Genomic DNA, 57,671 nt, shown 5'->3' on the forward strand with positions numbered 1-57,671 from the left:
CGGCCGTCAATTAATCATCAAGGACCACACTCCGAAACCGCCTCCGGCCGACGGAGCCCAATGGCGCCTCGATCCTGACTTCAATGCCGGAGATGAACTTCTAGAATCATCCGGGTTTCGCGAGGGGCTCGCCTCTGCTTTGAAAAACGGCCATCAAATAGTTTCGTGACCGGCTACCTTGAAATGCGTGCCTGTTCTGGGCGCTTCAGCAGCAACGGACATTCGCCCGCTCTGCGACAAACCATTCTGCTTTTGTGACTTGATCAACGGGCGCTAGCGTGCCGATCATGTGTTCGAACAAAATTCGCATTGCGGCGCAGAAAAAGTTTAGCCGCAAAGGATTGGCGGTATCCACCAAGGCATGCTGCGCGCCCTCTCGATGGCGCCCCGCGAGAACTGATCGATGGCTTTTGGCAGCAATGCCGATAGCTGATCGTCTAACGTCAAGCAGCCTCAAGCAGCCTCGGCCGATGCGGTCTCCAACGATACAAACAGAACCGAGCGCTCCCTCTCACCCTCCTGAAAGGTCAACTCATCTCCAGGCGATCCCTGTGACAACACTTGTCCAAGTGGCGAAGACAACAGCAGATAGCCGTTCATTGGATCGTCCGCGATATCGCTCATGGTAAAGAATTCCGGCCGCGACGGCTCCGCGTCCAGATACCGAATCACAACGCGGTCGCCCGTAACCAGTCGATAGTCCGCTTCCGCGTCATTCGAAGCTGTATCCAGATCGGCTCGCAGGGTCGCGACGGAAATTGCCCCGCCAGCGTGTGTTGCCGCCGTGCTTGACGCCTCCACCACTGGCGGGATAACGCGATGTTCGGAAAAACTGCGATTCACCGTTTCGCGGCCAATCGGCTTGATCTGCATACGCTCCAGCGTCTGGATCAAATCGTCCATGACGCCTTCCTGATCGATACGATAATTGGAACCGAAGCAACGCCAAAAGCTCCAGCCCACCCGCTCCAAGATACGTTGCCGCCGCATATCATCTGCCCAGCGCTCCGGGCCGTGATATCGGTCGCCGTCGCATTCAATGGCAAGGCGCCTGCCACCTTCGCCCTCGACCACCATGTCAATAGAGAAGCCCACAGACCCTACTTGCGGAATGACGCGATAGCCGCGGTCTACGAGAGCCATAAAAACCGCACGCTCAAATTCGGACTGGCAGAGGTCCACGAGTTCGGCACTGGCATTGACGTCGTTCGGCATCGGGTCGCGGAAATGTCCGATGACCTTCGATTTTAGGTCCTTGGGATTCAGCTCTTCCTCTTTAACCGACCGAACCAACACCATCCGGTCCCTTGCCCGAGATAACGCGACATTGAACCGCTGCTGGTACTGAATTGATGTCTGCGACTGTTTGCGTGCACGGTCCGCGATCATAGAGATGAATACGATATCGCGTTCGTCTCCTTGCAGGGTCGCGCTGTCACCGCAGACAACCCGATGTCTCACCATGGCGGCCTCGCCGATGCGCTCCATCAGAAGCTTCTGAATGTGCAAAGCCTGATCGGCACCGATAAGTGATATAACGCCGATTGACCGCGCCGCGCCCTCAACGCCCGACGCCCCTTCAACGATGCTGGCAATTTCTTCGACAATGACCTCGGCTTCGCGCGGATTGACCTTCGACTTTCCCCGACGTTGCCCGTCTTCAATATAGATATCGACCAGGGGTGGATCGAGCCGTTCGCTGGGTTTGGGAACGCGAAGCGGCACCAGATCTTGGTTATAGAACTGCATCGAAAATCGTATAATGGGCTCGACACATCGAAAATGCTCCTTGAGCATGACGAATTTCGCTGGAAACATCACCCGCGCAAGATCGTAGATCGAAGCTCCGGGCTCAATTTCTGCGCGGAAAGGAAATTCGCTAAGGAAATTCTGTCGTAGACGCGCGATGTTCGCGATCGACAGGAATGCAGAGCTAGGACTGACTTGGCGGTCGTCGCCGACAACTAGTATTTTCTTTCCGCGTAACAGCGCTGGCAACTCGCGCGCATCGGACTGCGAAGCTTCATCTAGAATTACAAGGTCGAAACTGGCAAGGGTTGCGGGCAACTGTTCGGAGACGCGCCACGTCGGCATAATCCAGCATGGAACTGCTTCGTAGCAATTCTGCATCGCCAGTCGTGCGTTCTGGCGGTGAAGCACGGCGCGTTGCCCGGTCCCGGGGCCCAAACGGCGGATGATGTTTGCGAACCCCTGAAGAGCGGATTTGGCAGAGCCCTTCATGGTGGCCGCGAGATTGAAGAAAGTCCTTTCTTTCACAAGCGCGGCAAACCCATCACGGAGAGCTTTCTCTATTTCCAGCCGTTCTTGGTGCAGCTGCGCAAGCTGACTGCTGGCCCCGATGGTTTCAAGGTAGGTGAGCTTCCTCCATAACCACTAGAAGCGGTCGCTTGCGGCCGCCTTCGCTCATTTCTCTGCCCCAAAACAAGGCTTCATAAATAATATTCAGAATGCCGCCAATCAAACGAAGCAGGACGGCACTCGGTACTCCCGACAAATCAAGAACAGTGATTGGCTTGTCGTGACCAAACCATTCATCGAGAAGCTGCGGCAGATCGTTGGTTGGGATTCCATCTATCCCCGGTTCCCATTTTCCCGGATGCAGCATGAAATCAAATTGCTTGTCCAAAAGACGCGATCGGAGTTGATCAAGCTGACGCCTGATGGAAAGGACGCCTATATTGTTGGCAAACGGCGATGCGCTGCCAAGCGCCGGCAGGGGATAAATTGGTGCAGTAAGTGTTTCGGCTGCGCCTGGCGTCTTAATGGCGGTTTGGCTTCGGGCTGCGTCAAGCCACGTTTTGACTTCAGGATCGATTAGTTCGTACCAGAGCTTTTTGAGACTGAAAGGCACTGGGCTGTCGGCTGTGAGCGAGTTTTCATCGACGCCTGGATATTTTTTTACCTTTGACACGGCAAGCTTCATGGCCAATATTTTATCGGTTATCGCAGTAAGTGCTTTCTCTTCCGTCTTTCCCAAAAGAAATGGCAGCAGGTCATTTATGTCGAGGGCCCAATAGGGCACAAAGAGAGCGCTTTCACCATCTTGCGGATTCACACGGAACACTTTGGCAGCAGACTTCAACGCGTGACCATATTCGCCGTGAATGTCGATCAACAAGACTCTGGCACTAGGAAATGCCGAACCGCTTCCCTGTCCAACCGAAATCGATCTTAGAAGACTCGCAACTGTTGTGGATTTGCCGGAACCCGTTGAACCCAGCACGGCCGAATGTCGAGTTACGAGTTTATCGAGGTCTATCCGTGTCCACCTTGCTGGAAGATCATTGCTCGCGACTGTCACTGGATCGAAGAAAGGTTCGCGGCCACCGGTGAAGCCATCGAAGTATGGTGCCCGGGAGCGCTCGAAAGCTTCCTCGAGGAGCAAGTCATAGTTCGTCGTAAATAGCTCAATGGGGTAGTCGCGAGCGGTCCCGGTTATGTGCTGTTAACCGATCCCAAGATGCAGTTGGGGCTTCAGGCGGCCGTCGACGAGTTGAAGGCTGTGAAGGAGAGCATCGAGCTTATTACCGACAACTTGGACATATATGAATTCGGCAATCCTGAGAGGCGGATCGAGCTATCTGAAATTCAGCAGGGATCATACCTCACGCCTCTTCCGCCCGCCGATGCCAAAGAGCGCCAACATCGGCTCGCGAATCTAATCCAACAGGGCGTAGTGCTTCCCCATGTGCAGCAGAAGCCTGAAACAGAACAAGACCGGGCCATCGCCGTCGGCGAGGCATGGCAGCAGATGGTGCAGACACCGCTGTTCGGCAATCTCCCGGAAGTAGCGAAACCGATCGCCTCTGCAGCAATCGCCAAAGCCAATTTCCGGCTCTTTCCGATTCGGAAGGATATCGATTTGCCAGAGGCGCTTGTTCGGGAGCTCCCACCTGATCCCGCAAAGCTGAACGACCTAGTTGACGACATCGCCCGCGAGTTTTGTCGGAGTGTGGATATTACTGGCCTATTGCAACGGAAGCTGAAGGCGCTGACCGGCGTGATCCAAAAAGTTGCCGAGCTTCACGACTACGACCCGGCGCACCGTAAGGAGATTTCGCTGAAGAGCGGCGTGACCCTGCTGCAAAGCCCCACGGGATCGGGCAAGACGCTGATTCTAGGTAGGGTGCTGGAAGGGCTGCGTGGCGCCTTATCAAGGCCCGTAGTTTGGTTGTGGTTCGCACCCTACGCAGGGCTGGTATCACAAACGCGGGAAGCGCTGGTGAAGCAATGCGGCGGCTTGCGGGTGCGTGACGTAGCGACGGACCGCCAGCACGTCGGTACCCGGGACAGCGATGTTTTCATTCAGACTTGGGCTACAGTCGCGGCTAGCAACAGAGATGCGCGTAAGGTGCGGCGAACCTCGGAATCCGTGCTTTCTTTTGATGACATGATCGCCGCTTTGCGGGCCAGTGGGTTCTTCGTTGGCGTGGTGATCGACGAAGCTCATCTTAACTTTGGGGCGTCGGCCACGGTAGCGGCGGAGTTTTACCTCAACCACATCCAGCCGGACTTCACGATCCTCGCCACAGCGACCCCGAATGACGAGAAGCTGGACGCCTTCGAGAAGAAGGCGGGGATCGAGGTTGCGAGCCGAGTTGTGGTACCACGATCCGAAGTAGTGGGGGCCGGATTGAACAAGGTCGGACTGAAGTTAGGCGTGGTCCGATTCCGTGAAGGCGATCAAGACCTGATCGACCATGAACACCCTCCGGCAATTGGTCTTGAATGACCCGTAGCGCCGTCTCTCCATGCGAGACGACGAGGACCCGCCGCCCCGTCGCCAGCATGTGGCTTATGATGTTAGCGATGGTATGCGTTTTTCCAGTACCCGGCGGGCCCTGCACTACGAGACCATCCGACTTTTCGAGGCGGCGGATGATTTCAACCTGTTCGTCGTTGAACGGCTTAGGAAAAAATAGGTCGCCGTGATCCGGATCGACCGGCGCCTCGTCGGCGTCCAGTTGAAGCTGATCGGCCGCACCCAAGCGATCTCCAAGCGGCTTGAATGTGTCGTCGATACCGTCTGTCGGGCCCAGGACAAGCGTCCGGGTCGAACCTTCGATCTTGGTCGGCTCACCGTCTTCCGAAGAAACCTCCTTTCTGAGACGTTCTATGTCCCTCAGCACGGAGTTGTTCGATCGGCGGCGCGCGTAGAGCACGTATCGGTCGCTAACCGTTAGGTATTCTCCTTCGGCCTCCGGGACCGGCTCGGATGCGGGTAGCGAATGATGATCGGGAAGAAACCGACCCTCGGGGTCCAGCTGGCCGCCACAAATCTTCAGGATGGGCTCAAAGGTTTCCTGCCTGAACGGAGAAATGCCCTCGCTGTCTGGCCCCTCCAGTGAGCGAAGGCAGCGGCGCGCCGCGTCCTCCGCCAGTACAAACCGTGCGCCGGCATCCTACGTTCAAGTTCGCGAACTTCCGCGGATAACGCCGCCACGCGAGCATCATCCGCAGGGCCTTCAAACATTAGCTTCGACTTGATCGCCTCTAACTCGATTGAAGCACGATACCGCCAGTCGATCGCTTTCACACAGCGAAGCTGTTGCGCCAGGATTGTTGCCACACTTGTCAGACCACCAATGACGCCCGCAACCTCTGGGCTTTTGTAGTAAAGACCCGCAGCTAAAGACGCGAAGCCTGACAGCGCGGCCCCAATGACGAGAAATTGGTAAAAGCCAGCGTCCACTCGTCGGCATCTCTCATGAGTCGTGATTTTTCGGTTTAGATCAGCAAGAAAATCATCGACCTTGTTTGTTAGCGCCATGATTCATCCTAAAATCTGTAAAATACCAGCACTGCAAATACGATCAACAACGCCGCTTCAATCGCGACAACGCCTTCCGCATTGAAGCGGATACGGGACGATTCTCTAAGCACTGGACTGCCTGGCTAGGGCCGGCGGATTCGAATCTTGAAATGGTAAATTGGACCTGTTGCACAACCGATTTTGGAAATTGGAGGCTCTCGCCTATGCGAGAAATATTTCCGAACCCTTTTTCCGGTGAGGCTCCAAGTCGCTGGAAACAATTAGATTTCAAGAACCGTACTAAATGGACGGAGTCCAGAGGTTCGGAGAAAAACAGGCCTTTCGGAGAAAAAACGGCCTCTTGCTGATCCGGCCAGACGGACGCGAAAATGAAAAAAGCCCGCAAACACTGGGCTTTTGTGCCACGGATAACGCCCGGAGAAACCGTGCACCCGGCCAATCTGGCGGAGAGAGTGGGAACCTCCCCCGAAAGCCCATGCAGTCCAATATCCCCTTGTATATCAGCCTTTCTGACGATAGCAAGGTATGGTTTTGGGGTATGGTTTGGCATGGCGGACACTAAATATCTTCAGCGCAAAGACAACACTTGGCGCGTAGTTGTCGAGATTCCAAAGCATCTTCGCAAAGCCGCTAAGGGCAAACCCCGCTTCTTGAAATCTCTCGGCACCGAGAGCCTCACAGAAGCCAACCGTCTGAAGCATTCCCATGTTGCCGAGTTTAAGCGGCGCATCCGGCTCCTTGAGAAGGGGAAGGCCGACCCTCTTGCCGCAGCGATTGAGGCGGCTATCGCCTTTCGCGAGGCATTCGCCTCCCCCGACAACGAACACCTAGCGCACGGGGATCAAGAGAGTGATGCAGCCAGTGAACTGCTGGAGGTCGTGAACCGGGAGGCTTCAGCGCTTTTGGACGCGCAAGGACCTGAGGCTGAGAAGCTGTTCCGCAACCTTGCCACCGGCAAGGCCAGTTTGATTAGCGACCACTACCCCACTTGGCTGACGGTATGTGAAGGCACAAAGCAGACCAAGGAGCAGCACGAAGCCACGATTAAGCGATATCTCACCTGGTCCGGTCAATATACGTCGGTTGAGCAAACTGACCGAAGGAAGGCGGGCGAGTACGTCCAGGCTTTGAGGGATCAGAAGTTGGCGAACAAGACTATCGCCCGACATCTCTCCACCCTCTCGACATTCTGGCAGTGGCTGAAGGGAAGCGGGCTTGAGACCCGGCGCGACAATCCATGGCGCGAACACGGTGTGGGAAAGAAGCCACGAGGCAAAAGTACAAAGGCTGTCAGAAAGGGCCTTAGCAACGAGACCCTACTGAAGTTGCTCAAGGGCCGCTACCGGACCGCGCGATATGCCAACGTGCTCTCCGATCTTTTGCGCCTTGCCCTGTTGCACGGCGCGCGCATAGACGAACTATGTGCGCTGAAGAAGGCAGACATTCACAAGCACGCGGACGGCCTTTGGCTTGTGATCGGTGATGGCAAAACTGATAGTGCCGTGCGGGAGATACCCGTTCACAAGCTCGCCGCGTCAATTGTAGAGCGTCGGCTGAAGAGTAAGGGAGAGTGGCTATTTGATGGCCTTGTGCCGGGCGGACCTGATGAGAAACGCTCGTGGAACGTCAGCAAGGCATATGGGCGATTCCGCAAACAGAAGACCGTAGGCGTTAGCGCGCGCTTCGAAGACTTCCATGCCCTGCGAAACACCTTCATGGAATGCCTTGAGGGCCTTGAGGTACCAGAGAGCACGACGAAGCTCCTAGTCGGCCACAAGCGCGTCAGCATGACCTACGGCCATTACAGCAAGGGCCAGCGCGTGAACCTTCGCAAAGTGATTGATGCGCTCGACTATGGACCGGAAGTGATGAAGGCTATCACGGCGGGAGTTGGCATGAAGGGCTGATCGCGGCATGCTGGCGCGCATGTCGTCTGTTCCAGCACAGCTTCCTTTTCATCTCGCCAAGACGCCAACCGGCTGCACCTTCGTCTCCCCCATAGGCGAGATTAAGCGCATCACCCACGCTGGAGAGGTTGTCTACGATGAGCCAAGCCCCCTCAACGTGCTCAGGCTCAGTGTACCCAAGCAAGAGGCCGCGCTGTTAATCACGGCCGTTTTCAAGGTTCTTGAGGTGCGAGACGGCCCAAGGGCACGCAAGCTGTTCTGCAATCCTATATTCGCGGATGGTGATAAGAACGTAACGTCTCTCAGGTTTTCGTCAGGGCGCGCGCTCTGGCCTCCCATAGTTGATGCGCAGAACAATCTTGCACCGCCGCCGTTCAAGCTAGGCAAGGGCTACCACGTTAGGTGCGCCGCTTTCGCCAAGAAATCGCAAGGCATCGTATTCGTGATAATGACCGGCGTACAGGTCGTGAAGGCTCCCCCTGAGCCGCCGCCGTTTCAGTTTGACACTATTGAGGGTGGGTTTCTCTTTCCGAGCCTAAGTCAATCATAAAACAATCTCATCGCTATTGAGCTTGGTCATTGGCATCTGGCTCGCCACCACCTTGAGACAATCTATCACTTCCTTTTTCAGCATCTGTAGTGGCTTTCCGTCGAAGCGCTCTAATTGCTGCTGAAATTTTACTCCAAACAAAATGGTTCCTCGCGAGGCCATCTCGACCCGCTTCCGAAGGCGTTCAATATCCTTATCGCTCGCTTGAGGTTCACCGATAGCATACGCCGGCACAACCTGTCGCTTCCACTCCGCTGATCGAGCGTTGTATTCGTCCTCCAGCCTAGTGGAGCAAAGGAAAATCAGCTTAAGGCGCTGATTTGTTGCGCCGCGTATTTCCTGATAGAGGCGCTTCGATATGGGTGGATATCCTGAGAAAAGTAACACGGCGCCCCGTTCGCTGCCTTGCACCTCTTGACCGACCCTTCGAGCAAAAGCGGCACGCATCTTGTCGTATGGCCCTTCCAAGCTTTCCTTGATCCGGCTCGCGGCGGCGCGGTTCGACAAATAGGGATACACACCAATATCGTCGGATGTCTTGTCAGTTCGCAGAAGGTCGAAGAAGTTCTTCTCAAGAGAAGAGGCCACCAATTCAAAGCGAGATTTGTGTGCCTTTGAATAGAACCAGACGAATTTTGGGCGGTCCGGCCCGACTGAGAGGGGACCAGAGAGGTCATTGAAGAATGTACATATGCGCTTCGTGAGCACGTCTTGCTCTACAGAGCTATCGTAGAATGCCAATATTGGCGCGGTGCTGTCTTCAAAGCCTCTGATTATGGCATCCACTGTCCAATCAGCATTCTGGTATTTGGAGACAGTCATTATAACTGCGTCGAGGATCGAACTCGAAACACGAGCTTTGGGTGTTGCCCCATGGTGAGGTACTTGAAACACCTCTCCTGCCCCGATAATTCGCCTGCATCTAACGTTCGTGAGATTAGCTCCTCCAATGCTGGCCCCGACCAAGTTCAAAGTATCGGTTGTGAGATTGCCAAAATCGACGTTTGTCAGGTCACAGTTTTGAAGGTCTATGGCTGGATCGATGCCGAAGCGCTGGAGCAGCGCGGCAAAATCCTCCTCTTCGGTCTCAAGTAACGTGAATAGAGCCTTCAGCGCGTCACTCATCGTTCTTGACAACGCCTTGTAGTGTCGAACACCAGCCCGCAATCGAGGTTGCTCCGCTTTTATCCTCCAGAAGATTGATTTCCTTCAGATGTCTGGCAAGGAGGACTTTTGCGATAGCTGTCTGGTTTGGAGACTTCTTGAAGCGGTCGAGTAACGCTGGCTGCGCTTCCACATCTATCATGACAATATCTTTAGGCTGGAAGGCAAGGCGGCCCTCAACTCTGATATTGGGCGCATTAACGCGCAGCTTGCAAAGAGTTTCGTCACCAGAGTAGCGCGATTGCATATAGGCTTCCGCGACTGCGGAAAAACGCCATCTGTTCCCGGACATGGCCACTACCGGTTCTTCGCGCGTGTCCGCGACCTGAGTTTCCGTCGCAGAAACCTTGCCTTCTTTAGACGCCCCGGCGCTGAGGGTTGCTTCGTTCTTCCCGAGGCTGAGGTTGCCACCTTTTAGCTGCGCACCAAGGGAGCCGCTTCCTCCTATTCGGAAGGCTTTAGTGTCAGCCTGTGTGCGCTGAATATGCGTCTTTGCCACCACTGGCTTCTTGTCTCCAAAGCGGTGGGCAGAGGGATCAATTTCACACCCCGTCAGGTCTAAGCCGAGAGTGGCCCTCGCAAGTCCAATTTCCACGGACTTCGACCAGTCTTCCGACGACACAATCATGGTCCCAAATCGAACGTCTGCACCCAGCAGAAAATCATGCTCGTTAGCGCCCTGGGGAGCGAACAGGGTAACCTCTAGCAGATCGCCGCATCCGGCCTGCGCCATCTGTTCGAGGTTGATCGGCTTCGGTTTCTTCACGGGCGACAGATCGTCTTCCTCATCTATTCTCGCCTTCGCAAGATGCTTGCGAACCAGCGGGAGTGCAAGCAGAGCGGGCGATGCCGCGCACTTCTCCACCGCCGTACGAGGGGGGTTGACCCGTACACAAATTGACCTAACATCCGTTAGAGCAAAACGTGTTCATAGGATTATAGTCATGGCAGAGGGCAAGTTCGTCTCTTACCTGCGGGTCTCGACGGATAAGCAGGGGCGTAGCGGTTTGGGCATCGAGGCCCAGCGTGAAGCGGTGGAACGCTATCTCAATGGTGGTCGGTGGACCGTGGCCGCAGAGTATGTCGAGACGGAGAGCGGGAAGCGCTCAGATCGGCCCAAGCTCGCCGCAGCCCTCGCACACGCCAAGGCCATCAGGGCCAAGCTGGTCTTCGCCAAGCTGGACCGGCTGACACGCAACGTGGACCTCCTGCGGTCCCTCGTCGCCAGCGACGTTGATCTTGTTTTTTGTGACCTGCCAAGCGTGCCTCCTGGCCCCATGGGCAAGTTCCTCCTTACGCAGATGGCTGCGGTAGCGGAGTTGGAGGCGGGTTTGATAGGCGAGCGCACCAAGAGCGCCCTTGCTGCGGCGAAGGCACGCGGCGTGAAGCTGGGCAATCCCAACGGCGCACGAGCGCTTACGGGCAAGCAGACCGGCAACGCTGAAGCCGTCGCCAAGATCAAGGAGAAGGCAGCACAACGCGCTATAGACCTCCAAGGCATCGTGGGAGGCATCAAGCGCTCCGGCATCACGAGCGTCCGCAGCATCGCTGACGAGCTAAACCGTCAAGGCGTTCATTCGCCTCGTGGGGGAGCTTGGCATCCGACTGCCGTGGCTCGTCTCCTCAATCGCCTTCCTCAGCCGCCTAACACACAGGAGAATCACCGTGCTCATCCGGGGTGCAGCCGCTCGCCCTGATCCTCTCAGCCCTCGTGCAAACCCAAAGCGTGTTTCTGGCCAGCTTAGCCGGGCTCGCTGGAGCGCTCTGCGCAAGCTGAAAAACTCCTAACCCGGGTGAAACTCCATGATGCACGGGAAAATGCGTCGTGCTTTGCTAACGAGTAGGTTCGACTGACGAGGCGGCAACGGTGCACCAATCCCTCGCAATCTCAGCCAACTGCTCCCTCACCGAGGGGTCCGCCGCAACCTTCTCCCAAGCCTGCTGTCCAATCTCCTCATGATAATCGTAATCCTCTGAGCGACCACTTTTATCTATGGCTTTGGCCACCGCCTCACGAACTCGGTCGGCTAATTGGAGGGCCAAAATAATCGGCTCACGATAGCTTTCTTCGAAAAGCCTGCGCTGTTTGATCATTGACGAATGCGAGATACGCCTTCCACGAACTGTCGGATCGTCTGGCCCCATCATGTCCTTCCATTTCTGAGAATTATACCGAGAATAGTTGGTGAACATGCCGCCGTTGTTTTTCCAGAACCTTTCATCTTCGTCCAAAGCACGGTTTTCGTAGGTATTCCGGATGGCATGGGTGTACCAAAGCACTGAGAGGACGGCCTTGATTTCGGCATTGCTTAGCATTTCGCGCTCCACTGCAAATTGTCTCGTCAGCGTCAGTCAACACTTTCAAACCAGCACTGACAAGAAATCGTTGAAATTGCTTTTAGGGTCCCTCCACTCAAAGCGATTTGAAAGCTCTTTGATCTAATCGATTTCAAAAAGTCGGAGTAAATCCGCGGTTGTTGTTAGATCGAAATGCGATGAGAAAGCCGCCCGGGGGACGGGGCCATTTCGGGAGAATTGTGGCAGAGCGCGGTAGATTATGGCGGCGCGTTCTTTAGACAACGAGAGGCTCAGTCTCTTCATCTTCTTTGTGCTGACTTGCTCTCACTATCGCGTAGATGGCCAGTCCAATGCCGAGCGTTCGTAGCACCATGTGCATTCCAACCCCAGCCGCGCTGACCTTCGCGAACTCATCTAAGAACACGACATTGGTACCAAGCGCGATGATTTGATAGAGCAAGACGCATACGCACACCGCAACGGACTGCGCACGCGCCCCCCACACTGTCAAACCAAAAACGACGCATAAATCGAAGAGGAACGTGAGCATCTCTGGGTCTGGTTTGTCAGTGGCATAGAGGGTCACGTGTCCTATGGCCATCCAAAGCGTCTGCCCAACAAGCACGCCCAGCATCCAGGCCGCATAGCCCCGCAGCTTTGCCTTTGTAAGAACCCAAATAGACACGGTGATAAGAAGAACTGGCATCCAGTAGACGCCACCAAGCGCCTTGCTCAGGATGACACTAACCAAGGCAGCCGCTATCACCGCTATTGTGCCCATCCAACTGCGGGGCTTGTCTTCAACCTGCACAGCTTGCCGGTACTCAGGCGATAGCGGCGATACGTGCCGCTCTATAGTCGCTGGCTTAACAACGGCCGTTGGCGGGAGTGGCGGTGGCCCACCGACCGCCCTAGCAAGCTCTGGCAGTGATCCGGCTTCCATCCATTCTTGAAAGCCTTCTCGCCATACGAGAACGCGTGAAGCATCCCGGCGGGTTCTCAGCACTTTGCGAAGTTCATCGAGTGCGATTGGACCTACTGAATTGCCTGCTTCCGCGTAGTACCAGCCGTCAGACATTTCCTACCCCCCATGCCCGAAAAGACTATTCCGCAACCCCTAAGGGCGTGCAAGAGGCGGCACCTACGAATGAGGGAAAAACGGCACTTAGTTGTGAAGGCACAGAGAGTTAATCGTCCAACTGGACGCTTAAACACAGAGCGCGAGCCTCCCCTATCCACAAGGAGGCGGCTTGAAACGGCTTTTGATCTCAGAAGCTCGCGTTAAGCCAGCCATCGGACGCCTATACACCAAGAGGCGCTGAAAGAGCCTTTCGATTCAAGAGTTCAGTGGGTTAAGCCTCCAACTGGACGCTTGTACACAGAGGGGCTGTCTCACTTCTGGGATACACCTTCATTCGAGGAGAGCGCCTCCAACATCAAGGACATGCCATTTCCCGCTCTACGCACTTCAACGCCTTCCTCCGCGCGTGCTCAGACGCGAACGAGCTTCAGAAGCTCTACAGCGCTCTCAAAGCCGGTTGGATCGAAGATGACCTAGCCGACTTCGCACGCTGGCATTTCGGCACGCCCTTCATTGGCCTGAGCAGGCGGAAACTCATGGCCATCATTAATAGCGCTTTGTCACGAGACTACTTCGCCCGTCGTTTCTTGAAGGAACGCGAGCAACGGCCCGTCTCGCTGCACGCATCGCGCATCAGATAACTCGAATACAAAAAACACCAATGACCTCTCAATCAGAGCTACGGACTTCGTTCCAGTACCTCCGCTCCGTCTGCCGTGACTTCTCCGAACGCATGGTGCTTGGCAGCGCCTTCCGAAACGGATGGAGCGCGGCTTCAATTACCCACCTTGCTGAAGGCTTCAAAGAAGGCCGATACGGTCGGACCATCAAGCCGAAAGAGTACGCCTTTCAGCGCACCATCCAAATGGCCTCTGAGCGCATTTACGAAGCAGGCAAGCCCTACTGGCTGATGCAGCGCGTCAACACCTTCGAGAAAGAAACAACAAGCTAATGCCCATAGTCTACGTACATGGTGCCGAGCCGTGCTGACGAACACCGGTATCTGCTGCGGTTTCTGATGGCCCCTAGCGCGGTCATCGACCTCCTGATTGAGGGAGGCAATGTCTTGCGCTAGGATGCGCGCGGCAAGGGGGAAGCATCACAATGAACAGCTTGGACCAATTGGATGATTTTTGGCGCGAAGCTCTCCAATCGAACGCGTATGATCAAACGAAATACACTGACCTCCTAAAGCGGCTGCAAGATCAAGTCTCGCATCTACCACAAGAGGAGCAAGACAAGTTTTTTATGCCATTTGTCACTCGTAACGCGGAATACATTGCCATCGCGAAGCGGGACAAAGACGCGCTGAGGGTGAGATTGGGGGTGCCTGTTTCATCGGTTGGCTCAAGTGGCCGCTGACACGGTCGTTCGCGCGACCATATGGCAAAGCATTGCGATGCTCTTCCGGGGTTTTCGATGAGTGCTCATTACGAGGTGATCGAGTGAGCCAACGCGAAGTCTGGGTCTTCTGCGATTGCCCGGGATGCCCGCACGAAGCCAACATGGATGTTGACGGCATGAACCTCTGCGCTGAGTGCTTCATCGAGTATTCGCGGGAGGGTAAGGTAATCGACAAGACCAAGTCCGACGAGGATGGCGAGCCGTACATGGAGGATTGAGCAGTGAAGTGCCCGGCATAGGGCGAGAGCATTTCCCCTTCTGACGTGTGATGTCCGTTATTGGAGGAAGATCGGAAGTCGATTTTCGGAGCAATCAGGACCGCTTTTGTGCCCAACACAGACAATTCTGGGATTGGCCGAGGTTAGACTACTTTTGGCAGCGAACGAGGGGTCGGAACAGATGATTGGCAAACCGTGCGAACGCCCTGCTAAAATCATTGGACAATGACTATTCGGGTAGCTGATTCCGTAGTTCCTCTTGAGCCCACTCCTTCAGACCCTTTGGGTCCTTTACTTTGAACACGCCTTTCTCGGAACGCTGCGTTCCTAAGAACCGCAGTATGCGAACAAGAACATACCTTCGAGCTTCAATTTGCCGATGCAATTTGTTCTTGGGTTCAAATGTGAGACCGACCGAGAACTGAGATTTCTTGCCGCCAAAAGGAAGCCGGCTCAAGAACACGATAAGGCTGAGGCACTGCATAGCGTAGACCAATGTGCGCACTGATGCGTCTGTGACGCGTCCCAGAAAACCAGGCCAAGCCACTTTCTCATCGTCCACCGCAAGCACGGTCATGGCAGCACTGACATAGCTAGGATGGACAGATGTTGACAGAAATTTCCCTTCCTCTCTTCGAAAACTCTCATATTGCGTCGACCAATCTACGGCGCGCCCTTCGAGAGGCAACGCGGCTAGGATTGACTTTCTAGCCTTACCTCGCTGAACGTGCTTCTGCCAAAATTGTTCTGGCGCTTCTTCTTTCTGGAATTCGGTTCGCAAGTCCGGTCGTACGATCAGCAACGCCATAACGTCTGAATATTCTGCCAGAGAGCGCGCCAAGATTTTTGCGGATACATCATGACCGATACACGCTGCATGGCGAACTGAGAGTGCGAGCGAGCATATAGCGGACGCTAAGTGGGCGTAGGCATAATCCTCTCGTTTCAAGGAGCCATTGCTATACAGCAGCACAGTGGCAACATCTGCAAGCCAAGATATGAATTCGTCGTAAAGCTCCAAGTGATTTTGGAAAGCAACTGAAGTAAGTTTGTTATTGAGAATTATCGCGTGACCCGCATAAATGGCGGCTACTCCGCGCTTTGGTTTTCGAACTCGGGTTTTCTTCCACGATTTTGCTATCAAGGACTTTGCCGTTTCTGTCACTGGTCCTCACTGCCTCAAACTGTCGCCATTCGCGGGGGGCGGCGTTAGCGCGCTCTCCCATCAAGATCATACTTATAAGTCTCTCAATTGGTCAAAGGTGATCGCCTGCAAGCATATCTGCTTGTGGGCACATCACGGACTTCCCATTAAGCCGGACTTGGGTCCGCTATGCGTAACAAAGCGGACATCGACGGCGGCAAAGAGAGGCAGCACCAACAGGGCACGTCTCTTCAGGTCCCATCAGGTTCTTATGCGGCGTGTAGGCAGAAAGTTCGTCAATTGCGGAGTTGAAAGAAGTGAGGCTGCACGTCCTCTCGCTTGCAATCTCTCGCCACAGCGTTCCAGGAGTGGCGCGATAGCTACACGGCTCTTGAGGGCTTTCAGGAATCCACTGAGAGGTCAGCACGCTTAACCGCCCTTCGTGTAGGGTACGGCATAAAGCCTCTCTATGGATTCCCTAGAGGCTCTCACGGGCCTTCTGCCTGAGGTCTAACAAGCACCTTCAAAGCACACGGTGGGCACCAACAATACACAGGCGGTGCCTAAGCCATTGGTGTGCTTCTGGAATAGGCACATTCAAACGCCTATTTCAGCCGTCTACCGCCGTCGAAGCGCCGTAAAGCCCGTTCGGCACCACCCTAAACACACCCCCGAAACCTCCTAAGAAGACTTTTTTCTGTTTCTCTTAGGGGCTTTCAGGGGTGCCTTTCCCCCGCCCTGTTCGCACCCACTCCGGTGCTCGAACGCTATGGGCAATCTCTCCTCAATCCCTTCCGGGTTCCCAAATGCAACATCCCATCGGATTGCACAGCCTTTCGCTCGTGCCGCCGCAAGTCTTTTCAGCCCGCATGAAGCACCACTGGACCTCCTCGCTTGGTCTCTGTGCATCAGCACCGCTGGAGAAGCTCTGGACCATCATGGCCAAGACGTTCAACGAGGCCATCACTGACAGTGCTAACGGTGTCCAAGCCCCTTGGCGCATCCTCCAGCCTCCTACCGGCTCAGGAAAGACCCGAGGAGCGTGCCTCTTTGCTGCAATGTTGGCAGAGATGAACATGACGAGTGCTGCACCTGTTGGCAGCATCATAGTAACACGTCTCATTGACGAGGCTGATGCACTCGTTAGCGAAATCAATGCCCATGCCGGCCGTGAGGCCGCGATTGCTCATCACTCTCGTGCTCCCAAACCAACCGACACGCTACAGCAATACGACACGTTGGTGATTACACACCAAGCGTGCGTGAACGCATCGGCCAGCCTCAATGCCTCACGAGGGGCCGCCTTTGAGCGCCTGAGCCGCTGGAGAGGCGGAGACCGTCTCCTGACTATCATTGATGAGGCGCTAGCCAACGTGGTGGAGGACGTGAAGGTCACAGCCAACGATATCGCTGAAGTGCTGCGGTACATAACCAATGACCTGGACAAGGCACTACCGACCGAATGTGTGGCCCTTCGGCTGCTCAGGCAGGCGCTCGCCGCTTATGAGGACCACGATCGAGGCGCTTCAGTATTCTTGCCTGAAGCCATCAATGCTTCCTCAGATGCGCCGCTCGTGAACTTCGCTCCTCTGCGAACCGCAATGAAGAGCATTCAATACGACCGTTTAGGCGCTCACATGGAAGATACCAACACTCGCCTGCGCATTGGGAGAGAGATTGATCGGACCCTTGAAGGCTGTCAGGCGCTCTTCGAGCAATGGTCCTACTACGCGAAGAGCGGCGATGAGCATTCATTCAACTCATCGTCCCTATCGGTTCCTTGGGGCGCTCCCGGCCCCGTCGTGCTTGATGCCACCGCACGAGCCGATTTCTTGTGGGACTTGTTCGAGGACAAGGCGCGACTGGAACCAACTCCAAGCCACGTCCGTGACTACAGCAACGCCACGCTTCACGTCGCGCGGTGTAGCGGCGTAGGTAAGCGGGCGATGGTCAAGAACTTCAAGACGCGGTTCGCACGGCTCGCCGCCGATCTTGAGAAGCAATTGCCTCCATCCAGTTCGGTCTTCCTGTGCACCCACAAGGCTAATTCTCACATAGCGAAGGGCGAAGGCATGGGCTTTGAGAGGCTCGCAGTTGGCCATTGGAACGCGGTGGACGGGCGCAACGATTGGGCCAACTTCGAGACGGCTGTGATATTCGGCCTGCCGTACCGGGACCAGATATGGGCGAATAACACCTTCTTCGCCGTACAGGGGTTGCAGACTAACGAATGGATGAAATCTCCAGTCTGGAAGAGCCACACGGACGTGAGGCGCGTCATGAGGCAGCGTCAGCTTTCCGTGTCGATCATTCAAGCCATCAATCGCATCCAACTGAGGCGCGTGGTTGATGAGGAAGGACGCTGCCCGCAGGCGAATGTCTACATTGTGTTGCCGAAGGATGCTGATGGTGACGCCATCTTGACCAACGTCATGGCCGATATGCCCGGCCTCAAGGTCGCAGACTGGCCCTTCGAGATGGATGGGCCGAAGGTGAAGAGGCCGCGCAAAGGCTCATCGCATGAAGCGTTGATATCGTTCATGGAGGCGCGCTTGCCCGGCAGGACACCACTGTCAGCCATCCGGCGCGAGCTATCCCTGAGCGAAACGGCATTCAAGAAGCTGAGGGAGACCCTGGGAAACAAGGATCACACCACCACCAAGGCTCTGAGCGCTCTCGGTGTTGAATACCTTGTGACAGGGAGAGGTAGAGGAGCGAAGAGTTTCCTCGCTAAACATCAGCCCGCATAGGGGCTGGTAGATCAGACTTGCCGGTGCAGTTCCGAAAGGCGCTGCATCGGTGTTTTTCGAGCGCGCGAAGGCAGCACGAATTGACGCACTGCCTTGCCCCAACGGCTCAGCCCCAATAGCGTTGCAAGGTCCGCAAGCCGGTGCTTGCCATCGGCGGGGCGGGTGTGGTTGATGGGTGTGGTTTTGCGATTTGCCATTTTCGAGAAGTCCTTCTGCCACAGGGGTTTCTTGGACTTCTGAGGTGCTGGCGGAGAGAGTGGGATTCGAACCCACGGTACGGTTTCCCGCACACACGCTTTCCAAGCGTGCGCCTTAAGCCACTCGGCCATCTCTCCGGATGCCCTCTCTTGAAGGGGCATGACGACTTTTGCAAGTGAGCGCGGCTGTTATGCCGGAAATTTCCTTAAATAGCTGAATAACTTGGTAATTTTATAGTCCCGCCAGCATCGGGCGGCCCGTATTCCAGCGGGTTGAACCGAAAACCGGCTGCAGGCGACGATTGATACGAGCGACTAAGGCGGGCAACGGCAATCAGCAGAGGGGCCCATGAAGATCAATCGCGCGCTGGTGTTCCTCGATTCTGGCGTCCGCGATTGCCGCAGGCTGCGCGGGCCCCGCGATGGCACAAGCTTGTACCCGTCAGGACCTGGATGTGAGTTGCGATGACGGGCCGCGGGGTTTGCTGTCCGGCGACGCGATTATCTGGAGCGACGGCACGCGATCGAGCCTGTCGTCGCCGCATCCGAGCGTCATCACCGGCAACAAATCGTCGGTGATCGTGGGACCGGGCGTGTTCGTCGGCAAAAGCTAGCGGCGTCGTGCCGCTGGACAATCCGAGCGCGCCGAACAAGGCGCGTTGCCCCGTTCTCGAGAGCGTTTCATATTGTTACTGGCGCCGTCGCTGAAGCAAACGCAGCGAGCCGCGAAGGAGGAGCAGCCAGGAACCCTTGGTTTGCGCGTGTTCTGATAGCAAGACCGGCATCCACTTTTTGCGGAACACGCGCCCGCTCGCTCGAGACGGCCGCGTTGCGCCCTCCTCAGGATAACTAGGATGGTTTGAGTGTGATGGTTCGGTCAGTGATACCGCACGCCGGTATTGGCCGAGCGACGCGGCCGCAATGCCGGCGCGTCGAAGAGCGGCTCGTTGTCAGCCGTCCGGCTCTCCTGCAAGGTGTCGACGAAATCTGCAAACCATTGCTGAATGGTACCGCGGCGCAGTTTCGCCACCATCGCCTCCCAGCGCATGCGCCGCTCGGTCAAAGGCATCGAGAGCGCGGTCGCGATGGTCCGTGCCATGCTGTCGATATCGTGGGGATTCACCAACAGCGCCGTATCCAGTTCATTCGCCGCCCCGGCGAATTTCGACAGTACCAGCACGCCGGGATCAGCAGGGTTTTGTGCCGCGACATACTCCTTGGCGACCAAATTCATGCCGTCATGCAGCGGCGTCACAACGCCGACCTGGGCTGTGCGATAAAGTCCCGCCAGCACCGTCTGGCTGAAACCCTTGTTGAGATAGCGGATCGGGGTCCAGTCCACTTCGCCGTGGTGGCCATTGACGTCGCTCACGAGCTTGGCGAGTTCGCTTTGCAGATTGCCATAGGCCTCGATCGCGCCCCGTGACGGCGTCGCGATCTGCAGCAACGACACCGTGCGCGCTAGCTGCGGCTGCAAGGTCCACATGCGGTCGAATGCGCTGATGCGGTTGATCAGGCCCTTGGAATAATCCAGCCGATCGACGCCGATCGCCAGCTTCTCGCCATTCAGGCTTCGCCGCAACCGCGACACGTCGGGATGGGATGCGGCCTTGGTGGCTTGCACGGCGAATTTTTCGACGTCGATACCGATCGGAAATACTGCGACGCGGGTTCTGCCGTGACCCGAGGTCACAACACCGTCGTCGACCTCGAGCCCAAGTTCGGCCGACAGGTAGTCAAGGAAATTCTCGCAATCATCCCTGGTCTGGAATCCGATCAGATCGTAGGCCAGCATCGCCTCGACCAATTCTCGATGATGCGGCACGCCTTCGATCATCGCGCGCGCGGGCCAAGGCGTGTGCAGGAAAAAGCCTATCGGCTGCGTCACCTCGAGCTGGCGCAGTTCACCGCCCAGCGCCAGGAAATGGTAGTCCTGAATCCAGAACGCGGTGTCCGGCCTTCTAAATCGCAGCAGCGCGCGCGCCATGAAGGCGTTCACTTCGCGATAGGACAGGTAATCTTCCTCAGAAGCTCGGATTAAATCGGCACGCGAATGAAGCGCCGGCCACAATGCCGAGTTTGCGAAACCTTCGTAGTATCCGCCGTAATGCGCCGCCGGCAGGTCCAGCATGGCCAAAGCACCCGCGCCGAGCGCTTCGATTTCGGCGAACGGGTCCTTCTGGGCGCCGTCTCGGACACGGCCGCTCGAACCTACCCAAATCGCACCGGATTTCTCTACGACCGGCAGCAAAGCAGCCGCCAGACCTCCCGTCATGGGCTCATTGGCCGTGCCGCGCGCTACGCGATTCGAAACAACGACGAGGTTCACAAATCCCCTCCTGGTATCGGTCGTCAATTAACATCCATTCATCAATATGGTTCCCGGCCAACCTTTCAACGAAATGAAACCAAATTCAGGCGGCCGGCCGATGGAACCTTGTTCTTCCACCGCGCCCAAAACTTTTCGAAGGTTTCGACCCGCGGAAAACCCATCGGCTCGCGAAGGATTTCGCTTGGTGGTAGCACCGAGCTATTGCGCACTACCGAACTGTTGCCTCATTTCGATCAAACTGCTTCAGGTCGATAGAACTGCTTGAGGCAGACTCAATCGGGCAAAGTCCCAGGACGGTGGCAATCAGGTAAAATACGACCATGATTCCATGGCGGCTTTTTCATCATCGAGCAGATGCGCGAGCCACGCCCGTACATCGCCGGGATCGTCGAAGTGGCCTGCGACTCCCTTGGCGCGCCGGCCCACCGAGAATGCCAGGCCGCCAAGATCCGGCATGATGGCGAACACAGATTCATCGGTAACATCATCGCCGACGAACAGGGGACGGCGCCCCTTAAAAGGTTCGTGGGTCATCAGTTCGCGAACCGCCGTAGCCTTGCTGAAGCCGGAATGCTTGATTTCACAAACGCATTTTCCGGGCATCACTTCGATCGGCGCATTCGGCAGATCCGCCCTGATCAGGGACACCGCCGCGTAAATCGCCTTCTCAGCATGCGGCGCCAAACGGTAGTGGAGCGCCAGCGAATAGCCTTTGTCCTCCAGCAGAATGCCCGGACTCAACTTGGCAATGGCGGCCAACCGTCGTTTCAGCTCCTTCTCCATCGGCGGGGCAAGGGTGGCGACTGCTTCGTTGTCCTGTGACAGACGTATTTCCGCGCCGTGACCGCCAACGGCCGGAAATTGTTCGGGAGCAAAAATCAGATCGATATCGTTCAGCGAACGTCCGCTCACGAGTGCGATCGCGCCCGAAGTCCTGTCGAGCAGGCGGTTGAGGGTTTTTGAGAGTCCCGGCGGCACCCAGACTTCGCGCGGCGTCGGCACCAGATCGAGTAGCGTCCCGTCGATATCGAGCAGTATGGCAGTTTGGTCCAGATGCGGCACCAGCGAGGCCGGCACCGGCACGGCGTCTGGCGAGTCGTCTTCTTCGGGTAACATGTCGTCTCGCAACGGCGCCTCGGCCAAGTTCTCAGTCATCTCATTCTACTCCATAAAAGCCAGCGGCGGCGCCACCGATTCCAGCGCCCGGCGCTCGGCTGCAATGCAGTAACGCCACGCGACCACCGCCGCCGCGATCATCAACCCCGATCCGAGAAGATAGCCAGCGAACACACTGTCGCGCGATCCGGTATCGATCAATGCACCGAACAGCGCGGGACCAACGACCCCGCCAATTCCTGTTCCGATCGAATAGAACAGCGCAATCGCCAGCGCACGAACCTCCAGCGGAAAGGTTTCGCTGACCGTGAGGTACGCTGCACTGGCGGCCGGCGAGGCAAAAAAGAAAATCACCATCCATGCGATGGTCTGGGTCTGCGCGCTCATCACGCCGATCGAAAACAGATAGCCCGAAAGCGCGAGCAGGAGGCCAGATACGCCGTAGGTGAACGTAATCATCACGCGCCGGCCCACCGTGTCGAACAGTCGGCCAAGCAGCAGCGGCCCAAGGAAATTGCCGGCCGCGAACGGAAGTATGTACCATCCGATCTGGCTCGCCGCTATCCCGTAGAAGTCGGTCAAGACAAGGGCAAAGGTGAAGAAGATCGCGTTATAGAAAAACGCTTGCGCGATCATCAGTGTCAATCCGACCAGCGATCGCTGACGATAGACGGAGAACAGCGTGTGCGCCACCTCGCGCAACGGCGTGTGGTCGCGCATCTTCAATTTGATTTTCGTCCAACCATGCTGACCGGGGTCTTGCACGTATCCCGTGACCGATCGCTCAATGTCATCCACGATGGCGTGCGCGCGATCCGGCTGGCCGTGAATCATCAGCCACCGCGGACTTTCGGGGATCCACATCCGCATCCCAAACACCACAAGGCCAAGACAGGCTCCGGTGAGATATGCAAGCCGCCAGCCGAGATCGGGGTCGATCACGGCCGGATCAAGCAGGACGATCGCGCTGACCGCACCCATCGCCGCGCCGATCCAGAAGCTGCCGTTGATCACGAGGTCCGTCCATCCGCGGTACCGCGCCGGTACCAATTCCTGAATCGTCGAATTAATCGCGGTGTATTCGCCGCCGATGCCGGCACCGGTGAGAAATCGAAACAACGCGTAGCTCGCCAAGTTCCAGGACAGCGCCGTCGCCGCGGTCGCCGTGAGATAGACCGCCAGCGTGATGAAGAACAGCTTCTTGCGCCCGATCCGATCGGTAAGCCAGCCAAACCCCAGCGCGCCGAGGACGGCGCCGGCGAGATAGGCGCTGTTGGCAAAGCCGACGTCGAAGTTGGTGAAACGAAGCGTTGGACTCTCTTTCAGAGCACCCGACAGGGCGCCAGCCAACGTAACCTCCAGTCCATCGAGAATCCAGGTGATGCCAAGCGCAAGGACGACGCGGGTGTGGAAACCGCTCCAGCGCAGACTATCGAGACGCGAGGGAATGCTGGTTTCGATGATGCGATCATCGGTGCGTGTTATCGGCGTTGTTTCGGCAGCCGTCGAAAGAGGCGTCGCATCACTCAGGCCAGCCATGCCGCATTGCTCCTATGCTCGCCGACTAAGACCTCCACGGAATTGGGAGCGCCGCGGTTCAACACCGATTTGCCCTGCACTCCCTGCAGAGCCACCAGTTGAAACCAATCAGAAAATGCCCGGGAACCGGCATTCTCAAGCTCAATTCGGCAACTTTGGTACCAGCCACATTAATCAACGCCTTAAGCACGTGCGAGTTCCCGCATTGCGGTAGAGGAACCGATCAGGTCTATCACCGTTTCGGCTTGAACGGGTATGGAGTCCGAATATGGCTGAACCTCGGAAAACAACGCGTGCGCGCAAAATGGCGAGGCGCAAAACCGCTCGCAAGAATACAAACAAGACGACGGCACGGAGACCAAGCCCGGCGCGGAGGAAACCTGCAGCCAGGAAGGCATCGCCAAAGCGCTGGTCGCAGCGCGTGACGCGGGAGAGCGATGCGCTGGATCTGAAGCGCGGCCTGTTCAAACAGACTGACCCGAAGAAGATCGCAGCTTCGCTCAAACGCTCGGCCGAACGCAGTTCGCGCCGCAAGGCAGGCGCCTATCGCTCCGCACTCTCAATGCTGACGTTTTATATCAACCGCGCCGGCAAAACCCTGCCGAAAACGCAGCGCGACCGCTTGCAGCGCGCCAAGGCCGAGCTGAAGCACCAGTTTGGAAGAGAGTAGTACTCCGAAGCGCGCTTTACGCCGCGCGGATGTTCGCCATGAAGCGGTCGAGTTCCTCGCGCAACCGCGTGCTTTCGGACGAAAGGGTTTGCGCCGAATTCAAGACCTCCTCAGAGGCGGAACCGGTTTCCGTAGCGCCGCGATTGACCTGCATGATGTTGGTGGCCGCTTCACGAGTTCCTTGCGCGACGCTTTGAACGCTGCGCGCGATCTCCTGGGTGGCCGAGCTCTGCTGCTCCACCGCACTGGCGATTGCCGCTGCGATATTCGAAATCTGGCCGATGGTGCCGCCGATCTCCTTGATGGCGGCAACGGATTCCTGTGTCGCGCCCTGCATGCCGGAAATATGCGACGAGATCTCGTCGGTCGCCTTCGCAGTCTGGCTCGCCAGCGATTTGACCTCGGAGGCGACCACAGCAAAACCTCGACCGGCCTCGCCGGCCCGGGCGGCTTCGATGGTTGCATTGAGCGCCAACAGGTTGGTCTGTTCGGCAATCGCCGTGATCAATTTGACCACGTCGCCGATCTCTTGCGCGGCGCGCGACAATTTGCCGATACGCCCGTCGGTTTGCTGCGCCTGAAGCACCGCCGCCTCCGCGATCTGGTTGGACTCCCGCACCCGTCTGCCGATTTCGTCGACCGACGTCGAGAGCTCTTCCGTTGCGGACGCGACCGACTGCATGTTGCTGGAGGCTTCTTCCGATGCACCGGCGACCTGGCTGGACAGGCTCTGCGTGGTCTCCGCGGTCCGCGTCAGCGTGCCCGCGGCTTGCTCGAGTTGAACGGCGGAAGCTGAAACGTTCGAAACGATAACGCCGACCGCCGCCTCGAATTCATCGGCAAACCGGATGAGTTCGGCGCGACGCGCCGCACTGCTCGCCTTGTTCTGGGTATCCTGCGCCGCGGCATCACGTTCGGCCTTGGCGATCGCCTGCACCTTGAATTCTTCCACCGCTTCCGCCATTTCACCAAGTTCGTCCCTGCGACCGAGACCTGGCAGCACGACGTCGAACTTGCCGCCCGCGAGTTCACGCATCGCCTTGCACATCGCTCTCATCGGCCGGGAAATTCCCCTGCCCAGCAACAGCGCCAGGGCGCCGCCGAGTAGGAAGCCGCCGGCCGCGAGCATCACGATCAGGCGCTCAGTCTCGCCGACAATCGCGTCTGACTCGGATTCGAGTCTTTGTTGATCGGAAAGCAGGTCCGCCTTCATCGCGATCGAGCCTTTCACGATCACGCTCGCCGAGTCCGCCATTTCAGCAACCAGCCCATCGATAGATTTCGAATTCTCGACCAGTTTGGCTAGTGCTTGCCGATATTCTTCCAGCATCGCGGACGCTTCCGTGAGGGCTTTGGTGATCTTTTCGTCGCTCGACGATATCGCATGCAGCGAGTTTTCGACGAACTTCAGACGCGCCAGCGCGCTGGTTGCGACCGTCTGCTCGGGATTGATGACGAAGGTATTGGCGAGCGCGGTCGCCGCCTGATATTGCGCGGTGACCTGCTTGGCACCGAGCTCAACTGCCGGCAGCTCCGCTTCGGCGGCATTGCTGGCGAGATCGTCGAGCTTGTAGCGCAGCATGGTACCGCCGCGCGTGAGCTGGTTTTGCGTTACCATCGCGCTGTCGCGCTTGACCTTGAGAATATCGGCAAAGATCTTGGTGAAGGTCTGGAATTCCCTGGCGAGGCGGGTGATCTGATCGAGACGCGCTGGATTGGCGGTGCCCCGCATCGATTGATCGATGGCATCCTTCAGGCTGGCTTCGGCGATCAGCGCCGCGTTGGCATCGCTCTCTTTTCCGGTCACCACGTAATATCGCGCCAGCGCCTGGTACGAAATCAGCTCGCGGTCGATATTGCGCGCCAGATCGGCTTCGGACACGCTCTTTCGGTAGGATGCCACGCCGGCGGAAACGCGCTCAAATCCAAGATAGGCGAAGCCCATGCTGGCCGCCGAAATGGCAAGCACCAGGGTAAAGCCGAGCATGATTTTGCCCCGAAAACGTAGCGTCGGGAGCCTTGGCGATACCGCTTGCGGCCAGACATGCTTCAACAAACCCACTTCGAACCCCCGTTTCCGACGCCAGCCAGAGCCGGGAGCGCGAGCTCCCGGTGCGATGCCGAAAACTAGAGGAGAATGGATAAGGGGGCGTAAATTTGCGCGGAATTGGGTCTGCTTCTCGTTGTTATTGCAATGGCTGCCTCACCCTCTGTTGGCGGGCTTTAGCCCCTCTGGGGAATGCCCTGGGCTGCGCGGGCCTGGGCATCAACGCCACGGAGCTATGGGTGGGTGATCTCATGACTGCCGCCTCCCAGCTCTGTTTCGCGATCTTCCCTTGCGCTGCTCGCCGCCCTCCCTCCACGGGCAAGATAAAGAAGCCTCACGCAAAGACGACATCACAATGACTTCCGCGGCGAAAATCCCAGTTGCAAAGTTCCGCGCCCGTGCTTCTAATTAGAACAACTAAAAAAGCATCGGGAGGCATCACACGTGTCGACAGTCAAATTGACGGTGAACGGCAAGGCGGTCTCGGCTGACGTCGAGGACCGGACCCTCCTTGTCAATCTCCTGCGCGATCATCTGAACCTGACCGGCACCCATGTCGGCTGCGATACCAGCCAGTGTGGCGCCTGTGTCGTGCATATCGATGGCCGGGCGGTCAAATCCTGCACCGTGCTGGTGGGGCAGGCCGACGGCAGCAACGTCACCACCATCGAAGGCATCTCAAAGGGCGACGAACTGCACCCCATGCAGGCGGCGTTTCGCGACAATCACGGGTTGCAGTGCGGCTATTGCACGCCGGGAATGATCATGTCGGCGATCGATATCGTCAACCGTTACGGCGGCAAGCTCGACGAGGACACCGTCCGGCATGAATTGGAAGGCAATATCTGCCGCTGCACCGGCTACCACAACATCGTCAAATCGGTACTCGACGCCGCCGGCCGCATGAGGGTCTCACAGGCGGCGGAATAGTCAGGTCAACTCTGACCCGCAAGGTCAGAGCTTTTGAAATCAAAAAACTGGCTGCGATCTGCCCATTTCGAGAGTTTCGCGCAGGTGACGCGGCCCGACAGGGAGAGATGCGATGGGTGTTGAGGGTATTGGCGCAAGCGTGGTGCGCAAGGAAGACCGGCGTTTCATCACAGGCCGAGGCCGCTACGTCGACGACATCAAGCTCGCGGGCATGACCTATGCCCATTTCGTCCGCAGCCCCCATGCACATGCCAAGGTAAGGAATATCGACTCCTCAGAGGCGATGAAGATGCCGGGCGTGATTGGCGTGCACACCGGAAAAGAGCTGGTCGAAGACAAGATCGGCAACCTGATCTGCGGCTGGGCGGTTTCCTCCAAGGACGGCACGCCGATGAAGATGGGTGCATGGCCGGCGATGGCGCCGGAAACGGTGCGCTTCGTCGGACAGGCGGTCGCCGTCGTCATCGCCGAAACCAAGAACCAGGCGCGCGATGCGGCGGAAGCTGTGGTCGTCGACTACGAGGAGCTTCCTGCCGCTGCCGATATTCGCGCGGCAATCAAGCCAGGCGCGCCGCAGCTGCATCCGGAAGCACCCGGCAATGTGGTCTACGACTGGGCGCTCGGTGACGAAGCCGCCGTGAAGGACGCCTTCAGCAAGGCGGCCAACGTGGTATCGCTCGAGCTCACCAACAACCGGCTGGTGCCGAATGCGATGGAGCCGCGCGCGGCGATCGCGGATTACGACGAGGCCGAGGAGCATTTCACGCTGTACACGACATCGCAGAACCCGCATGTCGCGCGTCTGGTGCTGTCGGCATTCTACAATATCGCGCAGGAGCACAAGCTGCGGGTGGTGGCGCCTGACGTCGGCGGCGGCTTCGGCTCGAAAATCTTCATCTACCCGGAAGAGATGGTGGCGCTGTGGGCGTCCAAGAAGGTGCGGCGGCCGGTGAAGTGGACCGGCGATCGCTCCGAGGCCTTCCTCACAGATGCGCATGGCCGCGATCATATTTCAAAGGCGGAGATGGCGTTCGACAAGGACAACAAGATTTTGGCCTTGCGGGTGAAGACCCACGCCAATTTCGGCGCCTATATGTCGCTGTTCTCGTCTTCGGTGCCGACCTATCTCTATGCCACGCTGCTATCGGGCCAATACAATATCCCGGCAATCTATGCCGAGGTGATGGGCGTCTACACCAACACCACGCCAGTCGACGCCTACCGCGGCGCGGGCCGTCCCGAAGCCAGTTTCCTGCTCGAACGCCTGATGGAAACCGCGGCGCGGCAGTTGAAGGTCGACCCGGCGGAATTGCGCCGTAAAAACTTCATCACCAGCTTCCCGCACCAGACCCCGGTCATCATGGCCTATGATATCGGCGATTTCGGCGCATCGCTCGACGCGGCGTTGAAGGCGATCGACTACGCGGGATTCCCTGCACGTAAAGAGAACGCCAGGAAAGAAGGCAAGCTGCGCGGCATCGGCTTCTCCTGTTACATCGAGGCCTGCGGCATCGCGCCCTCCAAAGCGGTCGGCAGTCTGGGCGCCGGCGTGGGGTTGTGGGAATCCGCCGAGGTCCGGGTCAATCCGGTCGGCACCATCGAAATCCTCACGGGTTCGCACAGTCACGGCCAGGGGCATGAAACGACCTTCGCCCAACTGGTCGCCGAGCGGCTCGGAATTCCGATCAGTCAGGTCTCGATCGTTCACGGCGACACCGACAAGGTGCAGTTCGGCATGGGCACCTACGGCTCGCGCTCCGCGGCCGTCGGCTTGACCGCGATCCTCAAGGCGATGGAGAAAGTCGAATCCAAGGCCAAGAAAATTGCTGCGCATCAACTCGAAGCGTCGGAAGACGACATCGTCATCGAGAACGGCGAGTTCAAAGTCACCGGCACCGACAAAGCGATCGCGCTGCCGATGGTCGCGCTCGCCGCCTATACCGCGCACAATCTGCCCGACGGCATGGAGCCTGGCCTGAAGGAGGGTGCGTTCTACGACCCGACCAACTTCACCTTCCCGGCGGGCGCCTACATCTGCGAGCTCGAAGTCGATTCCGCAACCGGCAAGACCTCGTTCGTCAATTTCGTCGCGGCTGACGATTTCGGCCGGCTGATCAACCCGATGATCGTCGAAGGCCAAGTCCATGGCGGGCTTGCCCAAGGCATCGGTCAGGCGCTGCTCGAAGGCGCGGTTTACGACGTTAACGGCCAGCCGGTGACCGCGTCCTTCATGGACTACACCATGCCGCGCGCCGACGACCTGCCGTCGTTCAAGCTGAGCCACACCACGACGCTGTGCCCGGGCAATCCGCTCGGCGTTAAAGGTTGCGGCGAGGCCGGCGCAATCGGCGCATCCGCCGCCGTTATCAACGCCATCACCGATGCGATCGGCAACAACAAACTGGAAATGCCGGCGACGTCCGACCGGGTATGGCACGCCATCCACGGCAGCGCATAGGAGTGTTTTCGAGCGAAATGGACTTTGGTTAGCGAAGAAAACACGACCAGAACTAAAAGTCGGGAGACAAGTCATGTACGCGACAACCTACCATCGCCCCTCCTCCGTCGACGAAGCCGCGGCGCTATTCACAAAAGGCTCGGAGGCGAAATATCTGGCCGGCGGCCACACCTTGATCCCAGTGATGAAGCAGCGGCTCGCCTCACCGTCCGACGTAATCGATCTTGGCAAGATCAAGGATCTCATCGGCCTTGAGGTTTCCGCCGACACCGTCACGATCAAGACGGCGACAACGCATCACGACGTTGCCGCGAGCGGACCTGTGCAGCGTGCGATACCTGCGCTCGCCCATCTCGCCTCGATGATCGGCGATCCGGCGGTGCGTTATCGCGGCACGATCGGCGGCTCGATCGCCAATAACGATCCTGCCGCGGACTATCCGGCGGCGGTGCTCGCGCTTGGCGCGACGATCAGGACCAACAAGCGGAGCATTGCGGCCGATGATTTTTTCAAGGGCCTGTTCTCGACGGCGCTAGCGGACGGCGAGATTATCACGCAAGTCGCCTTCCCAATTCCGGCCAAGGCGGGATACTCCAAGTTTCCTCATCCCGCCTCGCGCTTCGCACTGACCGGCGTGTTTGTCGTCAAGACCAAATCGGGCGACGTCCGCGTCGCCGCCACCGGCGCGTCGCAGAACGGCGTCATGCGGATTGCTGCCATCGAGGCGGCGCTGAAGGCCAACTGGTCGCCGGGCGCACTCGACAGCGTCACGATTCCCGACAAGGGGCTGATGAGCGATATTCATGGTTCGTCGGATTATCGCGCCAATCTGATCAAGGTGATGGCGCAGCGCGCGGTTGCCGCCGCCGGCTGATCGCGCATCGCACATAGCTCACAAAGGCGGCGCGCAGCCATGCGCGCCGCCTTTGCATTTTGGAGCAAGAACGCGGGCAAAGGCCCTTGCCACGCAGGTCCCCAGGCGGGACAATTTAGCTAATCAACAGGAAAACAACGTGCTCGATAAATCAGCCCCAGTGTCCTCCACCCGGGCCTCCGGCCCGCTCATGGGCGTTCGCATCGTCGAATTTGCCGGCATCGGTCCTGGCCCCTTCGCCTGCATGATGCTGGCGGACATGGGCGCGGAAGTGGTGACGCTCGATCGCGTCGGCGCCAAGAAGAATCTGAAATCGGTGGCGGGACGCGGACGAAAGGTCGTCGAACTTGACCTCAAGGACAAGGCCGCGGTCGCGCAGGTGCTTGACCTCCTGGCCAATGCCGACGCGCTGATCGAAGGTTTTCGTCCCGGCGTCATGGAGCGATTGGGGCTCGGACCAGACGTGGTGCAGGCGCGCAATCCACGCCTCGTCTACGGCCGGATGACGGGATGGGGCCAGGAAGGTCCGCTGGCGCAGGCCGCCGGCCACGACATCAACTACATCTCGGTCACGGGCGCGCTGGCCGCGATCGGCACCGCGGAAAAGCCGGTGCCGCCGCTCAATCTGGTCGGCGATTTCGGCGGCGGCGCGCTTTACCTCGTGGTCGGCGTGCTCGCCGCGCTATTGGAAGCATCGAAGTCGGGCGAGGGACAGGTGGTGGACGCCGCGATGTGCGACGGCGCGGCGTCGCTGATGTCGATGTTCTTTGATATGGCGGCCGTGGGCCGATGGACCGAACAGCGCGAGAGCAATTTGCTCGACGGCGGCGCGCATTTCTACGGCGTCTATGAATGCGCCTGCGGCAATTTCATTTCGATCGGCTCAATCGAGCCGCAGTTCTATGCGCTGCTGCGCGAGCACGCTGGTCTTTCGGATGTCGACTTCGATCGGCAGATGGATCGCAAGGCCTGGCCCGGGCTGAGGCAAAAGCTTACGGCTATCTTCAAGACCAAGAGCCGAGCCGAGTGGTGCAAGGTCATGGAAGGCACCGACGTCTGCTTCGCGCCTGTTCTGACCATGAGTGAAGCGCCGAATCATCCGCACATGGCAGCGCGAAATATTTTCGTCAATCGGCACGGCGTCACCCAGCCCGCCCCGGCGCCACGTTTTTCGCGCACGCCGTCCGCCATTCGCGACGCCACCACTGCCGACATCGCAAGTCTCACGAGCGAGTGGAAGGCGGGAAGATAAGCTGCTTGTCGTCCCGGCTCGCGCGGAGCCTGTCATCGGGCGGCGCTTTGCGCCGCCCCGTTGGCTTGGCCGGGACGACGTAGAATTTTCTCCGGAATGATGAACCCTACGCCGCGTTCTCCACGTTCAGGACGCCGCGGCGGATCTGGTCTTTCTCGATCGATTCGAACAGCGTTTTGAAATTGCCTTCGCCGAAGCCGTCGTCGCCCTTACGAAGCAATCCAATTTTTCCCTTGCTTGATGGATTGCTTCGCTTCGCTTGCAATAACGAATTATACGGCCGGCAAAATCGTGCCTTCCACTTCGCCGAAGCCGATGCGATAGCCGCTCGCCTGGCGCCAGCCGCGCATCACGAGCGAATCTCCGTCTTCGAGAAACGTCCTGACGATACCGCTCGCCAGCTCAACCGGCTCGGTGCCGTTCCAGCTTATCTCCAAGAGGCTACCACGCTGATGCTTGCCGGGCCCGCTGATGGTGCCGCTCCCCAGAAGATCGCCGACGTTCATGGCGCAACCGGACGAGGCGTGATGGATCAGTTGCTGCACCGATGACCAGTACATGTACTTGAAATTGGTACGGCAGATCGGGACGGCTTCGTTCATTTGCGCTGCGCGCAAGCCGACATCGAGCTCTAGATCGTAATTGTTCGGCTGCGCTTGCTGCAGGTAAGGCAACGGCGTCGGATCCTGCTTGGGCCCACGGACACGAAACGGCTCCAGCGCCTCGCGCGTGACGACCCACGGACTGATAGAGGTCGCAAAGGCCTTGGCCTGGAACGGCCCGAGCGGCACATATTCCCATTGCTGGATGTCGCGCGCGCTCCAGTCGTTCAGAAGCACAAAGCCGAAGATCATGCCTTCCGCCCGGCTTTCGGTGAGCATCTCGCCTATCCGGGACGGCTGCCCAATCACAACGCCCATTTCCAGCTCGAAGTCGAGTCGCTTGCAGGGAGCGAATGACGGCACCTCCGCACCCGGCGGCTTCAACTGGCCGTGCGGCCGGCGCACTTTGGTGCCCGAGACCACGACGGTCGATGCACGGCCGTTGTAGGCGATCGGCATATGCAGCCAGTTCGGCTGCAACGCGTTGTCCTTGCCGCGGAACATGACGCCGACATTGGTGGCGTGCTCCTTCGACGAATAGAAATCGGTGTAACCGGCAACCGCGATCGGCAAATGCAATTCTGCATCCGCCATCGGCACTAGCGCGCGCGCGCGCAAAGGCGCGTCGTCGCGGAGTTCGGGATTGTCATGGCGCAACAGCTCGCTGATCCGCGCTCGCGTCTGAGACCAGACCTTCGGCCCCAGCGCCATGAAGGCGTTGATCGAGGCTTGCGCGAATACGCCTTGCGCGGCTGCGAGATCGAGCAGTCCTTCAGACTCGAGCACCGCAAGATCGAGGACGGCGTTGCCGATCGCAACGCCGACGCGTGGCGTCGGGGACGCGGACGTCGAGAACACCCCGTAGGGGAGATTCTGGATTGGGAAGTCGGACGCGGCGCCGACGTCAATGAAAGAGCGAAGCGCGGGATCGTTGGGATGGGGCATCGTTTTCCCGATGTACAATTATATGGCCGTAGCTGCGGTTTTCTCTTCACCCTCCCCTCGAGGGGAAGGTCGACGCGAATGAAATGAGCGGCGGGGTGGGTGAGACTGTCACCCCGCCCCGTCTCGCATCTTGCTTCGCGCAATGCGAGCCGACCCCCTCCAGGGGGAGGGTAAGAAAGAGCTAAGGCCTATTCGGATCGAACCGCTTTTCCAGCCCCTTCCAGCAATCCGCATAGTCGTCCTGCAGCGTCGGGGAATTTGCCGCGTAGGCGGTGATGCGTTGCGGGAAACGCGTCTCTAACATGAAGGCCATGGTGCCCGTGAGCTTGACCGGCTTCAATTCGCTGTTGCTAGCGCGATCGAAGGCCTCGTGGTCCGGGCCGTGCGGCAGCATGCAATTGTGCAGACTGATGCCGCCCGGTACGAAGCCTTGCGGCTTGGCATCGTAGACGCCGTAGATCAGCCCCATGAACTCCGACATGATGTTCATGTGATACCATGGCGGCCGGAAGGTGTTCTCCGCCACCGCCCAGCGCTCCGGGAAAATGACAAAATCGATGTTCGCGGTGCCTGCGGTTTCCGACGGCGACGTCAGCACGGTGAAGATCGACGGATCGGGATGATCGAAGCTGATGGCGCCGACCGGCGCAAACGTCCGCAGATCGTATTTGTACGGCGCGTAATTGCCGTGCCAAGCCACCACGTCGATCGGCGAATGCGGTAGTGTGGTTACGAATAGCGAGCCGCCCCACTTCACGAACAATTCGGTCGGCGTGTCCGTGTCTTCATAGGCCGCGACGGGGGTGAGGAAATCGCGCGCATTGGCGAGGCAATTGGCGCCGATCGGCCCGCGCTCCGGCAGCGTGAACGCGCCGCCGTAGTTCTCGCAGAGATAGCCGCGCGCGGGGCCACCGGGAATCTCGATGCGAAATTTGACGCCGCGCGGGATCACCACGATTTCGCCGGGCTCGGCATCGATCCGGCCGAACTCGGTGACGAAACGCAGATTGCCGTGCTGCGGCACAAACATCATCTCGCCATCGGCGTTGTAGAAATTCTCGTCGATCATCGATTTGGTGATGAGGTAGACATGCGCGGCCATGCCGGCCTGGGTATTGACGTCGCCCGCCGTGGTCATGGTCTGCACGCCCTGCAGGAACGTCTTGTCTTCCTTGGGGATCGGCGCCGGATCCCAGCGCAATTGCCCAATCGGCCAATCAATTTCGTGACACGGCGCGCTGCGCCACAGGCCGGCGTCGGCCTTGGAGAAGCGGCCGGAATGCTTCACCGACGGCCGGATCCGATACAGCCATGAACGTTCATTGCTGCCGCGCGGCGCCGTGAATGGCGAGCCGGACAGCTGCTCGGCGTAGAGTCCATAGGCGCAACGCTGCGGCGAATTCCGCCCTCGCGGCAGCGCGCCGGGCAGCGCCTCCGTCTCGAAGCTGTTGCCGAAGCCGGACATGTAGCCCGGCGTGATATTGACAGAGTTGCGGCCGATCGCATCAGGTGCGGTATTGATATTCATGGTCATCCTCCTTGCAGGCTGGCCCACATTTCGAGGTCGCGTTCGGCGGTCCAGATCACGGGGTCATCGGTCCCCGACGCTTCGTCGAACGCACGCGAGACGTTGAACGGCAGACAGTGCTCGTAGATCGCGAAACTCGAAAACTTCGGATCCATCACCTCGCGGGTCGCCGCCATCGTCTCCTTGAGGTTACGGCCCTTGGCGACCGCTGATTCGGCCGCGCCATAGAGCGTGGTGACGAAATCGCGCGTCATCGCGATGGCGTCGCGCCCGGTTGCAATGCCCTTGAGAGCATCGCCGCGCCCCGGCGCGATCGCCTTGGGATTGAAGGCGCGAATTTCGTTCAGCGTCATCGGCCATTCGCGCAAATGCGCGTCGCCGCAATAGCAGGCCGAATGGTATTCGATCAGGTCGCCGGAAAACATCACCTCCGCATCCGGCACCCACGCGACGATGTCGCCCGACGTATGTCCTGCACCGAGCGACATCAACCGTACCTCGCGCTTTCCGAGATAAATCGACATCTCCGTTTCGAAGGTCAGCGTCGGCCAGGTCAGGCCAGGGATGCTCTGGGCATCCTGGAACAATCGTGGAAAGCGGCCGTACTCCGAATCCCAATCCTGCTGGCCGCGCTCTTCGATCAACCGATAGGTTTCCTCGGATGCGACAATCCCCTGCGCGTTGTAGGCGGAAGCGCCAAGCACCCGCACCGCATGATAATGCGACAGCACCACATATTTGATCGGCTTGTCGGTGACGGTGCGCACCCGCGCGATCACTTTGTTGGCCATCGCCGGCGTCGCCTGGGCGTCAAACACGATGCAGCCATCGTCGCCGACGATGACAGCCGAATTGGGATCGCCCTCCGCGGTGAAGGCATAGAGATCGGTGCCGATCTCGGAGAAAGTGACCTTCTTCTCGGCGAGGTCAGTGGTGGACGCGAAACCTTTCGCCATCAAATCAATTCCTTTGCGTTACTGCTGCTGTTGCTGCTGACCGGCCGCCACCATACGTCGCTGCGCCAGCGCGATCGCCTCGCGCAGCACGTCGAGATCGCCGACATGATTGGCGAGAATCAGAACCAGCGCCGCGTCGAGATCGGCGCTCTCTTCGTCACTCAGTCCGCGATGCGCCTCGACGATCGCGCGAAATGCATCATCCGGCTTGGCAAAATTCGAGCTGGTGGACAATGCCATGACCAAATCCTCAGTTGATGCCGGCAGCGCGCGCCAAGGCGGCATCGAGAGCTGTGCGTGTCGGCTGCCGGAAGCGCGCGGCGACATAGCCGTCGGGCCGCAACAGATAGGCCGTGCCGGGCGCGGCATCGTAGCGCGCGCCAACCAACCCTAGCGAATCGGAAAAACCATCGTTGCCGCCGATGCGGATCGTCCCGATGTCATCGGGAGCGTCAACAGCCGCGCCATTGGCAAACTCAAGCAGCGTGAACCGCGTTCCCGCCTTGATGAAGGCGTCGGTCAAATACGCGGACTCGCCGGCGCGCACGGCTATCGGCGCATCGAGCATAGACGCGCCGGGCCGCGGCCCGCCGCGCCACGCATCGCAATCGGCGGTCGAAAGCGGCGAGTCATAGATCGAGGGCACTGAGAGCCGTCCGCCATTGATCATGCGCTTGCCGAAGTCCGTTTCCCTGGCCAGCGACAGCACCGCCTTTCGCAAGCGCGCTTCCTGGCGGGAGCCAGGTGCCATGAAATCAGTCGAGCGGGTGGATTCCCGGATGTTCTCGTCAGCCGCGGCGCTGCGTTCGATGTGATAGCTCTCGAGCAGGCTATCCGGGGATAGGCTCCTCAGCACGCGATCGAGTTTCCACGCCAGGTTCTCGGCATCTTCAAGACCGGAATTGGCACCACGTGCACCGAATGGCGAGACCTGATGCGCGGCATCGCCGGCAAAGATCACGCGGCCATGGATGAATTTATCCATTCGGCGGCACTGGAACTTGTAGAGCGATATCCATTCGAAATCGAAATTCTCGTGCCCGAGCATGCGCGCGATCCGCGGCCGTACATTTTCCGGCCGCTTCTCGACCGCAGGATCCGCATCCGGATGCAGTTGCAGATCGATCCGCCAGATGTCGTCCGGCTGCTTGTGCAATAGCGCGGACCGCCCGGCGTGAAACGGCGGGTCGAACCAGAACCAGCGCTCGGTCGGGAATTCCGCCGTCATCTTGACGTCGGCGATCAGAAACTGGTCCTCGAACACTTGACCTGCGAACTCTGCGCCGACCATTTGCCGCAACGACGATCGCGCGCCGTCACAGGCGACAACATGAATTGCACGCAACCGATACGGTCCGTCCGGCGTTTCAATCGTCAGTATTGCATGATCGTTGCGTTGTTCTAATCCGATCACCTTGTTGCGCCAGCGCAGGTCGATCGCGGACAACTCCTGCACCCGATCCACCAGGTAGGCTTCGGCATGGAATTGCTGCAGGTTGATGAAGGCGGGCCGTTTGTGGCCCTCTTCCGGAAGTAGATTGAATTGGTAAAGCAGCGACGTGCCGTGAAAAATCCGGCCGACGCTCCATACCACGCCCTTGTCGGCCATTCGGCTGCCGACGCCGAGCCGGTCCCAATACTCCAGCGAGCGTTTGGAAAAACAGATCGCGCGCGATCCCTCCCCGATCCGGTCGGCGTCGTCGAGCAGAACGACGCGCTGGCCGCGCTGCGCAAGGTCGATCGCAAGCGACAGCCCGACCGGTCCGGCGCCGACCACTACAATAGGATATTCAGCTATGTCGGTGCCGGCCCGATGCTGGTCGGCGTGGCGGCAATAGCCGAACTGGGTTTTTGACTGCGCCATGCGTTCACGATGCTCTGGCCAAGGGACGGGGTCCCCGCTAAGATAGTCGCATCTGCAACTATCTAAACTCCGCGCAGGTTCGCCCGTCAACTCAATTTGGAGCGATTTTTGGCAACAGCGTTTTCAAGCGGCCGCATGCCCCGGACACGATCCGGGGTGGGTACCGGTTCGCGTGGAGAAAACCCGTCCAAAAGAGGCTCCAAACTCGACCTGTTCCGGTTTGTACCGTTCCGCCTGAACCGGCTGGCGGCCGAGGTCTCCGCTGCGCTATCCGGCGAGTATCAGGAGCGCTACGGGCTCGATATTCCGGAATGGCGCGTGCTGGCGACGCTCGGCTTCCGCAATGACGCGTGCAGCGCGCAGTATATTGCGCATTGCACACGAACGCACAAATCCACCATCAGCCGCGCGGTTACGGCACTGATGAAGCGGCGGCTTGTGGAGCGGCTCGAGAATGAAGATGACCGCCGCGAGTTCCAACTGCGCATGACGCGGAAGGGCAAGGCGCTGTACCACGAACTGATCCCGCGCCTCTTGCGCAAAGAGCAGGAAATCCTGTCTTGCCTCTCCGCGCAGGAGCGCAAGGATTTTGCGCTCCTGCTCGGCAAGGTCGAGAAGGGTCTCGGTCTGGTGCAGACCCGCAAGGAAGCCAGCAAGACGGAAGCGTATTGAAAGGCGCATGCGCGACGATTCAACGCGCGTCATTCGCCGATGTGCAGTTGCACCTCGTGGAGGTCCGCCGGAACGACAGTCAGGCCCGATCGATATGCTTGGCGATCACCGGAAAATACGCAGCCCCCGAGCCTGCATCGATCGCTTCCCGCAAAACCTTGCCGATCAGTTCGGCGCCGCGGATTTTGATGCCGGCGTCCGCAGCCAGCTCCAGCGCGTAGGACAGGTCCTTGAGCGCATACTCGGTCGAGAACGCGCGTTCGGGAAAATGGCCCGGCACGATCGCCTTCATGCCGTGATTGCGCAGCGCAAAACTGTCGGCGGAGCCTTTCGACAACGTATCGAGCAAGAGCGCCGGATCGACGCCGTTGCCCTTCGCAACCGCGACGGCTTCGGCCAGCGCGTTGACGGTTTCGAACAGCACCATGTTGTTGAGAATTTTCGTCACCTGGCCCGAGCCGACATCACCGCAATTCGTGACGTCGGTAGCGAAGCAGCGGATCAAGGGCTCGATCGCGGCGAATAATTTTCCCGACGCGCCGACCATCACGCTCAGCGTTCCATCCTGCGCGGCCTGGCGCGTGCGCGCGATCGGCGCGTCGGCCCATGAGGCGCCGATGGCCTGCAACTGTTTCGCGAAGTCGCGCGTCTGACCCACTGATGAGGTGCCGAGGTCGACGACGACTTGTCCTTTGCGGATGTTCTTCAAAACGCCGTCGCCTTCGAATACCGCGCGGACATGTTTCGCGCTGGGCAGGCACAGGAATACGATGTCGCTGTTGCCGACGACGTCGGCCACTGAACTCGCAACGACGGCGCCATCGTCACGCAGCCGCGCCAGCGGCGCCGGTGAAAGATCGAACGCGAGCACACGCGCGCCGCTCTTGTTGACGAGATTGCGGCAAATCGGCTCGCCCATCACCCCGAGACCGATGAAGCCGATGTTGTTGTATTTGATCATCTTTTGGCTTTTTCGAGGGCGATTTCGCGAAACGAGCGAGATGGTTGCACGTGCAACGAATATGAGTCGACCGCGTCGCTGGCGCGCGGATAGATCTCGGTCACGATCGGATCGTGTCCGGGGATCACGCGATCGACATCGCCGGCCAATCGCGCCACGATGTCCCAGCCCTCGAACATGTCGCCGAGATTGTAGAGGATCGGAAACGGGCTGCGGCGGTGCATGTTGGCGTAGTAATGCGAGGCGTCCGACGCCAGCACCACCGGCCCGCGCGCGGTCTCGACCCGCACCACCTGCAAGCCGTCGGAATGGCCGCCGACCCGATGCAGCGTCACGCCCGGCGCCACCTCGCCGTCGCCCGAATGAAAGGTCACGCGTTCACTGAAGACGTGGCGAACCATCAGCGTGACATGCTCCACCGAAAACGGATGCCGCAGCACGCCGTGGCACATGCAGCGCCCGGTGGCGTAGCTCATCTCGCGGTCCTGCAGATGAAACCGCGCATTGGGAAACAGGTCGAGATTGCCGGCGTGATCGTAATGCAGATGCGTGACGACGACATCCCTGATGCTCTCGGCCTTGACGCCGAAGCGCGCCAGCGCCTCGACCGGATTAAGCGTCAGCTTGCGGCTTCGCGCCTGCGCCTCCGCCGCGTTGAAACCGGTATCAACCAGAATATCGCGGCCGCCGCCGCGGATCAGCCAGACGAAGTAGTCGAGGTCTTGAGCCGCGGTCTCGTGCGGGTCCGGCAGAAAGTGGTTCATGTGCGGCGTGCGCGGCGACATCGTCGCGTAGCGGATGGCGTAAATCTCGTAAACGTTTCCCATCGGGTTTCACTTTTTATTTGTTGCGCTTTTTCTTTGTTGCACGATCGGCCGATGCCAGCAGCAAGCCACCGTCATCCCGAAAGGTCAAACCCGTCCAAAAGCGCCCTCATGGATCGTCTGGTCCCGGATTGCGCGGAGCCTGTCATCGGGTGGCGCCTTGCGCCGACCCGCTGGCTCCATCCGGACCATGATGCTCCTGCCGCGTTATTCCGCGAGCCTGTTGCGGTTAATTGTCGCGATTGCCGGCGGTTTTCCAGACAGTTGACAGGGCTTGCGTAGCCGGTTTGATAATGCAGGTTGCGTAGAGTAAGGTCGCCGAGGCGCAAGCTGGGATCGGCGCCCTTTAGGCTGGACCGCCGTCTTATGAGAATTCGCCTCGCATTACTTTTGATTTCGATGCTGTCGCTCGCGCCGATCGTCCCGTCGATCGCTGCGGGCGCCGACCGTTTTGCGCTTGTCATCGGCAACGCGAAATATCCCGACGCCGAGGCGCCGCTCAAGGAGCCCATCAACGACGCCCGCGAGATCGCCGACGAGCTCAAGCGCGACGGCTTCAACGTCGAGGTCGGAGAGAATTTGACCGGCGAAGCGATGCGCCGCGCCTTCGACAAACTCTACGGACGCATCAAGCCGGGCTCGGTGGCGCTGATTTTCTTTAGCGGATTCGGCATCCAGTCCAGCCGCCAGAGCTACATGATCCCGGTCGACGCCCAGATCTGGACCGAAGCGGACGTTCGCCGCGACGGTTTCAGCCTGGAGACGGTGCTGGGCGAGATCAACAGCCGCGGCGCGGGCGTCAAGATCGCCCTGATCGATGCCTCCAGGCGCAATCCGTTCGAGCGCCGGTTCCGCAGTTTTTCGGCTGGCCTCGCCCCGGTCATTGCGCCGAACGGAACGCTGGTGATGTATTCGGCGGCGCTCTCTTCCGTCATCGGCGACAACGGCGGCGATCACAGCCTGTTCGTGCAGGAGCTGTTGAAGGAAATTCGCGTTCCCGACCTGATGGCCGAAGAAACGCTCAACCGAACCCGCGTCGGCGTCACCCGCGCTTCCCGCGGCGAGCAGGTGCCGTGGATCTCGTCCTCCCTCGCCGAGGACTTTTCGTTCAGCCCGGGCGGGGCGCGGCCGACCGCTCCCACGCCGGGTCCGGTCGCGGCGCTGCCCAAGCCGGCGCCCGCACCGCCGCCGCTGCCGCGCGTTGAACCCGCGCCGCCCAAGCCGGTCGAAGCCAACATCCCGCCGCCTGACAAGCCGGCTGACAAACCGGCGGAAAAGAACGACGGCTCGACGGCGGCGGCGCTGGCCGATGATCCGACCATCAAAACGCTGACCGCCAAGCTCAACGACAATCCCGACGATGCCAACGCGCTCTATCGGCGCGGACAGGTCTATGCCAGCAAGGGCGCGTACAATCTTGCCATCAAGGATTTCGACAGCTCGATCAGGCTGAACCCCAAGGACGTGGAAGCCCTCAACAACCGCTGCTGGACGCGCACCGTGATCGGCGATCTGCAGGCGGCGTTGAAGGATTGCAACGAGGCGCTTCGGCTGCGCCCGAACTTCGTCGATGCCCTCGACAGCCGCGGCCTGGTTAACTTGAAGAGCGGGCTGACGAAAAACGCGATTGCTGATTTTGACGCAGCCCTCAAGATCAATCCGAGACTGACGTCCTCGCTGTACGGCCGGGGCCTTGCCAAGAAACGCAACGGCTCGGCTTCGGAGGGCGATCTGGATATCGCCAATGCCAAGGCCATGGATCCCAATATAGTTAAGGAATTCGCCGACTACGGGGTGCGTTGACAATAAAATTGAGGATGACCGGCGCTTCCTCGAACCCTCGGACGGCTGCCGCAGACAAACACGAAGTCGCCGATGGCCGCGACCAATAGTTCGGCGGCTGGGGTGCAAACTAATTGGAACCGCGCGGGGGCCGCGCAGGAGGGATTGGCGATGTTGAAAATGTCTGGAACGAGAAGTCTTGCCGCGATCGTCTCGGTTGTGACGATAGGCGCCGCGCTTTCCTTTGGCGTGGCAAGCGCCGTCGCCGCCGAGGCTGTCACCGAAGATCAAATCGTCCGGGCACTTGCGCCGGCCAACAAGCCGCTGACCAGAGGCCTGTCGGCCGGGCCGCAGGCCGATCCGGCCGCGACCGCCGCCGAGGGACGTCTTGTCCAGAAAATTCGTGGCCGGACCACGCGCTCGCTCTCGGTCAGCGAGCGTGAGGAAATCGCCACCCTTGCCAAGGACAAGCCGAATATCGATCTGGAAATCACCTTCGATTACAACTCAGCCAATATCAGCGCAAAATCGCTGCCGTCGGTTCAGGCCCTGGGACGCGCGCTTTCCAATCCCGATCTGAAGGGCTCGACCTTCATCGTCGCCGGCCATACCGACGCCGCCGGCGGCGAGACCTACAATCAGGACCTCTCCGAGCGCCGCGCCGATGCCATCAAGCGCCATCTGACCGACAAGTTCGGCATCGCCGGCAGCGACCTCGTGACCGTCGGATACGGCGAGACCAAGCTCAAGGATCCGGGCAACCCGATGGCGGAAGCGAACCGCCGGGTGCAGGTCGTGAATATGGCGAACAAGACCACCGCGTCGAAGTGAGTGGTGGCGTTGAGAACAGTTCTGCAGCATCCATGCGTCCCGCATCCCTGCGGGACGCAGTCGTTTTTGAATTGCGTCATCCCTGCGCAGCGCCTTCGCCGTTGTCGCTGGAGGTGCGTCCTTCGAGACGGCCGCGTTGCGGCCTCCTCAGTATGACGGGAAATGCAGATCGTCATTGCGAGGAGCGACTTGTCCGCCGTAGTCCAACGAGCGAAGGCGGAAACGACGAAGCAATCCAGCTCTTGTTTTCGCGGCCGTGGATTGCTTCGCGGAGCCCGTCATCGTGCGGCGCTTCGCGCCGACCCGTTGGCTCGCAATGACTGTTGTTGAGCCACTATCGTATTCCGACCTAGCACTGGATTGATCCGCCGATGAAGTTCTCTCAATACCTCAAGCCTGCGCTGGCGACGATCGTCTTTGTTGCGCTCGGGGTCGGATGGTATTGGTACGAGTCTCGTCCGCGGGCCGAGGAAAAGGAAACGCCGAGCAACGCGCTCGTCGTTGTGGCGAAATCCACCAATGCCTGTTTCTCCGACATGGTGCGCGTTACCGGCTTTATCGTGCCGCGCCGGGAAGCCGTGGTCGGGGTCGATCAGGAGGGCTCGAGGGTTACCGATGTTCTGGTTCGCGAAGGCGACACCGTCACCGAAAATCAGGAGCTGGCCCGGCTGACGCCGCCGCCGGCGCAGCTCGGCGCCGGCGCAAGGCCATCGGGATCGATATCGTTGCGCGCGCCGGCGGCCGGCCTCGTCACCGAGGTCAAGACCATCGTCGGCGCGCCGGCCTCGCCGCAGGCCGGGCCGATGTTCCGGATTTCCGTCAACAATGAAATCGAGCTGGATGCCGAGGTACCGGCGGTCCAGATGCTGAAACTCAATCCGGGCGCGACGGTGCGTGTAAGCCGGGACAATGTGCCTGACATGGTCGGCCGCGTCAGGCTGGTTTCGCCGCAAATCGATCGCACCACCCAGCTCGGCCACATCAGGATCTCGCTGACCAACAATCCCTCGCTCAAGGTCGGCATGTTTGCGCGCGCCAATATCGACGCCAGGCGCAGCTGCGGCGTCGCCGTTCCCAAGACCGCCATTGACCATCTGATGGTTCAGGTGGTCAAAGGGAATACGGTGGAGACGCGAAGGGTTCGGACCGGACTGGTGTCCGATACCGCTATCGAAATCCTGGAAGGCCTCGACGTCGGCGAAATCGTCGTGGCCGACGCTGGCAGCTCGCTGCATGACGGCGACCAGATCAAGACCGTATTCGCCGAGGACCTCGATCGAACGCGGGTACGCTGATGGCTCTCAATATCTCGGCGTGGTCGATCCGAAACCCGCTCCCCTCCATCGTCTTTTCGATCATCCTTCTGGTGTTGGGCTGGGTCAGCTTTACCAAGCTCGCGGTGACGCGCCTGCCCAGCGCCGACATCCCGGTGATCTCGGTCGCGGTGTCGCAATTCGGCGCGGCGCCGGCCGAGCTGGAATCGCAGGTCACCAAGACCATCGAAGACGGCGTCTCCGGCGTCGAGGGCGTGCGGCATATTTCGTCGTCGATCACCGACGGGCTGTCGCTGACGACGATCCAGTTCGCGCTCGAGACCAACACCGATCGCGCCCTGAACGACATCAAGGACGCCGTCACGCGGGTGCGCGCCAACCTGCCGCAAAACGTCACCGAGCCGCTGATCCAGCGCGTCGACGTGATCGGGCTGCCGATCGTCACCTATGCCGCGATCTCGCCCGGCAAGACGCCGGAGCAATTGTCCTATTTCGTCGACGACGTCGTCAAACGCGCGCTGCAGGGCGTGCGCGGCGTAGCCCAGGTCGAGCGTATCGGCGGTGTCGAGCGCGAGATCCTCGTCTCGCTCGATCCCGACCGGCTGTCGGCGATGGGGCTGACCGCCGTCAATGTCAGCCAGAGCCTGCGCGGCACCAATGTCGACCTCGCCGGCGGCCGCGCCGAAATCGGCAAGAACGACCAGGCGATCCGAACGCTTGCCGGCGCCAAGACGCTCAACGATCTCGCGGGAACGATGATTCCGCTGTTTGGCGGCGGCGAAGTGCGTCTCGACGATCTCGGCACCGTCACCGACACCATCGCCGATCGCCGGACCTTCGCCCGTTTCAATGGCGAGCCGGTGGTGGCGCTGGGCATCAAGCGCTCGAAGGGCGCCAGCGACGTGGTGGTCGCAGCCGCCGTGCAGAAGCGGATCGACGCGCTGAAGGTCGCCTATCCCGATGTCGACCTCAAGCTGATCGACACCTCGGTGGAATACACCAAAGGCAATTACGAGGCCGCGATCTCGACGCTGTTCGAGGGCGCCATTCTCGCCGTCATCGTCGTGCTGCTGTTCCTGCGCGACATCAGAGCCACCATCATCGCCGCGATCTCGCTGCCGCTGTCGATCTTCCCGGCGTTCTGGGCGATGGACATGCTCGGATTCTCGCTGAACCTCGTCAGTTTTCTCGCGATCACGCTGTCGACCGGCATTCTGGTCGACGACGCCATCGTCGAGATCGAGAATATCGTGCGCCACATGCGGATGGGCAAGTCGCCCTATCGTGCAGCACTGGAGGCCGCCGATGAAATCGGGCTTGCCGTCATCGCGATCTCACTGACCATCATCGCGATCTTCGCGCCGGCAAGCTTCATGTCAGGCATCGCCGGGCAGTTCTTCAAGCAGTTCGGCATCACCGTATCCGTGCAGGTGTTCTTCTCGCTGCTCGCCGCCCGCTTCGTCACGCCAGTGCTGGCCGCCTACTTCCTGAAAGATCATCCGCATGAGGACCCGCCGCCGGGTCGCATATTGCTGGCCTATACCAGGCTGGTGACGTGGTCGGTTAAGCATTACCTCATCACCGTGCTGATCGGCTTCGGCATTTTCGCCGCCTCGATCTGGAGCATCACGCTGTTGCCGCAAGGCTTCCTGCCGGCGCAGGACAGCGCGCGCTCGCTGCTGGCGATGGAGCTGCCGCCCGGCACGCAGCTCGCCTACACCGAAAAGGTCACCGAGGAAATCGTCAGCCGGCTGCGCAAGCGGCCGGAGGTGAAAAGCGTGTTCGTCGACGGCGGCCGGGTGCCGCCCGGCACGTTCGAGGTGCGCCGCGCGGCGCTGATTATCAACTATACGCCGAAGACCGAACGCAAGATCACCCAGCGCGAACTTGAACTCGAGATCAGCCACGAACTCGAAAACGTCCCCGATATCCGCTTCTGGTTCCTCGACGAAAACGGCCTGCGCGCGATATCGCTTGTGGTCACCGGCGCCGACAGCAACATCGTCAACAACGTTGCCAGCGAGCTGGCGACCCAGATGAAGCGCATCCCGCTGATCGCCAATGTGATCTCGGAAACCTCGCTCGACCGCCCCGAACTTCGCATCCAGCCACGGGCGGATCTCGCCGCGCGGCTCGGTGTCTCCACCGAAAGCCTGTCGCAGACCATCCGCGTCGCCACCATCGGCGACGTCGGCCCCGCGCTGGCGAAATTCGATGCCGGCGACCGGCTGGTGCCGATCCGGGTGCAACTCGAAGACGGCGCGCGCGGCGACCTGCGGCTGCTCGAGCAGTTGCGGGTGCCGTTGGGTCAGCACGGCGAAAAGGGTGGCGTGCCGCTCTCCGTGGTCGCCGATATCAAGCTCGACCAGGGCCCGACCAGCATCAACCGCTACGACCGGGAGCGCCAGGCCACCGTGGCGGCCGACCTCGTCGGCTCGGCGGCGCTCGGGGATGCCACCAAGAAGATCTACGACCTGCCGGTGATGAAAAGTCTGCCGAAGGGCGTCAAGGTCAGCCCGTCGGGCGACGCCGAAAGCCTCAATGAACTGTCGGAAGGCTTTGCCCACGCCATCACTGCGGGCCTAATGATGGTCTATGCGGTGCTTGTGCTGCTGTTCGGCACGTTCCTGCAGCCGATCACCATCCTGTTCTCGCTGCCGCTCTCGATCGGCGGCGCGATCGCGGCGCTGCTGGTGACCGGCAAGCAACTGACGACGCCGGTGTGGATCGGCATTTTGATGCTGATGGGCATCGTCACCAAGAACGCCATCATGCTGGTGGAGTTCGCGGTCGAATCGATCCGCGAAGGCAACCAGCGCGAATTTGCGATCATCGACGCCGGCATCAAGCGGGCGCGCCCGATCGTCATGACCACCATCGCCATGGCCGCCGGCATGATACCCTCAGCGCTGGCATTCGGCGCCGGCGGCGAATTCCGCTCGCCGATGGCGCTCGCCGTGATCGGCGGCCTGGTGTTCTCCACCCTGCTGTCGCTGGTGTTCGTGCCGGCGATGTTCATGCTGATGGACGACGTCGGCGTGCTGATCTGGCGTTTTGCCAGCAGGCTGATCGTGTCGCATGGGGAGACGGAGGCCGCGGCGGATCATAAGCCTGAGCACAAACCGCCGCCGAAGGTCGTGCATTCGCCTGCGGCGGAGTGAGGGGCGGCTCGGAGATTTTTGAGGCGAGCTCGGTACAGTTGGGTTGGAACCGCTGCCGAAGCGCCTAACCGTTGATAAACCTAAGGAATTTCCGTGCTCCGGATTGGCGTTTGTAGCACTGCTTTGTATTAGATCAAGCGCAATGGTTCACCGTTACTCATGCTTTGGAAGTTCTGAGAGCCTCGGGATTGTTGCTATCGGCGGGGCGAGAAGAAGCCGTTCGGACGGCTGGTGCGTGGCTGTTACAACCATGCGGTTTGTCCACGTGACGTATCGGTCGTAGGCGGTCACGGCTTGGTCAGGTAATATAAACAGCGTGCCAGCAAGCGCCGTAATCTCAAGAACCTTTCGGAGACTTGGGAGTTTGGGTTGGCTGAGTGCGTTGAACGGGTCTTCATCGGTATCGTTGAGCGCCTCCATTTTTCGGTCGAATAGAAGCAGTTCTTCAATCGCCCTCTCATGTCCAAAGTATTTGAAGTACTGCAAAACAGTGCGAAGGCGTACCAAGCCATTCTTTAACGGGGCTTTCTTCCAACTACCTAGCGGATCGTCTTCCAACGCGCGGAGTGCATCGTCAATTTTATCAATGAGGTGTAGACGCTCCGGATCACTGACAACTCGTAAAGGCCGATGTCTTCGGGCGGTTTGTCCAAACCACATGAGCGTCCTGATGTTTGCTTCGGGAAGACAGGACGCCCTCGTGCTGTCCCAAACCGTCACCAACTGCCCCGGCCCGAACAACTTGGCAAAGGATTTCGTAGCGGCCACAACGTCGTTTCTGAGACTGTCGTCAAGTTCCTTGTCCTGTACCCTCCGAGCAAATTCTTCGACGACGTGTATCCGGTTGCGAAGGACTGACAGCAGTTCAAAGAAGATCGGGCCAGCGGGATCAACGTCAAAACATTTCGCAAAGCCGACCAACACATTCTGACCTTTGACCCTATCTGCGTCGAGTATGGCCCTGCCAACATCTGCAAGCTCCTTAGAGCCATCGGTCAATTCAAATTCTTTCAGCACTTCCAATCCTCACATTTCGTGGACGCCGCGCGGGCTAAATCGAAAACATATTGTAAGTCGCGTGTAACCTCACGAGCTTCGCCGCGTGAGGTCTACGGAAATTCGCGCCGCGACGATCAGCTTCGAAGAAGTTGCAGTTCTGAACGTGGGCAGAGGACAAAATGGCATTGCGGAACGTGGCATTAGAAAAAGTGATGTTGATCAACATGCACCCAATCAAAGTGGCCCCGGAAAAATTGGTCCGCGGACATTCCATGGAGAGACGCTCCGCTAGAAATACAACCAGAGAAGTCCGCCCCTTCTGCGTTTGCATTGCTGAGGTTTGCGCCTGAGAAGTCACGGCCTGCCAACTGACGTTTCGACAGGTCAGCACTCGCGAAGTCACAGCCGCTCAAATCGGTGGCTCCCGTCTCCAGCAAATTCATGTCGTCAGAATTAGCCATCTCTCGCCCCTTATCTCTTCCGCGCCATACGCACGGCGCGACCGCGTTTCGCTAAACCGCAGGGACGCCGGTCCGAAGCGTCGCGTTCAACACGTGGATCGCTGCAGTGGTAACAGATTGCCTGCGGCCCCGCTCAGGCAGTTTAGCGGGCTCACACGGTTATTGCCCTCAATTTCATAAGTTCGTTCTCACCGTAGGGAGTAAGAGTCCAATAGCGCTCTCGATCCGTAGGCGCGTGTTTACGGGAGCTTTTGGTGATCAACCCGAGAGCCATCAACTGTATTTTGATGGTGTCGAAAGTATCATCCGAAATTATGAACAACTGGGCATCTTCAGGAAAGTTGACCTGTTCATAACGGATAAGTTCCTGAGCAAGGCGAGCTTTCATTTGAGTTTCCGAAGCCTCTTCCATGAGTATTGGACCCAGCTCAAAAAACAAATTGTTCCACTCAAATAGAAACTGTGCCGGATATTTCGTAAAGGACGTCGGCAGCTCGTAGTACAAAGTTACTGCAAATTCGGCAGTGCCTTGAGCGTATTTTTCGGTGTTCTTTGGCGCACTCGTTGATACCGAACTTAACTGAGCATTCAGTCGGTCAACCTCCTGTCGCATTCCTTCCAAAACCGACGGATCAGCGGCCCGGTCTGCGCGGACCCATCCCACTTGCGGATTGCGTTTCGTCTCTGCCGAAATGGATTGGATCACTGTCGCTTTCAGATCATCCGGATTTTTCCAGAACTTAATGTGCTTGTTCGTTCCCACCTTCTTCTTGAAACTGTTAAGGCGCTCCCTCAATTTGTCATCTTGGTCTGTTTTGCCGGATGGTATTTCTTCAGGCTTTGCATGAACGAATGCCAACACAGGCTTTCTTTGAGCGACGGCGTGGTCGTATTCCATTTCGGTGTAGCTAACGCCTGCGTCACTGGTTGTGCCGTAACGCCCCCCGATAACGAGCACATAGTAGTCGCTGTCATCAATGACGCCCTTGATCAGGGCCCATTGGTCGTCGTCGGAAGCAGGGAAAAGCTCCATTCCCGCCGGAAAGTGGTCAAGGCTCAAGAGAGCCTGCATTACAGCCTGCCGCTCTTCCTGAAGGTCCGTGAAAGTAGAGCTTACAAATACCTGATAGCGCTTATCCATTTGAATGTTTGCCAGCTACAACTATCTTCGAAGAATGTCTGTGTAGCGCCCGGGCGGCGCGCCTTTGCACTATCAATTAATCAATCTGTCAGCAACCTCAGCGCGCGGTGAAACATAAGCTCTAGTATTGTTTAATCCTAAACGGCCGCGCTCTGAAAGATGTTCAACTTGAACCCTCCGGCTGGTCTTCGGCCAGCCACCCTCCCCACTGAAAGGGGAGCGATAGGAAAGCAATGCCGCGAGCTAATCCACATTCACAAGGGTCATCATTCGCCACTAGGTCGGCGTAGCGCGCCGCCCGATGACAGGCTCCAGCGGATAAACCAGTAATCGCCGACATCAGTCGTCATGCGCGGGCTTGACCCGCGTATCCATCGCTCTTCACAAAAAGCTTTTTCGAATTAGATGGATGGCCGGGTCAAGCCCGGCCATGACGAGCGAAAAATTCGACCGCGCTGTGCGCCACATCAATACTGATCAATCGCGCCGCCGCGGCGTACTGGATGCCCCGCTGGAGCTGTCATCGGGCTCGCCGAAGGCGAAACCCGGTGGCGGGGCATGACGATGTGGGGAAACGCGCGCGTTCCAGGCTTTTCAGCACAGTGGCTTCATCGTTCGACACGGCGCTTCGGACCAGTGTGATGCTGATATTGACTGAAATGCGCCCTCTCGCCCCGCACACTGAGAATGAGTGGAGAGGGTCTATGCCTGGCCACGGCGGGTGGCAGCCTACGGATGCCGGTCAATAATGTCCGTTGTCAGATCATCTTGCCGACAATCGCCGCCATGTCTGCTGCCGAGAAAGCTCGCAACGATTCGGTGCGGACGTTGCCGAGCGCGCCAATGCTCAAGCTAAGCGACATGGCGGAAGACTCATCTGGCGCTTCGACGATTGTCACGACGTCATACCGTCCCTGCGTCCAGAAGATGTCCTTCACGGTCACTCCAAACGTCTTCGCCATTTGCTTGAAGGCATCTGCCCGCTTCGGGGAATCCTTCGCGTTGCGGATTCCTTGATCGGTGAACTTCGAAAGCACGACATAAGTTACCATGGTCATCCTCCCTGGTTAGGACCCTGTGCAACTTGGCATGAGGAAGTCGTGCTGTGCTTGCCACAGCATGCAGCGTTGATTCATATCATAGTTGGCCCCGGCATGCATGGCCGGAAGGTCGACGTCGAGAGGCGCGCGGCGGCCGCTCCATGTTCACAACTGTCATCATCCGCCACCGGGTCGGCGCAGCGCGCCGCCCGATGGCAGGCTCCAGCGGATGATCCAGTAATCACCGGCATCAGTGATGAATCGCGCCGCCGCGGCGTACTGGACGCCCCGCTTTCGCGGGGCATGACGGCTCTGTGAGAGCGCGCGTATTATACGAATGCGGGCGCGCCGGGACGACATGCGATCTGGGAGAACGTGCGCTCTAGCTAGACGCCGCCGCGCCGCTATTCGTTCCTTGCCACCGCGGTCAGCTTGGTCATGTTCTGCAGCAAAATTCGCCCGCGCTGCAGATCCAAGATGCCGTCCTTGCGCCAGAGTTGCAGCTGGCGGTTGACGCTTTCGCGCGCGGCGCCGACGAAGACGCCGAGCTGCTCCTGCGAGATGTGCACCTCGGAGCCGAAATCCGACGCCAGCGCGCAGAGCCTTCGCGCCAGGCGAACCGGCAGCGGCTGCAGCACGGATTCTTCCATCCGCTCGCTCATCCAGCGGATGCGCTGGCACAACAGCTGGATGATCTTGATGGCGACGCGGGGTTCGCGCTCGAGATGGGCGAGGAAGTCGTCGCGCCGCAGCACGAACAATTCGGTCGGCTCGCCGGAGGTGGCGTCCGCAGTGCGGCTCTGGCCGTCGAGCACCGCGACCTCGCCGAAGAGATCGCCGGGGCCGAGAAAATTCAGGGTCAGGCGGCTGCCGTCCGACGCCCCGGTCTCGATGCGGATTTGCCCGCGGCGGACCCCGAACAGGGCATCGCCGGGATCGCCTTTCTGGAACAGCATCTCGCCGGCGGCCAGATGCTGGGTGTGGCAAAGGTTCGAGATCCGCGACAATTCGTCAGGCCCCAGGTCCGCGAACATCGGATTCATCTTCAAAATGACCGCAAATTCGGCCGCTTTGCTCATTGCAACGCCTTTCGGTTCGAATCATCCAAATCGCGGAACTCGGCTTCGCCTCGAACTGTGTCATAAGTCACATAATTTTGCAGCCCTCCCGGACTATTTTTGGCGGCTTTGAGTCGCTTTCGCTTTCCGGGATAAGCTTAATGGGAATAGGCCGCGCCCGAAGGCGCGTGGCCTGAATTGGGCCGCGAGGGGCGGTTTGGAATGTCGTCATGAGAGCACTGAAAATCGCCGTCGCGGCCGTCATCGTGATCCTCGCGCTGCTGCTGATCGTCGGGATCCCCTCGGGCTTCCTGACCTCGGCGATCGAGGCGCGGGTCGAACGCGAAACCGGCTATCGGCTGACGATCGCGGGTTCGACCAAGATCGGCGTGTGGCCGTCGTTGAATGTGACCTTGCGCGACATCACGCTGGAAAAACCTGGGGATCGCGACACCAGCAACCGCGTGACCGTCGGCCGCGTCGAAGCCGACATGACATTGGCGAGCGTGTGGTCGGGCCAGCCGCACATCACCGAACTCAAGATCGATCGCCCGGTTCTGTATGCGCCGCTGCTGCGCGAGCGCACCCGCGCGATCGGTGCGCCGACGCCGGCGGGGTCCTCCGCTGACGCCAATGCCGGTTCGCTCGCGATCGATCGCGTGACGGTGAGCGACGGCGCGATCGTGATGTCCCATCCGCGCGACCGCGTGGAAAACCGCATCGAGGCCATCAACGCCGATGCAACGATCGGCGGCGATCGCCAGATAAAGATCACCGGCGGCGCCCGCGCCGGCGAGCATCCGCTCAAATTCGCTATCAGCGCGACAGCGCCCGCCCCTCCCGTGGGGCGGCAGAACATTCCGGTCGAACTTACGTTCGAGGCGCCGAGCGCCTTGCAGGCAACGCTGAGCGCGAAAGCCGAGGTCCGGCTCAACGGCCCGATCGTCTTGATCAACGGCGTGAGCGGTGCGCTCGGCGACAGCGCGTTCAACGGCTGGGCGTCGGTCGATGTCGCGAGCAAGCCGTTGGTGAAGCTCGATCTCGATTTCCAGCGGCTTAGCCTCGCGATGTCGAAAGCGCCTGCGGCATCGGGCTCGCAAGAGTCCCAGGGCTCAAAGGATTCTCAGGGCTCAAGACCCTGGAGCAATGCGTCGATCGACGTCACCGGATTGAACTATGTCGACGCCCAGGTCAGGATTTCCGCCGCCGAGCTCAATATCGGCGACGCGCGTTTCGCGCCGGTGGCGATCGATGCGGCGATCGACGGCGGCGTGCTGAAAACTTCGTTTCCAAATCTCGGCACTTATGGCGGCCAGGTGAGCGGCCAGCTCACGGTCGATGCGTCCAGCGGCAATCCGAGCTACGCGCTCTCCAGCGATCTCACCGGCGTGCGCGCGCTGCCGCTGCTGCGCAGCACCGCCGATTTCGACAAGATCGACGGCAAGCTGCAGGCGAAGATCGCGGTGCGTTCGTCCGGCTTAAGCCAGCGCGCGATCATGTCGAACCTCAACGGAACGGTGTTCGCCAATTTCCAGGACGGCGCGATTCGCGGCCTCAACGTCGCGCAGATGATCCGCTCGCTGACCTCGGGCACGTTGTCGGGCTGGCAGGAAGGCCGGGAGCAAACCACCGACCTCACGCAGCTCAGCGCATCCTTCCGCATCGAGAAGGGTCAGGCGACCACAACCGATCTCACGCTGGTCGGCCCGCTGGTGCGGATGACCGGCGGCGGCACCATCGACCTCGGCGGCAAGACATTGGCGATGCGGGTCGAGCCGCAGCTGGTGATGACCACCGAAGGCCAGGGCCGCACGAGTGATCCGCTCGGGCTCGGCATTCCCGTGGTGATCGACGGCCCCTGGGCCGAGCCGCGCATTTATCCGGACATCGCCGGCGTGCTGGATAATCCCGACGCCGCCTATGCCCGGCTCAAGGAGATGGGCAAGGGCCTGTTCGGACCGGGCGGCGGTTTCAGCGCACTGGGCGGGTTGGGCGGAAGCGCGCCGGGGGCCGGCACCCCAGGCGCAAACGGACCGGCCGGCGGCAGCGGACAGGCCGATCAGCTCGGCGAGCTCGGAAAAACCCTGGGCAATCTGCTGCAGCAGGGATTCAGCCAAGGCCGCAGCGTGGCGCCCAACTCCCCCACCCCGGCCGCGCCACCGGCGCCGGCGCAGAACGATCCAACGGCGCAAGCCCCCCAGGACAGCGAGCCGATGAACGACCTGCTGCGGCAGCTGTTCAACCGCTAGACATAAGCCGCCTTGTAGCCCAGCAAGGGGAGGAGGCAGTCCGCCCCGCCCACCCGCTCAAATTGTGCTAGACAGGCTGCGGCTGAGCGCAAACCGCTCGAGGGCGGTGCGCGTGTGCGCATAAGGGACTGGATGATCGGGACGGACAAAAGCTGGTTGTTCCGCGGGGGCCTGTTCGCGAAATACGTCATGGCGTTGGTCGGGCTGGTGGTGTTCGTGCTGGCCGTCAACGGCGCGATGGAAGTCTGGATCAGCTATCGCGGCACCAAGGCCGGGCTCACCGACGCAATGAGCGAAAAGGCCGAGGCCACCGCGCGGCGGATCGAGCAATCGATTTCCGAGCTGGAGCGGCAGATCAGCTGGGTGACCCGCGCCAGCGCCGTGACGCTCGAACAGCACCGCGCCGACTATGCCCAGCTGCTCAATCAGGTGCCGGCCATCAACCAGCTCTCTTTATTGAGCGGCAACGGCCGCGAGCAGCTGCGCCTGTCGCGGCTGACGATTTCGGTCGACAGCGGCGCGGATTTTTCCCGCGACGTGCGCTTTACCAGCACGCTTGCCAAAGTCGCGAGCTACGCGCCGGCCTATTTCAGAGAGCAGCGCCCGCTGCTGTCGATCTCGGTGTCGCATTCCGGCTTCAACGCCGGCGTCACCGTCGCCGACATCGACCTTGGTTTCCTGGCGGATTTTCTCGGCGAGGCGCAGGTCGGCAAGGCGGCCTATGCCTATGTGGTCGATCCGCGCGGCCGGGTGCTCGCAAGCTCCGCCAAGGGGCCGGAGCTGGCCAAGGATCTCTCCGGCCTGCCGCAGGTCGCGGCCTTGATGGCGCCGAAGGGCGCGGAATTGGCATCGGGCAGCAATGCCGAGGGTCATGCGGTGCTGACCGCGTCGAGCCCGGTGCAAAAGCTCGGCTGGTTCGTGCTGTTCGAGCAGCCGACGGCGCAGGCGCTGGCACCGATCCGCGATCAGCTGGTGCGGATCGCGCTTCTGATCGGACTGGGGCTCGCGGTCGCGATCCTCGCCGGAACGTTGCTGGCGCGGCGCATGCTGATTCCGATCACGGCGCTGCGCGCGGGTGCGCGGCGGCTCGGCGGCGGCGATTTCAGCCATCGCATCGAGGTGCGGACCAGGGACGAGCTGGAAGAGCTCGCCGATCAGTTCAACGGCATGGCCGGCCAGCTGCAGGAAACCTATTCCGGCCTCGAGACCAAGGTGGAGGAGCGCACCCGCGACCTCGCTCAGTCGATCCATGAACTTAAAGTACTCGAGGAAGTCGGCCGCGCCGTCGCCTCCTCGCTCGATCTCAACGCCGTGCTGCCGACGGTGGCGGCGCGCGCGCTCGAAATCACCCATGCCGATGCGGTCCTGATCTACAGCTATGACGCCGCAAGACATCAGTTCAACCTGGCCGAAGCGATCGGCATCGCCAAATCGGCCGAAGCCGCGCATCTTGTGATCGACGAGGGCGCGAGCGTGCTCGGCGAGGCCGCCACCAAAGGCGAGCCGATCGCGATCCCCGATCTCGCGCACGCGGCCGATCATCTGTTGCGCGATGTCGCGATCGCCGCCGGCTTTCATTCGGTGCTGGTGGTGCCGCTGGTCGACCAGAAGGGCGTTCTGGGATCGCTGGTGGTGCTGCGCAACAACGCCGGCGAGTTCTCGCCAAACCTGATCGGGCTGATGCGGACCTTTGCGCATCAATCGGTGCTGGCGATGCGCAACGCGCGGCTGTTTTCGGAAGTCGACCAGAAGGGCCGCGAACTGGCCTCCGCGCATTCGACCGTGCAGCAGCAGGCGGCAAAACTGCAGGAGCAGACCGACCAGCTGTTGAATTGGAACAGGTCGCTGGAGGAGCGGGTCGAAAAGCAGCTCGCGGAAATCGAGCGCATCCGCCGGCTGGAGCGTTTCCTAGCGCCGCAGGTCGCGCAGCTGATCGCGTCCTCCGACGGCCACGACGCGCTGCTCGACAGCCACCGCCGCGAAGTCACCGTGGTGTTCTGCGACCTCAGGGGCTTTACGGCGTTCACCGAGACCACCGAGCCCGAGGAAGCCATGAATGTGCTGCGCGAATATCACGCGGCGCTGGGCGAGTTGATTTTCCGCTACGAGGGCACGCTCGACCGCTATGCCGGCGACGGCGTGATGATCCTGTTCAACGCGCCGATCCAATTTGACGATCACACCCGGCGCGCCGTCAAGATGGCGGTCGAGATGCGCGACACCATCGGCGCGCTGACCGAGCGGTGGCGCAATCGCGGCCATAGTCTCGGCTTCGGCGTCGGCATCGCGCTCGGCTATGCGACGCTCGGCCAGATCGGCTTCGAGCAGCGGCTCGAATACGCCGCGATCGGCAGCGTCACCAATCTCGCCTCGCGGCTGTGCGACGAAGCCAAGGCCGGCCAGATCGTGGTCAGCCGCCGCGTCTACGGCATGGTCGAACCCTCCGTCGAAGCCGCCCCGCTCGATGATCTCAGCCTGAAGGGTTTCAATCATCCGGTGCTGGCGATGGAGATTCTGCGCTGGCGGGAAGCGGCGGAAGATGGCGAGGCCACGGCGCCGGCGGCAGCATCGAGGCGGAGGACGCAGTAGGGGATCGCGGGGCGCCACGCGTGATCGTCGTCCCGGCGAACGCCGGGACCCAGACGCCGTGTCGCGCGTTAGCAGGCGCGGGATGCTTGCTGAGCCATCGCGCCATCTCCCGTCAGGTTCGAAATCCGTGTAGGGTCGTGTCCGATCGGCTTTCATCGCTTCCTGACGAAACGGCCTAACGGCTGTGCAGGGGCGGGCTGAAGACGAAGGCAAAATGAACGACCGGCTTTCACTGTCGATATTCACCATCGAAGTTGACCGCAAGCCGACGCTCGTCTTTGAGGCCAAAAGATTCTCCGAGGCAGAGGTGATCTGCGCGGACGAAGGGCTGCGAGCCAGGCTGCGTTTGCTGAGGTCCAATGACGTCCCTCTATGCGGCGATGGCGCTACGATGGAAGTGCGGCTCGCCCACCCCGATGAAGCGGCTAACTATCGGCAGGCGGTTGCCGCGCTGCCATCGACCGGCAATCTCATGGTCGTCTATCTGGTTGAGCTGGATGGTCAGGATGGGCCGGAGGAACAGCCCAGCTCTTGATTTGCCGTTCAGCTGCCGGGCGGCACGGGCCGTGCCGAGGTTCATGCCATAAATCGGCGCGTCGATCGCCCCGCGAAGTGCTATGATACGATCAGGCCGTGGAAAATTCCGCGTCCACAATGCAACGCCTTCAAAACAGGGAGGAAAAGATGCCTTTGTTCATCTCGTATGCATCGTATTCCCATTCCGGCGTGAAGGGACTTGTCAATAAACCGCAGGATCGATCCGAAGCCGTCAAGAAAGTGATCGAAAAAGCCGGCGGCAAGTTGGTCGCACTCTACAACACAACGGGTTCAAACGATGTCGTGCTGGTTTCCGAGCTCCCCGATGGATCGGATGCGGTCGCTGTGGGAATGGCGGTTGCCGCAACCGGCGCAATATCCAGAATAGAAACCGTGCGCGCCTGGACGCCGGACGAATTCAAGGGCATCGCGGAAAAGGCGGCCCGGGTTGCCAGCGCCTACACGCCGCCCG

At 59.7% G+C, this 57,671-nt stretch carries 48 protein-coding genes, 1 tRNA gene and 2 pseudogenes (1 of these 51 running past the window's edge); 23 read left to right on the forward strand and 28 right to left on the reverse strand.

Translation table 11 applies throughout. The annotated features are described in order from the left end of the window. Window positions 1–205: 205 nt before the first annotated feature. The 3 genes from N554_RS43120 to N554_RS0123795 form a co-directional block, all read right to left on the reverse strand. On the reverse strand, window positions 206–457 hold the full coding sequence (locus N554_RS43120) for a pPIWI-associating nuclease domain-containing protein (RefSeq protein WP_197033717.1): 252 nt from the start codon (window positions 455–457) through the stop codon (window positions 206–208). After that, window positions 454–2,241, reverse strand: coding sequence for an AAA domain-containing protein (locus N554_RS0123790; RefSeq protein WP_156042064.1), 1,788 nt, complete (start codon window positions 2,239–2,241; stop codon window positions 454–456). The genes N554_RS43120 and N554_RS0123790 overlap by 4 nt, the downstream gene beginning before the upstream one ends. A gap of 124 nt (window positions 2,242–2,365) precedes the next feature. Beyond that, window positions 2,366–3,406, reverse strand: a complete 1,041-nt coding sequence (locus tag N554_RS0123795; protein WP_197033719.1) for an ATP-binding protein — start codon at window positions 3,404–3,406, stop codon at window positions 2,366–2,368. Window positions 3,407–3,481: 75 nt separating this feature from the next. Between N554_RS0123795 and N554_RS0123800 the strand changes: the two genes are divergently transcribed. Then, window positions 3,482–4,753, forward strand: a complete 1,272-nt coding sequence (locus N554_RS0123800; protein ID WP_029585786.1) for a DEAD/DEAH box helicase family protein — start codon at window positions 3,482–3,484, stop codon at window positions 4,751–4,753. 22 nt (window positions 4,754–4,775) lie between these two features. On the opposite strand, the pseudogene N554_RS43125 reads toward N554_RS0123800, so the two are convergent. Next, window positions 4,776–5,183 (reverse strand): annotated as a pseudogene (locus N554_RS43125) (AAA domain-containing protein); the annotation flags it as partial. Between the two features lie 1,159 nt (window positions 5,184–6,342). On the opposite strand from N554_RS43125, the gene N554_RS0123820 reads away from it, so the two are divergent. Further along, window positions 6,343–7,701 carry a tyrosine-type recombinase/integrase gene (locus tag N554_RS0123820; RefSeq protein WP_029585789.1) on the forward strand — a complete coding sequence of 453 codons (1,359 nt, stop codon included), beginning with the start codon at window positions 6,343–6,345 and terminating at the stop codon, window positions 7,699–7,701. A gap of 7 nt (window positions 7,702–7,708) precedes the next feature. Next, the gene (locus tag N554_RS0123825; protein WP_029585790.1) at window positions 7,709–8,251 is read left to right on the forward strand and encodes a hypothetical protein; all 543 of its coding nucleotides are present in this window, start codon (window positions 7,709–7,711) and stop codon (window positions 8,249–8,251) included. On the opposite strand, the gene N554_RS0123830 is transcribed toward N554_RS0123825, so the two are convergent. After that, window positions 8,246–9,376: a hypothetical protein gene (locus N554_RS0123830; RefSeq protein WP_029585791.1), complete on the reverse strand. Its 1,131-nt coding sequence runs from the start codon at window positions 9,374–9,376 to the stop codon at window positions 8,246–8,248. The two genes, N554_RS0123825 and N554_RS0123830, sit on opposite strands and share 6 nt — an antisense overlap. Further along, window positions 9,369–10,181, reverse strand: a complete 813-nt coding sequence (locus tag N554_RS0123835; protein ID WP_156042065.1) for a hypothetical protein — start codon at window positions 10,179–10,181, stop codon at window positions 9,369–9,371. Before N554_RS0123835 ends, N554_RS0123830 begins: the two co-directional genes overlap by 8 nt. Before the next feature lie 178 nt (window positions 10,182–10,359). Between N554_RS0123835 and N554_RS0123840 the strand changes: the two genes are divergently transcribed. After that, on the forward strand, window positions 10,360–11,112 hold the full coding sequence (locus N554_RS0123840; RefSeq protein WP_051677668.1) for a recombinase family protein: 753 nt from the start codon (window positions 10,360–10,362) through the stop codon (window positions 11,110–11,112). Between the two features lie 136 nt (window positions 11,113–11,248). Here the strand turns inward: N554_RS0123840 and N554_RS0123845 are convergent, their stop codons facing one another. Together N554_RS0123845 and N554_RS0123850 are read right to left on the reverse strand one after the other, a co-directional pair. Next, entirely contained in the window at window positions 11,249–11,731 is a 483-nt protein-coding gene (locus N554_RS0123845; protein WP_029585794.1) for a hypothetical protein, read from the reverse strand. Between the two features lie 256 nt (window positions 11,732–11,987). Further along, window positions 11,988–12,791, reverse strand: coding sequence for a DUF4339 domain-containing protein (locus tag N554_RS0123850; RefSeq protein WP_081851386.1), 804 nt, complete (start codon window positions 12,789–12,791; stop codon window positions 11,988–11,990). 664 nt (window positions 12,792–13,455) lie between these two features. Between N554_RS0123850 and N554_RS0123855 the strand changes: the two genes are divergently transcribed. From N554_RS0123855 to N554_RS40245, 3 genes are all read left to right on the forward strand, one after another. Beyond that, complete coding sequence (locus N554_RS0123855; RefSeq protein WP_156042066.1) at window positions 13,456–13,746, forward strand: hypothetical protein; 291 nt, start codon at window positions 13,456–13,458, stop codon at window positions 13,744–13,746. 152 nt (window positions 13,747–13,898) lie between these two features. Further along, on the forward strand, window positions 13,899–14,156 hold the full coding sequence (locus tag N554_RS0123865; protein WP_029585797.1) for a hypothetical protein: 258 nt from the start codon (window positions 13,899–13,901) through the stop codon (window positions 14,154–14,156). An 83-nt stretch (window positions 14,157–14,239) separates the two neighbouring features. Further along, window positions 14,240–14,416, forward strand: coding sequence for a hypothetical protein (locus N554_RS40245; RefSeq protein ID WP_156042067.1), 177 nt, complete (start codon window positions 14,240–14,242; stop codon window positions 14,414–14,416). 229 nt (window positions 14,417–14,645) lie between these two features. Here N554_RS40245 and N554_RS40250 read toward each other — a convergent pair whose 3' ends face one another. Continuing rightward, on the reverse strand, window positions 14,646–15,581 hold the full coding sequence (locus N554_RS40250; protein WP_156042068.1) for a hypothetical protein: 936 nt from the start codon (window positions 15,579–15,581) through the stop codon (window positions 14,646–14,648). A 785-nt stretch (window positions 15,582–16,366) separates the two neighbouring features. Here N554_RS40250 and N554_RS0123880 point away from each other — a divergent pair. Next, the gene (locus tag N554_RS0123880) at window positions 16,367–18,310 is read left to right on the forward strand and encodes a hypothetical protein (RefSeq protein WP_029585799.1); all 1,944 of its coding nucleotides are present in this window, start codon (window positions 16,367–16,369) and stop codon (window positions 18,308–18,310) included. 11 nt (window positions 18,311–18,321) lie between these two features. Here N554_RS0123880 and N554_RS40255 read toward each other — a convergent pair whose 3' ends face one another. Both N554_RS40255 and N554_RS0123890 read right to left on the reverse strand, forming a co-directional pair. Further along, window positions 18,322–18,507: a hypothetical protein gene (locus tag N554_RS40255; protein WP_029585800.1), complete on the reverse strand. Its 186-nt coding sequence runs from the start codon at window positions 18,505–18,507 to the stop codon at window positions 18,322–18,324. 48 nt (window positions 18,508–18,555) lie between these two features. Continuing rightward, window positions 18,556–18,645: transfer RNA gene (locus N554_RS0123890), tRNA-Ser, on the reverse strand. Window positions 18,646–18,929: 284 nt separating this feature from the next. Here N554_RS0123890 and N554_RS36335 point away from each other — a divergent pair. Beyond that, window positions 18,930–19,215 (forward strand): annotated as a pseudogene (locus N554_RS36335) (hypothetical protein). A gap of 169 nt (window positions 19,216–19,384) precedes the next feature. Here the strand turns inward: N554_RS36335 and N554_RS0123900 are convergent. From N554_RS0123900 to N554_RS0123915, 3 genes are all read right to left on the reverse strand, one after another. Then, window positions 19,385–20,836, reverse strand: coding sequence for a trehalose-6-phosphate synthase (locus tag N554_RS0123900; RefSeq protein WP_029585801.1), 1,452 nt, complete (start codon window positions 20,834–20,836; stop codon window positions 19,385–19,387). A 306-nt stretch (window positions 20,837–21,142) separates the two neighbouring features. Beyond that, window positions 21,143–21,994 (reverse strand): trehalose-phosphatase, encoded by an 852-nt coding sequence (otsB, locus tag N554_RS0123910; RefSeq protein ID WP_029585802.1) that lies wholly within the window; start codon window positions 21,992–21,994, stop codon window positions 21,143–21,145. A 6-nt stretch (window positions 21,995–22,000) separates the two neighbouring features. Beyond that, entirely contained in the window at window positions 22,001–23,494 is a 1,494-nt protein-coding gene (locus N554_RS0123915) for an MFS transporter (protein ID WP_029585803.1), read from the reverse strand. Between the two features lie 268 nt (window positions 23,495–23,762). Here N554_RS0123915 and N554_RS38720 point away from each other — a divergent pair, with 268 nt between their 5' ends. Then, on the forward strand, window positions 23,763–24,164 hold the full coding sequence (locus N554_RS38720; protein ID WP_081851387.1) for a DUF3175 domain-containing protein: 402 nt from the start codon (window positions 23,763–23,765) through the stop codon (window positions 24,162–24,164). A 16-nt stretch (window positions 24,165–24,180) separates the two neighbouring features. Here N554_RS38720 and N554_RS0123925 read toward each other — a convergent pair whose 3' ends face one another. Then, window positions 24,181–26,151, reverse strand: a complete 1,971-nt coding sequence (locus tag N554_RS0123925) for a methyl-accepting chemotaxis protein (RefSeq protein WP_081851388.1) — start codon at window positions 26,149–26,151, stop codon at window positions 24,181–24,183. Window positions 26,152–26,655: 504 nt separating this feature from the next. On the opposite strand from N554_RS0123925, the gene N554_RS0123930 reads away from it, so the two are divergent. The 4 genes from N554_RS0123930 to N554_RS0123945 all read left to right on the forward strand — a co-directional run bounded on the left by N554_RS0123930 (window position 26,656) and on the right by N554_RS0123945 (window position 31,725). Continuing rightward, window positions 26,656–27,141, forward strand: a complete 486-nt coding sequence (locus N554_RS0123930) for a (2Fe-2S)-binding protein (RefSeq protein ID WP_029585806.1) — start codon at window positions 26,656–26,658, stop codon at window positions 27,139–27,141. A 112-nt stretch (window positions 27,142–27,253) separates the two neighbouring features. Next, the gene (locus tag N554_RS0123935) at window positions 27,254–29,599 is read left to right on the forward strand and encodes a xanthine dehydrogenase family protein molybdopterin-binding subunit (RefSeq protein ID WP_029585807.1); all 2,346 of its coding nucleotides are present in this window, start codon (window positions 27,254–27,256) and stop codon (window positions 29,597–29,599) included. A gap of 73 nt (window positions 29,600–29,672) precedes the next feature. Further along, the gene (locus N554_RS0123940) at window positions 29,673–30,473 is read left to right on the forward strand and encodes an FAD binding domain-containing protein (RefSeq protein WP_029585808.1); all 801 of its coding nucleotides are present in this window, start codon (window positions 29,673–29,675) and stop codon (window positions 30,471–30,473) included. Between the two features lie 139 nt (window positions 30,474–30,612). After that, window positions 30,613–31,725, forward strand: a complete 1,113-nt coding sequence (locus tag N554_RS0123945; RefSeq protein WP_029585809.1) for a CaiB/BaiF CoA transferase family protein — start codon at window positions 30,613–30,615, stop codon at window positions 31,723–31,725. 272 nt (window positions 31,726–31,997) lie between these two features. Here the strand turns inward: N554_RS0123945 and fahA are convergent, their stop codons facing one another. The 5 genes from fahA to N554_RS0123975 form a co-directional block, all read right to left on the reverse strand. Then, entirely contained in the window at window positions 31,998–33,272 is a 1,275-nt protein-coding gene (gene fahA / locus N554_RS0123955; protein ID WP_029585810.1) for a fumarylacetoacetase, read from the reverse strand. Window positions 33,273–33,453: 181 nt separating this feature from the next. Next, window positions 33,454–34,800: a homogentisate 1,2-dioxygenase gene (gene hmgA / locus N554_RS0123960; RefSeq protein WP_029585811.1), complete on the reverse strand. Its 1,347-nt coding sequence runs from the start codon at window positions 34,798–34,800 to the stop codon at window positions 33,454–33,456. 2 nt (window positions 34,801–34,802) lie between these two features. Next, entirely contained in the window at window positions 34,803–35,756 is a 954-nt protein-coding gene (locus N554_RS0123965; RefSeq protein WP_029585812.1) for an MBL fold metallo-hydrolase, read from the reverse strand. A gap of 18 nt (window positions 35,757–35,774) precedes the next feature. Beyond that, window positions 35,775–35,996 carry a DUF2783 domain-containing protein gene (locus N554_RS0123970; RefSeq protein WP_029585813.1) on the reverse strand — a complete coding sequence of 74 codons (222 nt, stop codon included), beginning with the start codon at window positions 35,994–35,996 and terminating at the stop codon, window positions 35,775–35,777. A 10-nt stretch (window positions 35,997–36,006) separates the two neighbouring features. Beyond that, on the reverse strand, window positions 36,007–37,620 hold the full coding sequence (locus N554_RS0123975) for an FAD-dependent oxidoreductase (RefSeq protein WP_029585814.1): 1,614 nt from the start codon (window positions 37,618–37,620) through the stop codon (window positions 36,007–36,009). Between the two features lie 135 nt (window positions 37,621–37,755). Here N554_RS0123975 and N554_RS0123980 point away from each other — a divergent pair, with 135 nt between their 5' ends. Continuing rightward, complete coding sequence (locus N554_RS0123980; RefSeq protein WP_029585815.1) at window positions 37,756–38,292, forward strand: MarR family winged helix-turn-helix transcriptional regulator; 537 nt, start codon at window positions 37,756–37,758, stop codon at window positions 38,290–38,292. A gap of 79 nt (window positions 38,293–38,371) precedes the next feature. On the opposite strand, the gene N554_RS0123985 is transcribed toward N554_RS0123980, so the two are convergent. Continuing rightward, entirely contained in the window at window positions 38,372–39,253 is an 882-nt protein-coding gene (locus tag N554_RS0123985; protein ID WP_029585816.1) for an NAD(P)-dependent oxidoreductase, read from the reverse strand. Then, a complete protein-coding gene (locus tag N554_RS0123990) occupies window positions 39,250–40,080 on the reverse strand; it encodes an N-acyl homoserine lactonase family protein (protein ID WP_029585817.1) in 831 nt (276 codons plus the stop codon). Before N554_RS0123990 ends, N554_RS0123985 begins: the two co-directional genes overlap by 4 nt. A 363-nt stretch (window positions 40,081–40,443) precedes the next feature. Between N554_RS0123990 and N554_RS0123995 the strand changes: the two genes are divergently transcribed. The 4 genes from N554_RS0123995 to N554_RS0124010 all read left to right on the forward strand — a co-directional run bounded on the left by N554_RS0123995 (window position 40,444) and on the right by N554_RS0124010 (window position 47,125). Then, the gene (locus N554_RS0123995) at window positions 40,444–41,880 is read left to right on the forward strand and encodes a caspase family protein (RefSeq protein WP_029585818.1); all 1,437 of its coding nucleotides are present in this window, start codon (window positions 40,444–40,446) and stop codon (window positions 41,878–41,880) included. Window positions 41,881–42,030: 150 nt separating this feature from the next. Then, the gene (locus N554_RS0124000) at window positions 42,031–42,690 is read left to right on the forward strand and encodes an OmpA family protein (protein ID WP_156042070.1); all 660 of its coding nucleotides are present in this window, start codon (window positions 42,031–42,033) and stop codon (window positions 42,688–42,690) included. A gap of 371 nt (window positions 42,691–43,061) precedes the next feature. Continuing rightward, on the forward strand, window positions 43,062–43,985 hold the full coding sequence (locus tag N554_RS0124005) for an efflux RND transporter periplasmic adaptor subunit (protein WP_029585820.1): 924 nt from the start codon (window positions 43,062–43,064) through the stop codon (window positions 43,983–43,985). Beyond that, entirely contained in the window at window positions 43,985–47,125 is a 3,141-nt protein-coding gene (locus N554_RS0124010) for an efflux RND transporter permease subunit (protein ID WP_029585821.1), read from the forward strand. Before N554_RS0124005 ends, N554_RS0124010 begins: the two co-directional genes overlap by 1 nt. Before the next feature lie 153 nt (window positions 47,126–47,278). Here N554_RS0124010 and N554_RS0124015 read toward each other — a convergent pair whose 3' ends face one another. From N554_RS0124015 to N554_RS0124040, 6 genes are all read right to left on the reverse strand, one after another. Beyond that, window positions 47,279–48,142, reverse strand: a complete 864-nt coding sequence (locus N554_RS0124015) for a hypothetical protein (protein ID WP_029585822.1) — start codon at window positions 48,140–48,142, stop codon at window positions 47,279–47,281. Between the two features lie 34 nt (window positions 48,143–48,176). After that, window positions 48,177–48,398: a pentapeptide repeat-containing protein gene (locus tag N554_RS43130; RefSeq protein WP_371259517.1), complete on the reverse strand. Its 222-nt coding sequence runs from the start codon at window positions 48,396–48,398 to the stop codon at window positions 48,177–48,179. After that, window positions 48,325–48,585, reverse strand: coding sequence for a pentapeptide repeat-containing protein (locus N554_RS38730; RefSeq protein ID WP_081851389.1), 261 nt, complete (start codon window positions 48,583–48,585; stop codon window positions 48,325–48,327). Before N554_RS38730 ends, N554_RS43130 begins: the two co-directional genes overlap by 74 nt. Window positions 48,586–48,736: 151 nt before the next feature. Further along, complete coding sequence (locus N554_RS0124025; protein ID WP_029585824.1) at window positions 48,737–49,726, reverse strand: DUF4062 domain-containing protein; 990 nt, start codon at window positions 49,724–49,726, stop codon at window positions 48,737–48,739. Between the two features lie 758 nt (window positions 49,727–50,484). Beyond that, on the reverse strand, window positions 50,485–50,778 hold the full coding sequence (locus tag N554_RS0124035; protein WP_029585825.1) for a GYD domain-containing protein: 294 nt from the start codon (window positions 50,776–50,778) through the stop codon (window positions 50,485–50,487). A gap of 392 nt (window positions 50,779–51,170) precedes the next feature. Continuing rightward, entirely contained in the window at window positions 51,171–51,845 is a 675-nt protein-coding gene (locus N554_RS0124040; protein ID WP_029585826.1) for a Crp/Fnr family transcriptional regulator, read from the reverse strand. Window positions 51,846–52,054: 209 nt separating this feature from the next. Here N554_RS0124040 and N554_RS0124045 point away from each other — a divergent pair, with 209 nt between their 5' ends. The 4 genes from N554_RS0124045 to N554_RS0124060 form a co-directional block, all read left to right on the forward strand. After that, window positions 52,055–54,073 (forward strand): AsmA family protein, encoded by a 2,019-nt coding sequence (locus N554_RS0124045; RefSeq protein ID WP_029585827.1) that lies wholly within the window; start codon window positions 52,055–52,057, stop codon window positions 54,071–54,073. Window positions 54,074–54,205: 132 nt separating this feature from the next. Next, the gene (locus N554_RS0124050; RefSeq protein WP_029585828.1) at window positions 54,206–56,662 is read left to right on the forward strand and encodes an adenylate/guanylate cyclase domain-containing protein; all 2,457 of its coding nucleotides are present in this window, start codon (window positions 54,206–54,208) and stop codon (window positions 56,660–56,662) included. Window positions 56,663–56,876: 214 nt separating this feature from the next. Further along, entirely contained in the window at window positions 56,877–57,197 is a 321-nt protein-coding gene (locus N554_RS0124055; RefSeq protein ID WP_156042071.1) for a hypothetical protein, read from the forward strand. Between the two features lie 149 nt (window positions 57,198–57,346). Next, window positions 57,347–57,671 carry the 5' portion of a GYD domain-containing protein gene (locus N554_RS0124060; protein ID WP_029585830.1) on the forward strand. Its footprint extends 8 nt past the window's final position, so the window shows 325 of its 333 coding nt (coding positions 1–325); its start codon is at window positions 57,347–57,349; its stop codon lies off the right edge, out of view.

It is taken from the genome of Bradyrhizobium sp. URHD0069, from assembly GCF_000701345.1.
Lineage (GTDB): Bacteria > Pseudomonadota > Alphaproteobacteria > Rhizobiales > Xanthobacteraceae > Bradyrhizobium.

Bases quoted from the DNA above. Each gene is read 5' to 3' on its own strand.
- fahA (WP_029585810.1), bottom strand. From the start codon at position 33,272: ATGCCCCATCCCAACGATCCCGCGCTTCGCTCTTTCATTGACGTCGGC.
- N554_RS0123965 (WP_029585812.1), bottom strand. From the start codon at position 35,756: ATGGCGAAAGGTTTCGCGTCCACCACTGACCTCGCCGAGAAGAAGGTC.
- N554_RS0124010 (WP_029585821.1), top strand. From the start codon at position 43,985: ATGGCTCTCAATATCTCGGCGTGGTCGATCCGAAACCCGCTCCCCTCC.
- N554_RS38730 (WP_081851389.1), bottom strand. From the start codon at position 48,585: ATGGCTAATTCTGACGACATGAATTTGCTGGAGACGGGAGCCACCGAT.
- N554_RS0123975 (WP_029585814.1), bottom strand. From the start codon at position 37,620: ATGGCGCAGTCAAAAACCCAGTTCGGCTATTGCCGCCACGCCGACCAG.
- N554_RS0123980 (WP_029585815.1), top strand. From the start codon at position 37,756: ATGCCCCGGACACGATCCGGGGTGGGTACCGGTTCGCGTGGAGAAAAC.
- N554_RS0123855 (WP_156042066.1), top strand. From the start codon at position 13,456: ATGACCTCTCAATCAGAGCTACGGACTTCGTTCCAGTACCTCCGCTCC.
- N554_RS0124035 (WP_029585825.1), bottom strand. From the start codon at position 50,778: ATGGTAACTTATGTCGTGCTTTCGAAGTTCACCGATCAAGGAATCCGC.
- N554_RS0123985 (WP_029585816.1), bottom strand. From the start codon at position 39,253: ATGATCAAATACAACAACATCGGCTTCATCGGTCTCGGGGTGATGGGC.
- N554_RS0123820 (WP_029585789.1), top strand. From the start codon at position 6,343: ATGGCGGACACTAAATATCTTCAGCGCAAAGACAACACTTGGCGCGTA.
- N554_RS0123880 (WP_029585799.1), top strand. From the start codon at position 16,367: ATGCAACATCCCATCGGATTGCACAGCCTTTCGCTCGTGCCGCCGCAA.
- N554_RS40255 (WP_029585800.1), bottom strand. From the start codon at position 18,507: ATGGCAAATCGCAAAACCACACCCATCAACCACACCCGCCCCGCCGAT.
- N554_RS0124005 (WP_029585820.1), top strand. From the start codon at position 43,062: ATGAAGTTCTCTCAATACCTCAAGCCTGCGCTGGCGACGATCGTCTTT.
- N554_RS0123830 (WP_029585791.1), bottom strand. From the start codon at position 9,376: ATGAGTGACGCGCTGAAGGCTCTATTCACGTTACTTGAGACCGAAGAG.
- N554_RS0124025 (WP_029585824.1), bottom strand. From the start codon at position 49,726: ATGGATAAGCGCTATCAGGTATTTGTAAGCTCTACTTTCACGGACCTT.
- N554_RS0123840 (WP_051677668.1), top strand. From the start codon at position 10,360: ATGGCAGAGGGCAAGTTCGTCTCTTACCTGCGGGTCTCGACGGATAAG.
- N554_RS0123935 (WP_029585807.1), top strand. From the start codon at position 27,254: ATGGGTGTTGAGGGTATTGGCGCAAGCGTGGTGCGCAAGGAAGACCGG.
- N554_RS0123970 (WP_029585813.1), bottom strand. From the start codon at position 35,996: ATGGCATTGTCCACCAGCTCGAATTTTGCCAAGCCGGATGATGCATTT.
- N554_RS0124045 (WP_029585827.1), top strand. From the start codon at position 52,055: ATGAGAGCACTGAAAATCGCCGTCGCGGCCGTCATCGTGATCCTCGCG.
- N554_RS0123990 (WP_029585817.1), bottom strand. From the start codon at position 40,080: ATGGGAAACGTTTACGAGATTTACGCCATCCGCTACGCGACGATGTCG.
- hmgA (WP_029585811.1), bottom strand. From the start codon at position 34,800: ATGAATATCAATACCGCACCTGATGCGATCGGCCGCAACTCTGTCAAT.
- N554_RS0124000 (WP_156042070.1), top strand. From the start codon at position 42,031: ATGTTGAAAATGTCTGGAACGAGAAGTCTTGCCGCGATCGTCTCGGTT.
- otsB (WP_029585802.1), bottom strand. From the start codon at position 21,994: ATGACTGAGAACTTGGCCGAGGCGCCGTTGCGAGACGACATGTTACCC.
- N554_RS0123790 (WP_156042064.1), bottom strand. From the start codon at position 2,241: ATGAAGGGCTCTGCCAAATCCGCTCTTCAGGGGTTCGCAAACATCATC.
- N554_RS38720 (WP_081851387.1), top strand. From the start codon at position 23,763: ATGGCTGAACCTCGGAAAACAACGCGTGCGCGCAAAATGGCGAGGCGC.
- N554_RS0123800 (WP_029585786.1), top strand. From the start codon at position 3,482: ATGCAGTTGGGGCTTCAGGCGGCCGTCGACGAGTTGAAGGCTGTGAAG.
- N554_RS0123940 (WP_029585808.1), top strand. From the start codon at position 29,673: ATGTACGCGACAACCTACCATCGCCCCTCCTCCGTCGACGAAGCCGCG.
- N554_RS0123915 (WP_029585803.1), bottom strand. From the start codon at position 23,494: ATGGCTGGCCTGAGTGATGCGACGCCTCTTTCGACGGCTGCCGAAACA.
- N554_RS0124050 (WP_029585828.1), top strand. From the start codon at position 54,206: ATGATCGGGACGGACAAAAGCTGGTTGTTCCGCGGGGGCCTGTTCGCG.
- N554_RS0124055 (WP_156042071.1), top strand. From the start codon at position 56,877: ATGAACGACCGGCTTTCACTGTCGATATTCACCATCGAAGTTGACCGC.
- N554_RS0123845 (WP_029585794.1), bottom strand. From the start codon at position 11,731: ATGCTAAGCAATGCCGAAATCAAGGCCGTCCTCTCAGTGCTTTGGTAC.
- N554_RS43130 (WP_371259517.1), bottom strand. From the start codon at position 48,398: ATGGAATGTCCGCGGACCAATTTTTCCGGGGCCACTTTGATTGGGTGC.
- N554_RS0124040 (WP_029585826.1), bottom strand. From the start codon at position 51,845: ATGAGCAAAGCGGCCGAATTTGCGGTCATTTTGAAGATGAATCCGATG.
- N554_RS0123850 (WP_081851386.1), bottom strand. From the start codon at position 12,791: ATGTCTGACGGCTGGTACTACGCGGAAGCAGGCAATTCAGTAGGTCCA.
- N554_RS0123825 (WP_029585790.1), top strand. From the start codon at position 7,709: ATGCTGGCGCGCATGTCGTCTGTTCCAGCACAGCTTCCTTTTCATCTC.
- N554_RS0123995 (WP_029585818.1), top strand. From the start codon at position 40,444: ATGAGAATTCGCCTCGCATTACTTTTGATTTCGATGCTGTCGCTCGCG.
- N554_RS0123865 (WP_029585797.1), top strand. From the start codon at position 13,899: ATGAACAGCTTGGACCAATTGGATGATTTTTGGCGCGAAGCTCTCCAA.
- N554_RS0123925 (WP_081851388.1), bottom strand. From the start codon at position 26,151: ATGCTCGGCTTTACCCTGGTGCTTGCCATTTCGGCGGCCAGCATGGGC.